Source organism: Peribacillus simplex (assembly GCF_900156045.1).
Classification (GTDB): Bacteria; Bacillota; Bacilli; order Bacillales; family DSM-1321; genus Peribacillus; species Peribacillus simplex_D.
Window position 1 is genome coordinate 461,371 of the sequence record NZ_FTMX01000003.1, and the last position, 57,671, is coordinate 519,041.

A 57,671-nucleotide genomic window follows, 5' to 3' on the forward strand; every position below is an offset into this window, starting at 1 on the left:
GTTTCGTTAAAAATCCCGGGATGTTCATTTCTTAACCACATTACTTTCGTGATTGGCGACATTGGGTGAATGGGTGTTCCAGTTCTGTGATACAATTGCCCCCCCTGTTCCGAAGCCTTCAATTTCTCCGCATAGGCAACACTTCGATTATCCGCCCATGTAATGCTATTCGTCAGCGGGTTGCCGTCTTTACCAATTGCGATCAAGCTATGCATCGCCGAACTGAAAGAAATGAAGCCCAGTTCTTGCTTTTCTATTCCGCTTGCAATCATAACCTCGCCTATTGCAATGATGACCGCTTTATAAATTTCCTCGGGATCTTGTTCCGCAACGGAAGGAGTTGGACTGTGAAGAGGATATCCTCTCGAACAAGATTGGACAACCTCCCCCCCTTTTGAAAAAAGAACGACCTTCGTACTTGTCGTGCCAATATCGATCCCCATCATATAACCTGATTGTCCCATATTTACATCATGCTCCTTTCTCTTAAACAATTGAACTCAATAGTAAGATTAGGATAAGTGAAACGACTGACTTAATCGTTTCCATAGTCCAAGACTTTAACGTTTGGGCGCCTGTTAGATTAAGAAGCTCTTTAATCATCCAAAATCCTGACTTCACCCCAATTCATTTTTAAATGCACCGCCGGCTCCAATAATCAAGATGATGGATTCAGTTGGGGCGAGACAGGCGGCCATGAATTGGCTTAGTTCTACTTTATTAAAACCTCTAGCGCAACCTAATGTAAAGGATGGAACCACCACGGAAACCATGAGGGCTATGATAGGCTCTCAATGAAGGCAATCCAATCATTCAATATTGAATCTTCACCCAAACACAGCACTGAAAGCCCCGATCAACATTAATAAGACCGGGCATTAAAATCGCGATCAAGGTAATGCCGAAACCTGGGTGCTCACGGTTATGCATATTGGAGAATTGATCCGCTAGCCCCTCGGGTGCTTGTACATCCATTCTTTTAGATTGCAGGAACCTGAAATGGGTCCAGCTAACTTGAGAATCCTGATTTTTACCGACTCGGCCATCGCCTTTCCATGCATGGTACCTAAACCGACAATAAGTGCTATCTAACCAAAATGATTACCTACCCCTGTCTGAACAGCATCTGCAACATCCTGAATATCCATACGTACGGAGGCGAGAAGTAACGCAAATGGGTGCCATTTTACTTTGGCCATGAATGAAGCGCATAAATCAACAAATCCATAAAGGTAAGATCTCAATGAAAAAAGCATCGAACCAGTTCATTGTGAACTAAACTCGATACCTGATTCAGTCATGAAATGATCATTAGCCAATAAAAAGAGGACCGGATCGGTGCTTGATTTCTTCCTCAAGTTGTTCAGGATAAGCAATGAGGAAGCAGGTGGATGGTCCTGATGATTTTGCAATATCGACTTTATTGCTTATATGCACAGAAACACCTTCACCACTTTGTTCCAGGTGCTCCCATTCATATGCTATCCCTTTTGAGCCTACTGGAAGTGCCTGAACACCTTCCATTTCACATAGGCTTTTATATAAAGATAACGGCGCGATCCAATCTTGCTGTTCCATTACTTCTTCTCCAACGAGCGGCCTGCCGATCAGAGCTATTTTCCGTAAAGGGTACTGCTTTTTAACATATTTATTCGCTCGTTTACCAATCACCATAAGACCAAGTGCTGATTGAAGAAGCGGCATGTTACTTTCAGTGCTTCCTGTAATGGAGAGATCCTCCATTCCCAATTCATTCAGCCCCTTCCTGACACCCTTGGTCAAGTCCTCCCATGCTTGATCACCGCAGAAATTATTTAGAACGACGGATACTGGGCTCCCGCCAACGCCCAAACATTCCATGACGGCAACCCGAAAGGAATAATATCCAACGACCTCATAAGGGACATGGACAAGATCTTTTTCCTTCAGGCCGATTCCGCCGCTATTATCACTTGAAACAATCAATGAATCTGATTCGGAAAATGGTAAAATCAATGAATCACTCATTCTGCGAGTCCATCTTTAAAAATCATTTTTTTCAAGACAGGCTCCAAGCGTGGCAGTAAAAGGCCAGCCAATACTACATTTACCGCCGTCGCTGCCGTCAATCCCGGAACCAATAACGTGTAAAAACCAGGGCTGATCAGAAATGCGAAAGGCAGGGCTAAAACGAAGGCATTACCGATAAAGAAGAGGAAAAATCCGCCTATTTTTTTTCCGCTTATATATAAAATGCTAAACATCCATGTCAGGACCGCCATTTCGACCATGATCAAAAAGTGGAATGGCCCAAGTGGCATGCCGCCGAATAACGCTGAAATGATATGACCAAGCCCAGCTACAATAGCACCCGATACCGGGCCAAGTATGACAGCCGCCAAAAGGGCCGGAAAACTATCCAAGGCGATACTCCCGATCGGGGAAGGGATTTTAATCATTGCCCCCACCGCCGATAAGGCAATGAATATGGCAATTGCACTAATTTTTCTTACATCCATGTTTACTCTTTTTCCTTTCTTTTCCCTCCACGGAATACATTTGCGCTGCGGATATATTCCACATCTTTCACACCAAGACGGAAGTTGATCACACGTGCAACGGCAAAGAAGTAATCCGACAAACGATTTAAATATTGAAGTGATAATGGTGAAACGGCCGCACCAGACTTGATCAATGAAACGACCAATCGTTCCGCCCTTCTTGTAACAGTACGGGCGATGTGAATAGTTGCAGCCGCTTTTGAGCCGCCAGGCAGGATAAACTTTTCCAATTCCGGCGCTTCAAGTATGAAGGCATCTATTCGTTCTTCCAAATAGGTAATGGCCTCCTCCGTCAGCTTTTGCGGGGCCTTCTCAGAAACGGTTGCCAAATCACCGCCGCAATCAAACAACTCATGCTGGATCTTCTCTAGATCGGCCAGTACATCCGTAAATATCGCTGAATCCAATTCTGTCACAGCAAGACCGATATAGCTATTCACTTCATCGACCGTTCCATAAGATTCAACCCGGATGTCATCCTTATCAAGCCGACCTCCGATTACGCTTGTTTGTCCCTTATCCCCTGTACGTGTATAGATTTTCATCCCAATTGCCTCCTCTACTTTATTCGCTGGTTAATTCCATACCAAATGATATCAACGCGACTGGATATGGTTGCTACATCTTGAAAGACCCATCCGCAGGCATCGCGCCATCTGCGATCTCTTGCTTCGATCGGGACAATGCCTTTGGAAATGTCAGAACCGATCACAATGCAATTGTGTTCATCCTTTTCTTTCTCCCATATTCGCCAATCAGCCATGATTTCCTTCCATCTTTTTCGAATCGAATCTGAATCCATCTTTTCTGCATCTTGTTGAATCCATGCTTCCAACCCTTGCAATACAACAGTCTTGCCTTGAAAATCAATCAATTCCGGCTGTTCTTTTCGATAACCGGATAGCCAAAGGACATCATTTTCCAAACCATACAATTGCTTTACCCATTTAGTTTTCCCATTATAGGCGCCTCCTGTAACAAAGTGCAGCGTTCTCCCCTCCTTAAGCTTTCCCGGTCTTCCCATATCAGCTCATATCCCCTGCCATGGGAAATTCCCCAATCAAAAAAGGACTTTTCCATCGGGGCATAGCGGACCAATAAATCACGAATTACCCCTCCATGCGTCATTAGGGCAATTCGGTTCTCCTTACAGGCAATCAAATGGCTCCAGCCATCATTCACACGCTTGGAAAATGCCGGATAGCTTTCACCCCCAGGCACAAGGGCCTCCATGGGACGTTCCAACCAATTAAGATAATCCCGATCTGTCTTCAACTCTTGATACGTCCGACCTTCCCAACTGCCGAAGTTCATTTCACGGAACAAAGGATTTTTGACCGGAACTGCATGTGGAAACAGCAGTCGCACAGTTTCCACACAGCGGGGCAAATCACTGCTGTGAATTTTTTCATACTTTGGGTAAGAGCCTCTTAATTCCAGTATTTCCTTTTCTCCTTTGACGCTTAATGGGGAATCCGTCCAGCCTAAATAGGCCTTTCGCTCATTTGCTTCCGTCAGCCCATGGCGAAGTAGTGTAATAGCCACAATATCAGCCATAACCAAAGCTCAACCCCTTCCACGGATGCCCCCAGTACATCCCCCGTTATCCCACCGAACCAACTGACGGTTTTACGTTTTATATAAACCAGGAAAAACACCGCAGCCAGACACATGATGAAAAATAAGGTGACAAGCTTAAAATCGATGATCCAGGCAATCGCCAGACTCACAAGGAGGTACAGCCAATAAATGGGCAAACTGCTTTTCTTTACTGCACTTTGAAAAAAGGCACCGAGACCCTCTTTTTTAGCCAGCGGCATCCGGATGAGCAAATAACCCATCACGCATTTGCTTAAGAGGGGAAGGGCAATGATCAAGAAGTATGTCCATTCATTAACCCTTTCGACAATTTCATAGATAAATAGAAACCGGGCTGCCAATAGGACTATGACGGAGATGACACCGAATGCACCTGTCCTGGAATCCTTCATGATTTCCAATCGCCGCTCTTTATCCTGATAGGAAAAAAAAGCATCACTTGCATCGATCCAGCCATCGAGATGCAAACCTCCCGTTAATGCCATCGTCAAAAACCAAAGGAAAAAGGCAATCGCAAGCGATGACAATGGGGTCCATTCCACGAGCGCATACAAAACACCGCCCAGTATCAAGCCTAGCAAAAGACCTACCAATGGAAAGGTTTGAATGGCACGGTGAATATATTTTTTCTCCATCGGAAGCTGCTTCTTTATTGGAAAAACCGTAAAGAACTGCAGGTTAATTAAAAATCCGATCACTCCGCTCATTCCTGCATGCACCCTTTCTTCCGCAATGGAATTCCCGCTTCTACAAGATAGGCTTCTTCGGCCTGCCCGACGATTGTTTGATGAAGCTGGCCCAGTGTTTTTCCGTATATATGAAGGAAAGCATCATGGAAAATCGGTTCCTGCACCAATTCATTGCTCACGACTATTAAACAGCTGGATTGTTTTCTAATCTCATTGATTCCGGTTATTATTTTTGAAAAAACGCTATCTAAAAATTCTTCTTCAAGCGGAATACCTGGGCCAAATAGTTCGTTATCAAGCAGGGTTGTCAGACAATCGAGCAGAATGATGGAATCCTGATCAATGTCCTCCCCTATCCTTGTAATATCCGTTGCGTATTCGGAAGTTTTCCATGCAATCGGGCTGCTTTCTCTATCTTTCCGGTGCCTAAGGATGCGTTCACCCATCTCCACATCACTGATTCGGCCACAGGCGAGGTAATGCAAGTTCCCATCCGTTTGGAGTGCATACTCCAGGGCTTTTCTTTCTGCGAAGCTGCTTTTTCCGGAACGGACACCCCCGGTTATAAAACAGAGCCTTGCTTTCTCCACTGTCTTACCCCCTCCATCAGTGCTTCGTTATCATGTTCACTCTTCACTGCAAACCGAAGCCACCTTCCATCCAAGCCGGGAAAATTATAGGTATGACGCGGTACGATTCCTTTTTTCAGCAAAAAGGGGAAAAGGGATAAGGATTCATCTTTCACCAAATAAAAATTGACTGTACTATCGGAGACATTCAGCCCTTGATCCTTATAAAACCGGAATAGTTTTTGCTTTTGTAAGGCAATATAGTCTCTTGTCTCTCTCATATAGGCTTCTTCTGCAAGACAGATTTTCCCCACTTCAAGTGCCACATGGTTGACGCTCCAATGCGGTTTATAATTTCTTACCCGTTTTATGATCTCAGGTGCCGCAAGCAAATAGCCCAGTCTCAAACCCGGAATTGCAAAGATTTTAGTCATTGATCTCAGAATGAGTAAATGTGGAAATTCATTGATTAAAGAAGCATAACTAAAGGCATCCTCCGTAAAATCATAAAAAGCTTCATCCAGGACTACCAGGCAGTCCGCTTTTTGGCATTCAATGATCAATTCCCTAACTGCATCCCGCTTAAATGAAACACCGGTCGGATTATTAGGTGTACATAAGAAAATTGCATCATATTCGGGTAATCGGGGAATCAATCGATCCAAGTCCAATTGCCACTCAGGAGCATCAAGCTGGTGAAAATCGACCTTACTTCCGGCTGCCAAACAAGCTTCTGCATATTCTGCAAATGCCGGCTGAATGATTAGCACTCTTTGATTGGCTAATCCGTTCGCTACCAACATGATTATTTCAGCACCACCGTTCCCCATCAAAACGGATTGCTCAGGAAGCCCTTCTTTTTTTGCAATTGATTTTGTCAGTTCAATGGCATGAGGATCAGGGTATTGAAGGATTCCTTCGAAAAAACCAGACCACTGTTCCTTTATGCGTAAAGGCGGACCCAAAGGGTTGATGTTAGCACTGAAGTCGAGAACCGATTCAGGCATTTCGATTTCCAGCGCTTCGTAAAGATAATGAGGATTAGAGCCATGAGAAGGTAATGTCAAGAATAAGTCCCCCTAGCCATAGCATCAGTAGAAATAGAAAAGATGACCGATGCATGATGGTAATCGTTTTTGGTATATGTTTTGCTTCCAATCGAACAAGCGGAACTCCCATCCTCGCACGGTTGGAAACAATTCCTTTGTACATATTCCGGCCTCCAAGCTGTATTCCCAAAATGGCAGCAACGCCTGCTTCACACCACCCGCTATTCGGGCTTGGATGTTTTTTTGCGTCATTGAATAATATCTTCCATCTGGCACCAGGTCCATGATGGCCGGATTTCGAGCTCAGCAACATCAGGAATCCGGTGAGGCGGCTGGGAATCCAGTTGACGATATCATCGAGCTTGGCTGAAGCCCAGCCGAATTGCCCATATTTATCATTTTTGTACCCTACCATGGAATCGCAGGTATTAATCGCCCTGTACATCATCGCAAGCGGCGCACCGCCAAATGCTGCCCAAAACATCGGTGCCGTGATCCCATCACTGGTATTTTCCGCTACGGTTTCCACGGTTCCCCTGACTATTTCGGATTCATCAAGATCAGCAGTATCACGGCCCACGATATAGGAAAGCTTTAGCCTCGCTTCAGGAAAATCCCGTTCATTAAGCGGAAGGCAAACATCCATCCCAGCTTGCTTCAAGCCCTTTTGAGCTATCGTAGTGGAAATGACAACAGCTTCCCAAAGGATGCCTGCAAGCGGATGGATCCAATAGGCCAAATAGACGGTAAGACCAGTAATCAATAACACTACCGATAAGACGATGATCAACATGAAGAGTCCATTCCGTTTCTTATATGCCCCTCTATTGAATGCCAGATCCAATTTGCTTATCATCGTTCCTATCCATTTGACTGGATGAGGCCAATTTGGCGGATCACCAATTAATAGATCAAGGAAAAACGCCAGCGTAACTGCAAAAAGATGATGATAAATCATAAATCCTCAATCCGTTTCCAAGTATTCTTTAATGCTTCCACTGTACAATCATATACACCGCGGCTGATCAGCTTCCCTAACGGAGTGATGGTGCCTGCATATTGAAGCCTTGCCCCCCTTTGAGTTGCCGCAATCAAAATGCTGTCTGTCGATGTTCCTGTTGCACATGTATTTGTCACCTTATCCATGACATGCAAGTCATGAAGGGCTTTTACTTTTGCCTCGGTCGCAGTAACTATGCTGTGGATGAAAGCCTCTTCTGCCAAATGCCCATTTACGAATATCCAAGTATTTATCGTTCCTGGAGCGGAACTCCAAAAATGCCGGTCAGCTAAGGAAGCGTCGATGGCATTCCCTACACCAGCCGTCACGATGATGAAAACCGAGAAATCTTCAGCTCTTAATAGCTTGAAAGCAACCGTATCTAGAAAGACAGCTGTCATCATCCCTACCGTTTCCTGAGGTTCAAAACCATGAGTCTTTAAATAGTCGGCCATTTCAACATGATGATCCTCGCAATCATAGCCATGATGGACGTGCCTATTCACAAAATATTTATGCCAGCCCGTCCCTGAACCAGTCACTCCAGAAGACATCGTTCTAAGCGGGATCGGGGAATCCAATTGAATCATCTCAGGACCGACTGTCAAATAGGAACCATCGATTTCCAATGGGATCGTATCATGGCCATGCTTTTCCGGAACGATGAACATCTGCGGTTTCGGAAGGGCGGGATGTGGATGTTTTTCGATCGTCGTATGATATACATCCTGAATCCGTTCCTGTTGGAGCACTTCGTTCGGCACATCAACAACCTGAATCTGCCCTTTCTCAAGCAACATAAGCCGATCACAATATAATCCAGCCAAATTCAAATCATGAAAAATTGAAATAACGGTCAACTTCTGCTCTTTTGCCATTTTCCTCATTAGATCAAGAAGATCTTTTTGATAGGAGAGATCCAAATGGTTCGTAGGTTCATCCAAAAAAAGGATTTCCGGCTCTTGGGCAAGTGCCTGTGCCAGCAAGACCCTTTGTCTCTCCCCTCCTGATAATCGTTCAAAATGAAGATCCTGAAAATCAGCTACTCCCGTTTGTTCCATAACTCGTTGGACAATCGATTCATCTTCCGCGGACCAACTATGGAACCAGCCTGATTGATGGGCATATCGCCCAAGTGAAACTGTCTCTTTTACTGTATAGGAGAAAGCTAATGAGGAATGTTGAGGGAGCACAGCAATGACCTGTGCAAGTTGTTTTGACGAATAATCCTTCAAATCCCTACCTCTTATCCGTACGCTTCCGCCTTTATAATCGAGCACCCCGCTAAGCATGCTTAAAAGCGTCGTTTTTCCGCTGCCATTTGGACCAAGAATCCCGAATAATTCCCCTTTATGTACATCAAAAGAGACAGAGTCCAAAACAGCTTTGTTATGATATCCACCTGTTAACCCTCTTACTTCAAGCATTCGTTTTTACCCTTCTCTCCGTCTCTTTAATAAAATCAGCGCAAATGCAGGTGCCCCGATAAGTGAGGTGATCACTCCGATCGGCAGTTCCGATGGGGCAATGATCGTTCGTGCCACAAAATCCGCCAATATTAAGAATCCGCTTCCTACCAACAATGACAACGGAAGTAGATGTTTATGGTCAGGTCCCCAAATCTTTCGGACAAAATGAGGAATGACCAATCCTACAAAGCCAATCGCCCCTGAAACGGCAACGGCTGCCCCTGTCAATGTCGAACCGGCTATCAAGATCCACATTTTCCGCCGCTTAACATTCACACCTAAGTGTTTTGCCCGGTCTTCCCCGAAAGTCATCGCATTCAATTCACTTGTATTCATGATCAAAATCAATGATCCAATGATAAAAAACGGCAAAATGATTGCAATGTAATTCCATCCGCGCATTGAAACGCTTCCCATCAGCCAGCCGATGATTTGTCTTAATTCATCACCCGTCAGCGCAATCATCAATGAAATGAAGGCACTTAAAAATGAGCTGAAAATGATTCCCGTTAAAATGATCGTTTCCACTTTCATCGACCGATCCATTTTTTTTGCAAAAGTCAGTACGCAAAGCATCGTGAGCACTGAGCATAAGATGCTCAATGCCGGAAGAGTATATAAACCGATGAACGGCAGTGAAATATTCAAGAATATTGTCAATACGGCGCCGACCGATGCTCCTGATGAAATACCCAATGTGTAAGGATCAGCGAGCGGGTTCCGGAGCAGTCCCTGAAAAGCCGCACCCGCAATCGCAAGTGATGCCCCGACCAAACCCGCAAGCAATACGCGCGGCAAGCGGATGTTCATCACGATATTCGTAAGCATCACATCCGGATCAGCAGAAATCGGCAAATGGAAAATCTCCTTGCCGATTATTTGTATAAGTACGGGAATCGGTACTGGCACCGAACCAAAGGAAATGCCTATCGTCATTGCGAATAACAAAATGAACAACGCAATCAAATAAGCAAACGCCCATTTAGTTGTCAAATTGGTTCGGATAGACTGATTTGGCAAGTTCCTCTACTCCCTCTATTAAACGTGGACCGGAACGGGTAACCAAGTCTGAATGGACATCAAAGACTTGGCCATTCTTAATAGCATTTACGTCTTGCCATCCTTTTCGGCCCGTCACTTCACTCACTGAATCTTTCGTATAGTAACCATACGTTGTAATGATGACATCCGGATTTGCAGCAATCATCGACTCTTCATCAATTTTTGCCCATCCGTCCAATTCAGCAGCAGCATTATCCGCTGAAATAATGTTAAGCATCTCATTCATGAAAGTATTTTTTCCAGGTGTGTATATATCCGGTGAAGGTGAAACTTCCACTAAAACGGTCTTCCTATCCGCTTCCTTTACGGATTTGGCCTTTTCCTGGATATCCTTGAGCTTCGTTTTCATATCCGTAACGATATCTTCTGCCTTATCATGTTCTCCCGTTGCCTGTCCAATCATTTCAATAGACTCATAGACTTGGTCAAAGCTTTGAGCATCATTGACTACAAGGACATCTATTCCAGCATCCTTAAGTTGCTGTAAACCCTCATTTGAATTATGGGCACTTGATGCATGCGCCAGAACAAGATCAGGTTTCATGGAGACAATCAGCTCCGTGTTCATTTCCATTCCGCCAACTTTTTCAATTTCTTTCGTTTCTTCCGGGTAATTATCATTGTCGGATACACCAACGACCCTTTTACCCAAACCAAGTGCAAAGACCACTTCCGTATTACTTGGTATCAACGAAACGATTTTCTTCGGTTTTTGTTCTATCGTTACTTTTTCCCCAGTTGCATCTTTAATCGTAATCGGGAAAGCTTCGTGTTGAGCATGATTCGTTTGCTTCTTTTCTTTTCCTTCGTCAGTAGCGTCACTGCAGCCAACCATCAATCCTGCAGTAAGCATCATCAACAGTATCAGACCAAAAATCTTCTTCATTTTCATTCCCCACAATCTTTTCATTTAATTTCTTCCCACCTCAATAAAGAAAACGCATTGTTGGAAGATGCCCCCAAAACAAAAAGCACCTCCCGTTAAACGGAAGGTGCTTGTATGGCAACAATATCATTACGGACTCTTTCTTAGGGTCTGCCACACACCTTCCCATCCGCGTAGGTTACAGGTGTACGAATTCTGGCAGGTCTCCTGGCTCATGGTCATCGTCAACGGCACCTTCCCATATCTCATACAGTGGTACACAGCCGTCAGCTCCCATATACAGTGGCGGGACCGCGCTGGCATTTCACCAACTTCCCTTTTAAGTCATTAAGACACCAAATCGTTCTTATGTATATAATTTTCACTGCCTTCATTATACACCATGTAAGAATCGATTATTATATGATTTTTCTGAACAAGTTCGAAATGACCCGTCCGTCTTTAATGTTTTGAAGAATTTTCAATCAGTGACGCAAACCCATCGACTGATAACCCGGGTGAAATCCGAACTCGATGCAGGGCATGCATCCCTTGGTCCCTTGAAGCTCCCCCAGGTTCGGTAGTGACTGCCATCTTGTAACCCGCTTCTTCTGACAGCCTTAGACTCTCTTCATTATACCGGCCAACCGGATAGGAAAGCACTGTCGTGTCCTGGTCGAGCATACGGTCGAATAGCTCCTTCGACTGAACCATTTCCGCTTCTTGCTGCACTGCCGTCATGCGGTTCAGCTCCAAATGGTTGATGGTATGGCTTTCGATCGAAATCCCATTCCTGCTCATCTCCAGCATTTGATTTTCAGTCAGGTGATGACCTTTACCAATGGACTTACCGATCATGAAGACAGTTGCTTTCATATCATTTTCTTTTAATATCGGAAAAGCCTCCGTGTAGTTATCTGTATAGCCATCATCAAAAGTAAGCCAGACACACTTCTCACTTGGCATCCGATTCTCGGTTAAAACGAGGTATGCTTCTTCAGGGGATAATGTATAGTAACCATTCTCCCGAAGCCAAGCCATCTGTGATCGGAATTCCTCAATTGGAACCCGAAGGCCATTCCCTTCAGAAATGCTGTGATACATCAAGATTGGAAGCTGGACCGCGGACTCGGCCGTTATCCAGTCTCCCGTATCGATTTGTCTTTCCAAATCCTGACCGGTCCCATTCTCGGCCGCTTCGACCACTTCAATGTCATCTTCCGCAATCGGTGCAGCCGTCTTTATGCCTATCCCCTCTAAAATCCCTTGTGAACATCCTGGTAAAATTAAAATTCCCAGCAATGCCACCATCCATAAAACTCTATATCTTTTCACTATCATTCTCCTAATTTTTTCTAGCATAATAGTATCAGAATACTATTCAATAATAAAGTATTCCATTTAATGAATTAATAGGAAAACACGAGGGCATAGTGACCCGCTGAGCATTCATGAAGATTTTTTTTCATAAGTATGTGCTATAAGCTTGAAAAGTTTGCCTATAAGAAATATAATAAATAAGTCGTCGACTTAAATATATGTCCCAGTAGCTCAGCAGGATAGAGCGACAGCCTCCTAAGCTGTAGGTCGTAGGTTCGATTCCTATCTGGGACGCTAAAGTTTATAAGCCCTGTTATAATGCGGTTTCTCCGTGTTGTAGCAGGGTTTTTTTCTGTTGGTATGACCGTAAAAGCCGTAAATTGCATGTAGGATAAAAGCACTTCTGTACGTAGGAAACAGTGATATTCCATTTCACTATTACTTTTCTATGTCTGGAGGTGCTTTTTTTTATGAAAAAACACGTTATTAAACAGCGTGGAACAGCGTTAACGGAACGAAAATTGACCAGTAAGAATAAGGAAAGTTTCACAATTGAATACACACTGCAAGAAGCCTTAGATATTTTTCTACGTGCAAAAGTTGCTGAAGGTGTCCGACAGCGAACATTAGGCGAATATGTACGGCACATTAGGTATTTAACAGAATACTTATCTGTTTATCATCCGTCTTTTAATAACGTTAGCGATCTATCCCCTTCTTTAATAAGAGAATATATCACTTTTTCAAAAAATAAGAAGGCTTATGCAGGCGATGAACAGCGTGAGAAAACCACTACTTTATCAGTAAACACAATAAATATAAGGTTACGTACGTTACGAACAATGTGTAAATTCTGGTTTGAAGAAGGAATAACGCCTGATAACTCAATGAAGAATATCAAGAATCTTAAACTGGATGCTGAAGAAGAAGTAAAGGGTTTTTCAGATGAAGAAGTAACTATGATTTTGAATTACTTTAATGAACGTAATTATGGTGAATGGCGTGATAAAATCCTTGTTCTTCTTTTGCTGGATACAGGAATGAGAATCAATGAAGCCGTTTCTATTCATATTACAAATATTGAGTTTAAAGAATCGTCTATCTTCATCCCACCCGAAGCAAATAAAAACAGAAAAGGCCGCCATATCCCTGTAAGCCGTGATGTAATGCGTGAAATTAGAAAGTTACATGATGAATGTATTGGTTATTTTGGAAGCCATGAAACACTTTTTATGAATGCATATGGCGAACCATTGACTGGTGACACAATCCGAAGGAGATTGCATAAAGTTGGAACTGCATTAGAAATACCAAAAGTACATCCACATAGATTCAGGCATACGTTTATTCGTAATTACATTTTGAATGGTGGTGACTTATTCACCTTACAGAAGATAGTTGACCATTCTAACATCACAACAACAAGAAAATATGTGCAATTGGATGACGTACACATCAAGGATCAGCACTCTAAGTTTTCACCAGTGAGAAAGTATATGAAGCGTAGCAAGCATTAAAACAGAAAAAGACACAGTGTTACCAGCACTGTGCCAAGAAAACTCAACCTATAAAACTGAATAACTGAACAGCTATCAGTCTGTTAATTACCTTCATCTTATCGAAAAAAATTCGTTAATGCAAGGCGTATTAAGTATTGTCTTTTTTAAGGCATCCTGTTAGTCGTCCTCTTGCTGGAATGCCTACTAATAGCAAGTAAATCTAACCTTGAAAGGTACTGGTTGTAGCCAATGCAGAAAATACAGCCGTAATCACATTAACAGCTTTCCTTGTTTGCTGGTGGTTACTAGGTGAGAACGACCATTAACGGTTCGGTTGGTTGCTTGGTGCATTACGGTGCAGGTAGCAGCAGACAAACGATAACATTCGGCACGTTGGACAAGCATAACGTGTAAAAAGTCTGTTGAGTATGAAAGTACAACGTTCAAACAAGGTGATACGGTGGAACCCTCAACAACTCGGTTCAATTCAGTGTTAATGAATGGCTGCTTTTATAGTACTTAATTTTTTTAAGTGCTATAAAGGTAATCATTCTTTTGTCCAATGTTTCCTATACAATCTGGTTAATTCAGCAGTAAGGCAAAACCAAAAGTCAAGAAAATAAAGAACATACCTTACTTTAAATTTATGATTACTTCCTTAAAGTTATGTCCTAATTCATGTGAAATTCGCAAGTAGATAAGAGAGTAAGTTAACTCTTACAAAACACACATGAAAAGGAAGTTTATATATGTTATTGAAAATACCAACGCAAAAAAACATTAACATTGTTGATTCAATTATGGGGAGTGGAAAGACTAGCTGGGCAATTCAGTATATGAATGAAGCAGCAAATTCCCAAAAATTCATTTACATTACACCTTTTAAAACTGAAGTGGAACGGGTCTTATCTTCTGTTAACCGTGAATTTAAGCAGCCAGATGGTGATAGTGCTGGTGAAACAAAGCTAGAGGATATTAAACGCCTTATCGCTGACGGGGAAAACATTGTATCCACTCACTCATTATTCAAACGTGTAGATAGTGAAATTATTGATCTTTTAGATATGGAAAATTACATTTTGATTTTGGATGAAGTTATGGATGTTATTGAACAGGTGAAAATTTCAAAAGATGATTTAAAAATGCTTATACAGAATAAGGTTATTGAAGTGGACAAAAAAGGGATTGTTTCATGGGAACAAGTGGACTATCAGCAGGGTTACTTCGAAAAAATCCGTAATCTAGCTAATTCAGGCAACCTTATGATGTATGAAGATGATGCTAGTGAACCTATAGCGATTTATTGGACGTTTCCTGTTGAAACTTTTAAATGTTTTGAGGAAGTTTTTATCCTAACTTATATGTTTAATGGACAAATTCAACGTGCTTACTTTGATCTATTTGGTCTCAATTACAATTATAAATCTGTAATAAGCACAAATGAGGAATATAAACTTACTTCATACATCCCCTATCAGGAAGAGAACCGTTCACATTTAAAGAACCTAATCAACATTTATTACCCATCACCTAAAGATAAGAAGGACATGAATAAAATTGGAAGTAAACATTCTTCATTTAGTGTCACTGATTTAAAGAAAAAGACTATGAACACTGAAACAAAACGGGTTATCCGAAACTGTGCTTATAATTTCTATCGACATAAATGCACTGTCCCTACAGAAGAAGTTATGTGGACTACCTTCCAAGAGTTTAAGGATAAGGTTACACCATCAGGATTAAAAGATCACTTTGTCAGTGTAAATGCACGTGCTACTAATGAGTATCAGCATAAAAGTACATGTATCTATTTAGCTAACAGGTATACCAATCCTGTGGTAAAAAACTTTTTTAGCAAACATGATGTAGAAGTTGATGTGAAGTTATTCGCATTGTCAGAACTACTTCAATGGCTGTTTCGCAGCCGTATTCGTACTGAACAATCTATAAATGTTTATATTCCTTCTATACGAATGAGAACACTGTTAGAACAATACTTAAACAACGAGATTTAGGTATTATTTCTTTAAATCCTTGCTAGACACTACCTAGCAAACAAACGATGAAACCCTTGGCATCATTGGTTTTTTCGAGTATTCCCTTATAAGAAAGATACTAAAATAATAAAACATTTCCAAACAACACTCCAAGGGATAGCCAAGGAACGGCTACCCCTCTCTATGTTGTTTGGCACTAGTAACAGATTTCACTAAGAATCTAATCTATAGTAGTGAGGGTGTAAACCCGAACACGAGGTTTTAGCCGAGTTATGTTTAGATCTATTCATCCTCCAATGCCTACCCAAGTGTCGTTTGGGAATTCCTTTTTCACTAGTTTAGTAAAATTTTTATTGTTTTTATCAAAAAAGGTTATTTCTAAATTTAATGAATTGAAATTATTGTAAGTCTTCTTGTCAACTTCTTTTAAGGAAACGGAAAGATTCTTTTTCGGTTTAAAGTTATGAGAGAAAACACCTTTTTGTTTTATAACAACTTTGTTTATCTTCTTACTTTTATTATCGACAACCATTACAAAGTACATCTTGTTATCAATTTCAATAAAACCTTCTGTTAATGGATCGTTGGAAATATCTGCCCCACCCATAAACTCATACTTGTTTTTCCCCTTATTTTTTAATTGAGTGAACCCATAGCATTTATTGCAGGATATTTTATTTTCCGTTCTAAATAAAACAATCTTTCGGTTTGTATTGGGAATCGAATAAAGGGAATCAATTTTCGGCCGTATTTGGCCTTCTTCCGTTGCATTAGAATCTTGCAGATATTGTTCTGACACTTTTTCTAATTCTTCTTTATCTAAGGAAGCCACTTCATATTTTTCACAACCAGTTAAACACAGAAAAACACTAAATAAAATAACTATAACGTGCGATGCTTTCATAGTGAGTTTAATCCTCTCTTTTTCTTAACGGAATTATTGCATACATCACATAATTACAATTATAGGTTACATTTTCAACCCTTTTTTAACATAGCCCTTTTCTTTAAGAAAGATGATCAAATATAAACAATCTTTGTTTTTAGTTATGATTTTAATAAATTATTTTCTATACAATGTCCTAAAATGAAATCAAATTGCAAGTACGTAAATATAAGGGGCTTTAAGAAGTCCAATAAAACTTGGAGGGAAACAAAATGAAAACAAAAACGATTATTAAGAACGGAACTATTTTTTCAGGAGAGATTAAAAAGGTTAATACTTATACAGCTTCAGTTCGAAGTAACGGTGACGATACTGTATTTTCACGTTTACAGATTGAGATACTAGATGACAAAGGTTGGCATTCTATATTTGTTGATAAAAATGAAAAACTAGTGAACCAAAGGCTGAGAATAGTTAATGAGAAATCTCCAAAAGTAGTAATCGGTATGTTCGAACTTTTAACACTTGATCCTGAGGAATTTGACTTTATTATTGGAACGCTTGAAGGTGCAGGCTGTGAAATTCAATAAAGATGAACAGGAAACAGTTATTACTTTTGACGCTAAAAAAGGGACATGGACTTTCTATAGCTGCGTCCCCTCTCACGTTGATTCCTTTATAAAAAATCCTATTCTAAATAAAGAAAAAATAGAGGTATTAACATCATATGAGGGTAAATCTACTAGCATTAAGTTTACTGTTGAAAATTCTCTTGTTACAAAGAGTTTTTTGAAGAAAAAACGGACGTTAAGCAAAGAACACAAACAGGCGTTACAAATTGGAAAGAGTAAAAAAAGAGTACAAAAGACTTTACAGAATAACCTATAATTATTCTATTCAAACGCCGTATAAGGCATTTAATCTAGCTTTATATGGTGTTTTAATGTAATTGATTTGCAGGAATATAGTCCCTTTTTGTCGAATTAAGTAGGTGAAAAGGGGAATGACATTATGGAGTGGATTTATAAATACTTTAGCTTAACTGCTGTTATTGCAGGATTAGGCTTTTTAATAAAGTACCTTATTCAGAGGAAAATAGATTCCTATTTCAATACAAAATTAGAAGATCACAAACAAGAACTGACTGTTATGTCTGAAAAAGTTAAGTATGACATAAGTAAAAAGCTATTCGATTTTGAAGCGTATGCAACAAAGAAACATATTGTGTATCCCGAATTGTATCAGCATGTATTTTCTATAAGTATTGAAATAACCGAATTATTAGCAGTAGCCGAGGTGAGATATTCTTGGGAACCAGACACGATTCATGATTTAACTAAACTTTCGAAGGAACAGGAGACAGAACTTTGGGATAAACTTACGGACTTACTAATAAATTGTAGAAAATCACTCATGTACTTCGAGGAAAACGAATTATTTTTATCTCAAGAGATATCGGATCAAGTGCGAGAAATCTTTGTAGACTTGAATACTCTTTTAACAAACCTTTTCGAAGACCATGTCTATGATAAGCCTACTGTTTCTAAAGAAAGTAGACTCATTCAGAATAAAATCATTCGCTTAAAGAAAGAGTTTCATAAAGAGTTATCGTATAGTCACTATGAAGAAAATGAAGTAAAAGTATAGCAATTATCTGAAGCATCCAATCACGGGTGCTTTTGGAATTAACTTTTATTTATCTATCAAAAATGGTTCTGAATGTTTTACGCTATATCGTAAATTGCGTTATAAATACAAAAATGCCCTTTCTCTCTTACGAGAAAAAGGACACAATTTCCGCCGCAAGTTGCATAAAAGCTGCAAGCAGCAATATGTACTCACTAGTAATTTCAAATTCACCTGAAATTTTCATGTTAACCTCCCCTTCCCCAAGGGTACAGACACCCTCTGAATTCGATAAATCTCTGACTAAATTTAATAAAATATCTTGTGTATTTTTGGACAAAAAATATTCTATGTATTTTAGGAAGCTGTATGTTTGTATGTTTTTATGTTTTCTGTATTTGGGTTTTGGGTTATTGGTTTACGGCGAATGAATCTATTATACTGTTTTTAGTTATTTTTGTATAGATAGGAAAATTATTCTTAGGACTTTATAGGGTAATACGCCCTCCCTGTCGAATTAAAGTAGGAGAAAAGGGGGGATTGAAAATGGAACACTTAAAAACATGGAAACAGGAATTAGAGAAAGCGAATGAAGAACACCAAAGTAGCTTGGAAAATTTCATCAATGAAAGAGAAATGCTGCAATCAAAGAAGACTATCCTGCAAGAAATAATTTTTCATTTTAGTGGCGAGAAGGCGATTGAAGATTTTAAAATTCAAAGTGGTTATAATGAGATCACCAGTAGTTTGAAAAATTTAGAAAGCCAAGAACAATACGAATTAGAGGAAAAGCTGAAAATAAAGATTCATTACAATAAGCATATAATCGGTAAGATTAACTTAGAATTACCCGTACAGTGAGAAATAGACACCCATTTTAGGGTGTTTTTATTTTACCCATGCACAATGTAACAATCCTTATGTATCAGGGTGTCACCCCCTCTTATCCTTGTGTATATTTGGTCAAATATCGCTTCTGCACTTGTTTTACAGAACCAATCTGTAGAACTTTTTTATGCACAATTCCCCTGTAAGCAGAAAAAAAAGACACCTCTTAAAGTGTCCCCTCGTATTCTTTCACCTTTTTATAGAATGTGGCTTTCTTCATGTCCACTTCTTCCATGAACTTTACAGCTGTAATCTTTCCAGCTTTCCATTCCTTGTACAGCTTACCCCATTCTTTAGGAAGTTCTAAAACTGGTCTCCCTAAATGCTTACCCTTAGCTTTAGCAACCGCAATACCCTCGGATTGACGCTGTTTAATATTCATTCTTTCCTGTTCAGCCATTGACGTGTAAACCTCTATGATGATGTTGTTAATCATGTCGATAACCCATTCGTTTCCTGCTGGTACGTCCTGCATAGTGGTAGGAAGGTCGATAATTTTAACCCTGATCCCTTCTTTCTTGAAATGTTCTAAGTAACTCTTAATCAGGTCTTTATTACGTCCTAGACGGTCTATAGATTTAATATAAAGGGTATCGCCTTCCCTCATAGCTTTAAGCAAGTTCTGAAAGCCCTCACGTTCCATATCCTTGCCACTAGCCTTATCACTGTATATGTATTTCTCGTCTGTTACATAGCCCTTTACAGCTTCATATTGACGGTCTAAATTCTGTTCCTTTGATGATACCCGTACATAGCCGAAATTGATTCCCATGATAAAACCGCCCTTTTTCTATTTGATAGTCTTAATATACACCAACCGTACATAAAGATCAATTAGTTTATAGACGTTTATAAAGGTTTATTTTAACCACTTATTAGACACTAATATGTTAGTTTCTTTACCGTCTATTATGGTGTACCTTTTTAGACTTGATTTCTTTAGGAAACTGTCACAATCAAACTTTTATTTTAAGATTCTCTTATAAAGAGTTTAGTTTTTAAAAGTCTGTCAACAATACTGTATAGACATAGAAATAAATAGCTAATTAGGGGGAAATCGAATGGAAATAACACTGTTTTTCTTAAAGTTGATGTTTGTAGTGCTTAGTGGAATTGTTGAGATTGTCGGATTAGTAGCGGTGAATGTAATAGCAATTTACCTCCTATTCAAGAAGTAACCAAGTAAGCAAGTAGCTAATGGGCACCAGCCCACACAGCTGATTAGCGATAGAATTGACAAGGCAAAGGAAACCAGTAAGGACAATGGATGGTGAACACCTAAAGGCGTAAGGAGACTAGGCAAGACAAGGAGATACAGAACAGAGGAAAGAACAGAATACGAAGAATTTGAAACAAACGGATGAAATAACAGCGAAGGAAAGTAAAGCACTATGATGGATCTCAGGTCGCTGCGTGTGTTGGGGGAATGGATACTATGATTCTGTAATGACGGAAGCCACCATATAGGGGAGGGGGGTCTCTATATACTGGCCGTCTGGTGTATGAAAAATATACGTGATAGTTTCCAAACCTTTTGATGGAATTCATTTACAGCAATAGCGGATTGAAGATCAAACGGGTATCACATTGCCTTACAGTAACTTGCTATAAAAATTTTTGCGGTGGATTTCCATAACTCGGTTAGGGAAAAAATGGTATAATATGGAGAGTTGAACACTGGGGAAAGAGGTGTTTTTAATGTCCAGATACCGATTGTTCCACATTCTAATCGTCCTGGCGTTCATGCCATGTCTTCTCTATAGTCTCATGGTCAGAACTCCACAGGGCGTCATAGTAACCTTTTTTGCCGCAATTATAGGGATTGGCTTAATGTTGCTGAATGTCTCAATCAATAAATATCCAAAAAAATAAGCAGGAATTAAGGTGACTTACCCTAACCCTGCTTATTTAGATAGTTACCGACTGTTTGCCTACTGAAACCCAACTCATTAGCTATCTTCGACTTACTCATGCCTTGTTCAAATAGTAAAGTTATATTCAGTTTATCATTATCGGATAAGTATCTTTTAGACTTTTTAACGTCACCGATCTTCCCAACATCAATACCACAAACATGACGCTGATCTCCCTTGAACAATAGCCATTTTGGTCTAGAATAGAACTTATGGTCACATTCGCTACACTCGTGGAGGATAATGGATTTATGGGTTATGAACCGTTCAATAGGCGTTATCCTACCCGTACCGTATACTTGATCCAATTGAACCTGATATGCCTGATTTTCAAGGTCATATTTACCTTTGTACAATATGTGTGCTTTGTACTCTTTAGGAGGTTCAATGGAGACAATTACTGTACCTGATGTTTGTTTAAATCTCTGTTTAAGTTGCCGTTTGATCCTTTTACGCTTCTTCTTATTATTTGCCATGTTATTTCCCCCTTTATCGAAGATCAGAACCTTATTTTTGGGTTTTGAATACCCTAGTTAGCTACCCGTAAGTTTAAGCCCTTAGAAAGGCTGATATGACGCTATTCTTTAATAACTGATTTTCTACTTTTACTAGCATATAAACGCTTGTTATTCCTGTTGGCTATTCCCTTGCAAGTATCACCGCAATACTGCAAACGGTAGTTATCTGTTTTGAATACTCTGTAACACCCTTTGCACTTCTTAGAGGAATAACTAGCACCTTGTTTAAGGACGTGTACTTGATAGTTTTCTTGTAACTGTTCGTCATCAGGTAATACAGCTGCTTCGAAGTAAGAACACCGTAATCCTTTGCTGATTGACCCGTTAACTACAGGACATCTATTTTCACCTAAACACTTACCATTTAAGAAATTAGCACAGTTCTTTTCAGCAAGCTTTGAACATGCGATAACAGTGTTTTTATGACCTCTTTCCATTTGTGCCACTTCCTTTCCTCATAGAAAAACCCCACCATTAGCTAGTAGGGTTATTTTGTTTCGATTGTTGTCCAGTATCTGTATCTTTTAGCTTGGCATTACGCTGAATGCTGGAATACGGATTATAGAAAATGTAGGGTTTGTTTACTGCATCGAAATAGAGACGCATTCGTTCCTCATTTAATGGGGTTGGTTCTGTTGTGGGTTTTATAATTTCACTCACTGTCAATCCTTCAAGGATCTTATCTAAAGGTTTAGTCACCTCATTCCACTTCCTTTACTTTTGGTTTTCGTACATTTGGATCTAAGTTACCACTGCATGCAGAAAACACCTGATTCTTACCAATCACAGAGTTACCTGCTTCGGCCCAATAGCTAAGATAGGTGGAATCAAAATCAAAGGCCCTTCGGAAACTTAGATTATTTTCCATCAATTCTTCATCATCTAAGAACTCATCACCGATAATTTCCATCAGGGGTTGTTGCTGTTTCCTAACTTCCTTGGCATAATCCGCAATGGCGTTAAGCAATTCATAACGAACTAATTCCACATTGGCATTTACGTCAAATTGTGACTTCGCAGACAGGTCTTTACCGTAAGTGTTTTGAATAGTCAGGACGTACTTTTTCTTTAGTTGTTTGAAGTCCCATTTCAATTCTTCTTGCAGAGATACGATTATTCTCATTTCTTTCTGTGTATCAGCAAGCTGTTTTGAAAGGTAAATATAATCACTCGTGTTATCCTTCGCTATCTCCCTATCTAACAACAATTGCGTATGTTGTTCCTGAAGTTCTGCAACTTTCTTATTAAGGTCTTCCCCACGCTTTTCCAGTACCTTCTTTTCTTCCTCATAGCTTGCCAGTACCTCTTTAGTGGCGTTGAACATAGTGCCCATATTTTCTATAGACTGGTCGATCTTTGTACGATCTACAGTAATCACTTTATTTCCTCCTTAGTTAATTCCCCTTAGGGCTTTTAGTTCAATTACTCGTTTAATACTAATTAACTCTAAATTTGATAATTTCAGTTCTTGGATAGTGTCAGAAAACTTACTGTGATAATGAGGTGTAAATTCTAATAAGTTGTTTTCCAGCTTACTAAGTGTGCCGACATCAGTTTTCATATAAGTGCTAAATTCACTTAACGTAAGGTTGCGTAATAGCCTTGTTTCTTTGATATGGCGATAGTCGTAAAGCTGAATAAATGGGATATCGTTTTTGCTGTATAGTGACAATCCTTTTACCTCTCTTTCTTAGTCCAAATTTTTTGAAGTTACGGTAAACAAAAAAGAGTGAAGCAATTGCCCCACCCTTAACCGTAGCGAACCATAAGCCCGCCTTACTTTATAGATTTTGGCGAAGGTACTAATTACAGGTACCACAGAGGAAAACTTAATCTAATTAAAAAAGGGTATTCACACGACTGTGAGAGAATATGTGATATAACGGTTCATATGAGTGTGAAAGTAATTTGATTATGAAAATAAAAGAGGTATTAGACACTTTGCGATAACTGGGGACACCATAGCTAAGATTGCAAAAGAGAAAGTTGGAGTTGATTGAAAAATACAAATAAGGTGCTGCCATTACGTAGCACCTCAGCCTTTTTAATTTCTTTCTAAGTTGGCGTTAATCCTCTTTAATTGTTCCAGAATTTGTCCGTTTGATTTACCCAACTTTTCGTCAATTGCATCCAACCGACTGTTTACCTTATCGAAGCCTTCTTTAAAATCCTTTTTAAAACCCTCTAAATCTCCAGCCATCTTCTCAAGACCCTTTATGATCTCAGCTAATTCATCGCTTTCATTGTTTTTACTCATTTCAACAACACCCTTTCTAAGGTATCTAAAGGATTCATACAGAGGTTTTATCCCCCCCCTAATTTATATCTATTGGTAACGAAATAAAACGCCACACTCCTATTACGAAGGTCTAGGTATCGTCCGTAGAAGAATCTACTCAATTAAATCCTTACTATTTCTCACATCTTCCACCTTCAAGCCATTTTCGAAATGGATCGTTTCTGTATCCTTTAATTCTTTCATCTCAATGGCTTTAAACTTTGGTGTCATAGATTCCTTTTCTAAATTTAGAGGTGCAATGATTAGCGAATCTTTATATGAGGTAACTGCTACATACAGGAGTCCACTCTGTTTTATAACCATATATTCTGTTTCTTCAGATGCCGCATATTCACCCAATCTACCTGTAGAGTTAGCGATAAATGGTAAACAAAAGCAAATCACAATCAAATTCAATAATTTTATATTATCTGTAATTCCTGTACGTACTCCCTTAATAAACGTTGAGTTAGTAAGCAAAATATACGATGGAACTTCTTTTGATACCTCTGAATGCATAAATTTTAGAAAGTTCCAACTAGCATAAATTGAAATAAAAACAAAAAAAGTAGCTGTTAAAGTTGACGTCATTGAGTTTATACTTAAATCGATAAACATAGCAGGCAACTTGTAATAGCTTTTATAACCAGTTTCATAAATATAAGTTATTCCATAACTAACAACTGTTAAAGTTAGTATGATGATAGCTGGATCTTTAAATTTATTCATAGACATTAAGCCCTCATTTCTTTATAAATAACACATGTTACTGACTAGCTATCCCAATGAAGCCAACAAGGGCAAGAACAATAGTTACATATGGTAAGGACTCTTAGTTAATAATCCCCGATTCAGGGACTAATAACTGTCTACTAATCCCCCAATCAGGGATTAACCCAAGTTAATGTAGTTGGTCAAAAATCGTACAGGTTCATTAAGGGTTAATCCCTGAATTTGTGACTTTCAGAAACCCAGTCATATCAACTACTTTTGTTAATCCCTATATTTTGATTATTAAATGCCTGTTTTATGGGTGCTTTTGGCGAACTAGTAATAGAAGAACCTTAAAGATAACTTAAACTTAACTAAACTCTATTAACAGTACTAAGATCAAAACATTGTGAAAGAAGATCACTTTCACCGATTAAGAAAAACATAATAAATCATCTAATAATAGCTATCATAGTAATAAATAATAGTTAATCTTTAAAATATGGCGAGGGTTACGAAGTAAACAAGCAATGTTGATCTTAATCTTTAATTGAAAATTCTATAGTATTAGTAATATATAAGAATCTCTCTTTCCTTAGTGGATTGAGGGATTTTTTTTATGACAGAATGACTCCCATTGTAAAGATAAATGCGGTAACTAATCCTAAAAGGAATAGCAAGATTCTCCTTATTAACGTTGGGGAGAATTCATACGTAAGATCCAATATCACCTCAATAAGGCTAGAAGAAGTACCTATATACACATCATCAATTTTCCTTTTATTCCCAAACACAGCATACCCCATAAGATAATACCCTAGTATTGCAAATATTCCTAAACTCATTTTTAACCACATTTAAGTATCTCCCATAGTTTTAATTTCACACAGTTGGTCAGTTGTTATTTTCGTTATGGCTGCCTTTTTCTCCCCACGTAAACAAACGGGAATATGGAAGCTTTGCCACGTTACTTTTAACCGCTGGTAACATCCCTCACAATACCAGGCAACATAAATCTTTCCCTGTTCGTATAGTGGAGTCATTAGTTGAAAACCATGCCATTTCCCGCAATAGATACACATCTTTCTTTCTGTCATAATTAGCACCCAAAGCCCAAAATATTGTTATTCGATTTTCTTAGTATAGCGTTTTATTTGATGGTCTATATTTAAATGTAATTGTTTCATATGCCTTTGAAAAACCGTACCATGCTTAATATCCTCAGGTAATGCAGAAGTGATTCTAATACTTTCAGAATAACCAAGTCTTTTGTATAAAGAAAATGCTTTTGAAACGTATGCATATGTTTCCCTATCCACGGTAACAGCCTGTACCATAAGTGATTTTTCTAATTCCTTTGTATCTATTTTTCTCACTGGCTGGATTACTCCAGGTAAAGATGGAACTCCAACATATTTAGTTAATTGACTCTCAATAGAATCAACCTCAGAAAGCATGTTTACTAAAGTTCCTAACTTTTTCGGAAACTCATTCTTCTTTTGATTATTTAACGTCAGAATAACAGCCAGGTACGTAAACACTCCACCAATTAACCCACCTATTATTGACCCGATAACACTTATATCAGTGATTAACGCTTTTAAAAATTCCATACCTGATTCCCCAATCTCTTTATGTAGTAAATATAAAATTATCAATATCATATTATTAAAAATGTTTTAAATGGTATAATAAGGAAAAAGAAAAGGTTGGATGTAATGGACGAATCCACAGAAATAAAAATCATTAAATCTGAATTAGAAAAATTAAAAAATGGTGTTTATGAAATAATTGAATTTATTGAAGATAGTGATGAATATCAATATCAAATTGATAAAGATATAAAACGTCATTTTTATCACTTATTTATAAAATGTAAAAGGAATTTTAAAGCAATAAACATCTTAATGGAAAGCCAAGATTTAGAGAATAGCTATATAGAAGCTACTGTCTTACTAAGGGTATTGACTGAAGGATATTTACATCTTTGTTATCTTATAAAAGCTGAAAAGGATGTAGTTATTGAAGAATACAAGGCTATGAGTGAATTTCAATTACAAAAAATGCTACGAGGTACAAACAGGCAATATAAATTAAAAATAAATAACAAAACAGATTTAAAAATAATTAGACGCTTGAAAAATGAAATCCTAAAAAAGGAAATAAAATTACCATACCATTTTGAAAAAATGCACAGTTTAGCAAAAAAAACTGATAATCAAGTATTTTATGGTGCTATTTATCAAATGTTTAACACCTACGTTCATTTTAATCCTACTACTTACATATCATACGGAACTGAAGATGAGAATGGGACTTTTAACTTTGATTCATATAAACCCAAACCATTTCTTGAAGCACGTATACTATATTTTTCAATTAGTGTTCAAATGACATTGTTAGCAAGAACTATGAAATATTTAGAAATTGAAAAAACGACTAAAAATATAATAAACCATTTTAATGAATGGGATACATTTCTTAATAAGAAAAAACGTGGACGTATTATTTTATCAAATACGGATGATTATATTTAAGCAATACCAAAAAATTCTTTTATACTGATGTCCTAAAACTCATTCTAACTGCAAGTACATAAGTGTAAGACAAAAACTTATGTGAAGGACGGATGAAAAAATGATGATTTCTGGTGCATTAAAAGCAAATAAAATTAAACTTAATAAGGATTTAACTTTAGAAGAATTAAAAAAACACAAAAGGAAGAAAGTGTTTTTCATTAAAAATGGCAATTTTCTATTTCCAATATTTATAGGCGGAACCTTTGTCGCACTGTCAGGATCAGAATTATATGTCGGTGAAACTAACCCTGTGCTTGATGAAGTAAGTATAACCAAGCTTATAAAATTACTCGGTAAAGACGGATGGTATTGCGTGATTCTACAATAAACAAATAATACCTTGAAAAAAAACTAATAAAGCTTGTATAATAAAAGTCGGAAACATTGTTTCGGAAACGTCAGACACTTTTATTTAGTATTTACGCATGGTATACGGTAAAAGCATGGAAATTGCCGTTATAATAGCTTTTATAAACAGTCCAAGCCTACTTGTTAAGGAAACTGTGAAAAACAGTACCTCCTAAGCTGTAGGTCGTAGGTTCGACTCCTATCTGGGACGCTAATTAAAAAACCCTGTTACAATGCGGTTCTCCCGCGTAGTAACAGGGTTTTTTTCTTCGTATAAGTACAAGTGACTTATGGGATTAGTCAAAGTAACCACAAATTCATCAATCCCTATAGAAATAAAAAAATCCGAGTCCTGTAAAACACAGAACTCAGATTTTTATCATATTTAGACTTCAAACAAATTCCAATTAGCTAAACTTACTTTTCGATTAAGCCTATCTCGTTGATTTTTTCTTCAAAAACAGGTCCGAAACTTTCAGAATAAGTATTCGTTAAATGTCTATTGTCACGGTAAATTATAACATTACCAATAATGGGCTGGAATTTACCGTTTACCTTGAAGTAATCTGTTAAGTCAATTTTATGCAAGGATTTATTCTCTTTTTCAAATTGTCTCCAAAAGCTTTCGTCTTTCTGATTATCTACTGAATTCATTTTTTTTGTAGTTTCTTCTAGTCCATCTGTTTCTAATGATTCCAGTACGTTAAAACTATATCTTGGATCATCACGTATCGCTAACACTTCAATACCATATTCATCTTTAACAAACTGCAGCTGATCGACCATTTGTTGTTGTATTTTATTATTAGGCGAATCAGAAGCTGTGGCGTGAGAAATGACAAGATCTACATCTGCATCCTTTAGATAATCGAGAACATTATTGACCCAGATACCTTTCAAATCATCATCCGCATAACCTGTTGAAAAACGTGTACCTGAACGAGTCATATTCAATACACGATAATTATCATCTTTTGTTGCTTCTAAAATGGCACCTAACCAATGCTCTGAATGGGAACTGCCGATCAAGGCAATTGTAGCATCGTAATTTTCAGTTTCGCCATATTCCCCAATTTTCAAGTCACTTTCCTTTAACCCTTGGTTACTGCCGTCCAAATGCGCTTTTGGTAAATCATCAAAGACTTCAGAATATGACGGGATTGGTTCTTGATCAGGTATATCATCAGGATTTTTTACAGCTAACGCTCCTGGATAATTTTTATCGTTTATATTATTTTCCAGCTTATTTTTATCTATATATACTCCAATTAAAAGAGATGCAATCAAGAGTACATTCACACTGCCCATTATCCCGAGTCTCTTGAATGAGTATTTATTATCCTTTGAGCTTCGGATTGGTTCTTCTATATATCGAGTCATTAAAAACGACAGGGCTATAGATGAAATGATAATAAGAGTTCCAACGATGAATCCTGGAGTTTCCTGGACATTATAACGATAGAACTCCAATAATACCCAATGCCATAAATAGATTCCAAAAGCAATTCCACCTAGCTTCACCATTACAGGTGAACCTAAAAAGCGTTTGACACCATATTTCGTATCGCATGTACCAGACAAAACAATGAATAATGCACAGGTCATTGGCCATAAGGCAATATACCCCGGAAACATTTCAGATACATTGAAGACTATTCCAGTTAAAATTAAACCGATTAATCCGAGCCAACCTATCACGGTAGCAATATATTTATTAACCTTGATTGATGATAAATTGATACAGAGCAAACTGCCTAAAGCAAATTCCCAAACGCGTGTCATCGTAATGAAATAAGCCCATGGCTGATTGACTGAGGTTAAATATATTGAGTATATAAAAGAAGAAACAAATAATATTCCTAAAATAGTATTGATTAATGTCTTAACTTTAGTTAGTTTATATTTTTTTATTAAGAATAAAATTAAAGTGAATATTAAAAACCAGATTAAATAAAATTGTCCTTGTATAGACAAAGCCCAAAAGTGTTCAACCGGTGTTTTCATTTGGCTGGAATCTAAATAATCCGTGCTCGAAATAGCCAGTTGCCAGTTTTGGTAGAAAAACATTGAAGCAAATACTTCATGTATAGTTTTATCCAAAATTGATTTTGGTAATAAAAACCAACTTAAACCCAGAACAATTGCAAGAATAAAAAATACAGAGGGAAGTAACCTTTTCATTAACTTCGTGACATATGGCCTAAAACGATATTCCCCTGTTCGTTTAATTGTGGAAACAATTGAAGTGGTAATAAGAAAACCTGAAATTACAAAGAAAACATCAACCCCGCCGGAAACACGATTTAACCATATATGATATACCGCTACCAGCAGTGCCGCAACAACACGTAGCCCTTCGATCTCGGGTCTGAATTTACTCTCAATATTAATTAATGGCTGATTCATTTGATTCTATCTCCTACTTTTTCGTCATGCATACAATTTAAAATTATATCACTTTACAATAATGCTTTGTCAATATAGTAGAAAAGGTTCTTTAATTTTCACGAGTCCGGAGCTTTTCCCAACTTATCAACCAGGCCCCCTTACAGAAAATGTACGTTGCCTGGGTACGAAGCCCACCCGCTATTAAATTCATTGAAATAGAACGTTTCTTTATAAAAAAAGTCAGTCCACTAGGGACAACGAAAACGTGGGCATGCTCCAACTGATCGAGATTGTTAAACTGTCAAACATAAGAACATCCCCGCACAAAAATAATCTTTGCAATTCAAACTGTTTGATAGTAAAAGGAAGTTTGTTTTATTACATGAATCTCTGGATAAAACCATGCTTTTTTTAAAATATATGTTTTAACCTGTCCCAGCCGGGTATACAAATACTGTAAGACATTCTCACCAAAGGAGATGATGTGCATGATGAGTACAATCAGAAGCCAATGGAACAAAGAGAATGACGCAGCGGTGTTTAGTCCCGGTGATCAGCGTTAGAGTCAATTGAAGCGTTAGATGATAATCAAGTATGGGAATTACTAGTCTTCTCATCCAAAGGAGGAGGATACGATCATGAGTATTTACAGCCTATGGAATCCAGAGAATGATGAAGCAATTTTCAGTCCGGGTGATCAGAAGCCATTCAGTACGCTCACACGAGTAGATTCGAATAAACACACACACACTGACAAAGCACTTGAATATGAATTACATGGCACCGTACTGAATGAAGTTTAACAGAAGCAGATATATGGAAAGGGATGGAGCACTCGCTCCATCCCTTTCTGCCGTCATTTTCATTTATATGAATTTCGCCATTTCAAATAACCCCATAAAAAAAGAGCCCTTTCACCATGGAGCTAAAGGTGAAGGGCTCTTTTCTTTTATTTATCGAATTTCAGTTTTGCCAAGGCATCCGCCAAGGCAGTATTGATTGGCTCTTCTTTATTTTGCTTTTTCATATAATTGGAGACTTCATTTTTGGATACTTTTTGATTTTTATTTTGCCCCCTTCGTTTATTGTAAGAAGAAAGTTTTTCGTGAAAACCGCATTTACAGGTGAATGTCTGTGCTTCTCCTTGACCGCGCATTTCCATCTTTTTATGACATTGTGGGCATCTTGCATTTGTTACACGTGAAACACTTTTTTTGTGGCCACATTCACGATCTTGGCAGACAAGCATTTTTCCCTTTTTACTATTCACTTCAAGCATCAGCTTGCCGCAATCAGGACATTTCGTTCCTGACACGTTATCATGCTTGAATTTTTGGTCACTATTTTTGATTTCATGGACGATATTTTTGGCATAGGCGCGCATATCACCGATGAAAGCCTGTTTTGGCAGCTTTCCTTTTGCGATCGCGGTTAGCTTTTGCTCCCATTGAGCTGTCAAAGCTGGAGATCGCAAGTCTTCAGGTGCCAATTGAAGAAGTTGTTTTCCTTTCGAGGTAACATGAAGGCCCTTTCCCCTCTTCTCAATCAGGAAGCTATTGAACAGCTTTTCTATAACGTCAGCACGCGTTGCAACAGTACCGATCCCGCCAGTTTCACCCAAGGTCTTGATGAGCTCTTTGCTTTCTCCTGCCATGAAACGAGCGGGATTCTCCATTGCCGAAAGAAGCGAACCTTCATTGAATGGTTCCGGCGGTTTCGTTTCACCCTCTGTTTGTTTCACGGTCGAAATGGTTAAACTGTCACCCTTTTGAACGTTCGGAAGCAGTTGCTCAGCAAGGCCATCTTTAGCTTCTTCCTCATCGAATTGGTGATCATAAACTTCCTTCCAACCTGACTTCAGGATGACCTTCCCTTTTGCCATGAACGTCTCCTGCCCCATTTTTGCGGTGATGGTCGTTTGTTCATATTCAAAAGGCGGCATCAATACAGCAAGGAACCTTTTCACGACCAAATCATAGATTTTCGATTCTTTGTCGCTCAGTTTTCCCGGCAGCGGTGTCTGCTCAGTGGGGATGATTGCATGGTGATCGGAAACCTTGCTATCATCCACGAACGATTTATTGACCTTAATCGGGCTGCGCAGGATCCTCGATGCATACTGGGCATATGGCTTAATGCTCACAGCCTGTAATCTTTCTTTTAGCGTATCAACCAAATCCGTTGATAAAAAGCGTGAATCCGTCCTTGGATAAGTCAAGACTTTATGGCTTTCATATAAGCGCTGCATGATTGATAACGTCTCTTTCGCCGAATAGCCGAATTTCTTATTTGCGTCCCGTTGAAGTTCTGTTAAATCATATAAAGAAGGGGCAAAACTTTTCTTATGGGACTTGTTAACATCAACCACTTCTGCACTTTTCCCCTTAACGGCTGCAAGAACCTGTTCTGCCTTGTTTTTATCGAATGTGCGGATATCCTTTGATTGGGCATCTAGCCATATCAGGCGCAAATTAGGTTCCGCCATTGCCGAAACGCCATAATATTTCCTAGGCTGGAATTGTTTTATTTCTTCTTCTTTTTTTGCGATCATCGCAAGTGTCGGCGTTTGGACCCTTCCGCAGGATAACTGGGCATTGTGCTTGGTCGTCAGGGCACGTGTCGCGTTCATCCCAACGATCCAGTCCGCTTCCGCCCTTGCTACAGCAGAGGCAAATAGGTTTTCATACTCCTTGCCATCCTTCAGGTTTTTAAATCCATCTTTGATCGCTTTATCCGTTACAGAGGAAATCCAAAGCCGTTTGACCGGCTTCTTCACATTCGCTTTTTCGAGAATCCAGCGCGCAACAAGTTCCCCTTCACGGCCTGCATCCGTTGCAATGATGACATCCTTGACATCATGGCGGTTCAATTGTGTTTTAACCGATTGAAATTGTTTGCCTGATTGCTTGATGACAACCAACTTCAATGTAGGCGGCAACATGGGCAGGTCCTCAAGGCGCCATATTTTGTATTTTTCATCATAAGATTCCGGATCTGCATGGGTCACCAAATGACCTAGTGCCCAAGTGACGATATACTGTTCGCCTTCAAAAAAGCCATTGCCCTTCTTCCCGCAATTCAGCACTTTAGCTATATCTCTTCCGACAGAAGGTTTCTCGGCCAGTACGACTGTTTTACTCATAATAACATCCTTTCGCTTTTAAACTGGTTCCTCTATTATCTCATATAATTTATGACAGGGCGATAATGCATAGCATGGCATTGGATCGATTGGGCTCCCCGCACCCACATATATGTAAATTAATAGATTAGATAGCAATCCCGTGCAGATTTTAGTATGATGAAACGTAGGGATTTTTTCAAATTAATTGGGAGGTTCAATATAAAATGAGCTTACTTTCTATAGATAAATTAGCACACAGCTTTGGCGACCGTACTTTATTCAAGGATGTATCCTTCCGCCTGATGGCCGGTGAACATGTAGGCCTGGTAGGGGCGAATGGTGTCGGGAAGTCAACGATGATGAATATCATTACTGGACAACTCATCCATGATGATGGCCGGGTGGAATGGACACCTGGTGTCGAATATGGCTATCTTGATCAACATACGATACTTTCTAAAGGTAAATCGATTCGCGACGTCTTAAGGGATGCATACTTGCCTTTATTCGAGCAGGAAAAAGCACTGAATGAAGTTACAGAAAAAATGGGTACGGCCACTCCGGAAGAACTTGAAGAACTCTTGGAACAAATGGGTGAAATCCAGGACAAGCTGGAAGCCGGCGGTTTTTACAATCTCGATATTAAAATTGAAGAAGCGGCACGCGGTTTAGGTTTGGATGCGATCGGGTTGGACCGTGATGTCTCTGCCCTAAGCGGCGGACAACGGACAAAGGTTTTATTGGCGAAGTTACTATTGGAACAACCGCAAGTCCTGCTGCTCGACGAGCCAACCAACTACTTGGATGTGGAGCATATCCGCTGGCTGAGCAGCTACTTAAAGGAATATCCACATGCATTTCTATTGATTTCGCATGATACCGAGTTCATGAACGGCGTCGTTGACGTCATCTTCCATCTTGAATTTTCTAAACTGACCCGTTACACGGCAACTTATGAAAAATTCCTTGAGCTGGCTGAATTGAATAAAAACCAACATATTAACGCATATGAAAAACAGCGTGAATTCATTAAAAAGCAGGAAGATTTCATTGCAAAAAATAAAGCCCGCTATTCAACGACCGGCCGGGCAAAGAGCCGTCAAAAGCAATTGAATCGCATGGAACGTATCGATCGTCCAGAAACTGCAATGAAACCTACTTTCGACTTTAAAGAATCACGTGCGAGCAGCCGTTATGTCTTTGAAGGTGAAGATCTGGAAATCGGATATGACCGCCCATTGCTTCCGAAGCTATCCATGACCATCGAACGAGGAGAAAAAATTGCCGTGGTCGGCTGTAACGGAGTTGGTAAATCCACTCTTTTAAAAACGATTTTGGGTAAAATCGACCCTCTAGGCGGTAAAAGATCACTTGGGGACTTCCTTTTTTCTTCTTATTTTGAACAGGAAGTGAAAGCAGGCGATACGACGCCGATCGATGAAGTATGGAATGCATTCCCGCATCTGGACCAACCACAGGTACGTGCGATCCTTGCCCGTGTCGGATTGAAAAACGAGCACATTTCACGTCCGATGAGCCATTTAAGCGGTGGGGAACAAGCAAAAGTGCGCCTTTGTAAACTCATGCTTACCGAAAGCAATTGGCTGTTATTCGATGAACCGACCAACCATTTGGATGTAGTTGCAAAAGAAGAACTGAAACGTGCAATGAAAGAGTATAAAGGAACGATTGTCCTCGTATGCCATGAACCTGATTTCTATGAAGATTGGGTAACCAAGGTATGGGATGTAGAGGAATGGTCGAACAATAATTAACTTGGTCTATTTAGAGGGTGCCCGCTTGAGACGGGGCACCTTCTTTTTATGTCAAAAAAGACTGAAATGGTTATAAAATCCCCCATTCAGTCAGCAACACTTTTTTTTATTTTATTTGTTCAAGTTTTATTTCGCCAATTCGGATCCTAGAAACTTCGCTAATTCAAGCATGCCATATTGGCCTGCTGCTTCCTCAGCGTCACTGTTATAATTCGTATTGGTATTGATGTCATACGTGTAGATTTCACCATCGCTGTTACGAATGAATTCAATTCCTGCAATCGAAATTTCATTCGCTTTTAAAAACGCTTCATATTTTTCAATAATCGGATCATGAAAATCTTGCACAATTTGAAATTTTGGTTTTTCTTCTACCTCTTCACCGATCGGGCAGAATAAGTCACCAATTTGGCATGCATCTGCCGGACAAAGCTCGAAGCCTTCGGATGTATCAACCTCTACCGCATAAATAAACTTGCCACCCACGAATTCACAACGGGTGATGAATGGCTCCGGCGCTTTTATGTATTCCTGAATTAATGTAATCCCATCAACTGGTTCATCGAATTCTGGACCTTCCACATAATGTTTCAATGCTTCTACTGAGTGAAATAATTGAACACCGAGTCCTTTACCTGCACGGTTATGTTTCGTGATAAACGAAGCGACATTTAATTTCTCTGCTGCCTTCATGATATTTTCCTTACCTACAGCTGCGATCGTTTTCGGAGTCTTAATTCCAGCCTTTGTCAGTGCCGTATATTGATTGACTTTGCTGACCTCCAAACGAAGCGCTCGTGACCCATTGAAGACTGTACGATTATGCTGTTCAAGCCACGCTAGCACAGATTCTGTCATTTCAGGCGCAAATCGGTGCCCACGAGTATGTGAGCTTGCACTCATACGGCTATAAAAAACGCCCTCTGGCGGTTCCTCTGTTAAATCCACCACACCCTGATCAAGATGCCATTCTTCATAGGGAAGTTCTAACTCATTCATTCTTTTGGTTAAATGGGCAGTCCATTCCTCATTTTCATGAATGATATAAATTTTACTCATAAAAGATTCCTCCTGATTGTTTAAAATTTTATGTTTTTATCTGAGGCTTGGAGACATCCTTTTTATACGCATAACACTTTTAACTGCATCCCTACACTCGTTCAGCCACCAAGGTAAATGTTTTCGGAAGCCCAATATCATGGATTTTATGATTCGGTTCTTCCTCGAGCACTTTAATAACAAGCCCTGATTGACCTATTGACGTTACCAGTTCCCCGATTGTCCATTTACGCTGTACAACTCTTGAAAGGCTCCCTTTTTCCTCGTCGGGCATATGCTTCGAAAAAGCGACCTCATTGTTTTCGATTGCCGGAGCGAAATAGTTGCCTGTTATTTTATGTTTTTTACCATTTGAAGTAATGAGCTTTGTTGAAATTGGGTGAAATTCATGCAGAACGAACCGGCCTCCAGGTTTCAGCATCTTTTTAATTTTTTCAAATAAAGGCTGCAGATCTATTAAGTAGTGAAGTACACCGAGCTCCATTAAAACCAAATCCTGATTCCCTGAGTCATGCTCGGATGATAGTGAAAGGACATCCGAAACGATATACTCGATGGAGACATTGGCCCCACTGGCCAGCTCATTTGCAAACATTGCATTTTCCTGGGAAAAGTCAACTACTTTCACTTCAGCTCCCAATATGGCAAGGGCAACTGCTTTAACACCGTTCGATCCCATCAAATGAGTGATTTTTTTACCGGATGTTTCTCCCATATATTTATAAAAAGGGTGCAGTCTCCATTTTGGATTTTGCTTGATTTTGGATGCCAATTCCACGGGATCTCCATATCGATTGACCAGCGCTAAATAATTATTCTGGTTCCACGCCTGTTCATTTTCCGCTGTGAACCCCTTCTGCTCGGCAGATAAGTAAGCATGGATCTCGGAACTGCAATTTCTCATTTCTTCGTCGTATAGATAACTGTATAACGACCTGCACCAAACCTCCATATTCCCCATCTTAATGGACAAACGATAAGGGTCCGTTTTAATGGTCGTGTTAAACCGGCAGCGCACAGTGGCAGAAACCCCCTCGACATCCATTAGAAAGGAGGCAGTCTCAGGACTTCTTTCAGGCTTTGTTGGTGCGTATTCGGAAAAAAGATCTAAAGCCTCATTAAAGACATCCCATTGTACATCAATATCGATGTTCTTATACTCACCGATATCCACTCCTTGCACGAACAGAGCGGATCGACCTGTAAATTGGTATGGGATGTTAGCTTGATCCAACATGTTCGCCATTAATGTGATTAAATGATAATAACTTGCCTTCATATGAACCTCCTAAACATCAAAAGAACATGATAATTATTCTTCTATAGCAAATTTCAAACCGGTACTCGTAATGGCAATCAGTTCTTCATCATGGCGGTCTATGCCATAAACGAGTAATGTAACAAGCATATATATTGCTCTGAACCGGGCTAAACTCTCTGTTTCCTTTTCGATTTCACCATAGATATCAAAAAAAGCCCTGCGCTCCTCTTTGGGGAAATAACTGTATAAAAAGGAGAAATCAATGGCTGGATTCCCGACATGAACATCTCCCCAATCAATGATACCCGCGAGAACGCCTTCGTCATCAAGTAAAACATTCCGGATATGAATGTCTCCGTGAACAAGTGAAATCGGGTGCTGAACATCCAATTCACCTATGGTTTCAACAAAATACTTAACCGCATGCGCCTGGTCAAAGAATCCTAGTTTTAATAGATTCGAGACATTTTCCATTAGCGATTTCTTACGATAGGATATATCAAGCCTCATCATCCCATCAGGCTGCACACCTAAACGCATAGCCCTTTCCACTGGGAAACCGTGGAGAGCTTTCAAAAAATGGGCAAACCTTTTTGCCGATTCGGCCTTATTTGCCACCGATCCTTCTACAGGCAAGTGTCCCTTTACCATTTTATAACCGGTAAAAGGATACGGATACAGTGTACTTGGTTTCCCAAAAAAGATCGGTTCAGGGATAGCAAGCGGAAAAGTGCCTGCAATGGAAGGCAAAAGCTGACTTTCCACTTGAATCAACTTAACCGCAATAGGGCGGCGGGGGAAACGGAATACAAATTGCCCATTGATTTGTATGACCGTGTTATCGAAACCCTCCCCAAGTTGCTTGATCTCTTTCAACTCAATTTCCGGAAACTGCAGCATGATCAATTTCCCCGCTAGCTCCAGCGAAACCGGATATTCTGCCAACCAAGGCTTTTCCACTCCCGTCTCCCCCTTTTACCGGTTTCTCCCTCTATTGGGTCTGCTGCCAGATCCACCTCTAAGATTACTTGGTCCTTGTATAATGTTTGCTCTACGGCTGTCTCTTTGATCTCCTCGTGGATTGTCACGCTTTGGTCCACGGCTGTCTTCCGACCGGCCACCCCGCGGATTCTCCCGCTTTGGTCCGCGGCTGTTTTCCATCCGGCCTCCATGTGAATCCTCACGTCTAGGTCCGCGGCCGTTTTCCACCCGGCCTCCCCGTGAATCCTCACGTCTAGGTCCGCGGCTGTTTTCCACCCGGCCTCCCCGTGAATCCTCACGTCTAGGTCCGCGGCTGTTTTCCATCCGGCCTCCTCGTGAATCCTCACGTCTAGGTCCGCGGCTGTTTTCCATCCGGCCTCCCCGTGGTTTCTCCCTCTCGGATTCACGATTGTCCGCTTGATTTACAGAACGGTGACTGCCTCGATTCGGTCCTCTCGTATCTATCCGTTCCCGGTGTTTCCTTCCCCCTCCCGAACGCGGTCGGCGGGTACCCTCACCAGAAGAGTCTTCATGGCGTTTCCTTTTTTGCCTCACCTCATCGGGTTGGAACATTTTCACTCCTTCAATCGTCCTTCTTTCGATTTTCATGGAGATCCCTTTTTCAATCTCGCTTAAAAGCTGTAAATCCTTCGTTGCTATGAAAGTTACTGCCAAGCCATTCTCACCCGCTCGGCCCGTCCGGCCAATTCGGTGGATGTAACTTTCTGCATCCTCGGGAACATCATAATTAAACACATGTGTCACGCCTTCTACATCGAGTCCTCGTGCAGCAACGTCCGTCGCCACTAAATATTGAAGCTTTGCGTCTCTGAAGTTTTTCATGACACGTTCCCGTTTTGCCTGTGAAAGGTCACCATGAAGCTCTTCAGAATTGAATCCAGCTGCCTTCAGGGCATCATTCAAAACCGAAACGCGACGTTTTGTACGGCAAAATATGATCGCAAGGTATGGTTGTTCTTCTTTGATCATGTTGATTAATGAAGACTGTTTGGCACGATCGGTGGTCTCGATGACTAGCTGCCTGATTTTCTCTACCGTTACTTGCTCGGCCTTCACCGCTGCAGTTAATGGTTTAGTCATATAGCGTTTAGCCAATTGATGCACCTGTTCAGGCATCGTCGCTGAAAAGAGCAACGTTTGGCGCTCCTCTGGAAGCTGCCCCATGATTTCTTCCACCTCTGGTAAAAATCCAATATGTAGCATTTGATCGGCTTCGTCCAGCACGAGTGTTCCAGTTTGTGATAAATCGATGGTTCCTCTTCGTAAATGATCTAATAGCCTGCCTGGCGTGGCGACCACCACGGAGATGTTTCTTGTCAGTTTTTTCATTTGCTGCTCGACATCCTGTCCGCCATAAACTGCAAGCACTTGAAGTCCTTCCATTTCATTAGCGAATTTCTTCAATTCAGCAGTGATTTGCAAAGCCAATTCCCTGGTTGGCGTAACGATCAGGGATTGTATGTGGGATGCGGCGGGCTCTACTTTTTCCAGGATTGGCAGCAAAAATGCCAAAGTCTTCCCCGTCCCCGTTTGAGCCTTCGCGATGACATCCCTTCCAGCAAGGATATCTGGTATCGATTTCTCCTGGATAGGGGTAGGGGCGGATATTCCTATTTGCTTTAATATCATGTTAATCGCCGGGCTGACGCCAAGGTCGATGAATTCTGTCATGTATGGGCCTACTTTCTGAATTTCTTCAATTAATTGACTGATAAATCCACTGAAATGGTAACAGCTTCCTTCACTTAATGTCTTATTCCATAGTCTAAGCTAATTGTTAGTATATCATTATCTATTTTCGAGAAAACCTGTACCTTAAAATTTTTCATCCTATTGTACTTTAGTTGTTTTTCTAATATAATTTATAAGATTATCCAATCGAGCTACTTACTTTAAATTAAAGGGTAAGCATCTCATCCTTGTAGTTTTTTGCAAGGATTTTTTGTATATAAAAAAGGAGTGACCGCATGTTTAAATTAAAAGAACGGAATTCAAATATTAAGACGGAAGTACTTGCGGGGCTTACAACCTTTTTAACTTTGGCTTATATCATCGTTGTAAACCCAATGATCCTTTCTGATGCCGGTGTTCCATTCGACCAGGCATTCACGGCAACCATAATTGCAATAATAATCGGTACCCTAAGCATGGCCCTATTAGCCAATTACCCTATTGTCATAGCACCGGCAATGGGATTGAATGCTTATTTTGCATACTCGGTATTGGGAACCCATAATATTTCATACACAGTTGCCTTCTCTGCAGTCTTTGTTACCGGTATCATCTTTATCCTTTTATCCCTGACCTCCTTCCGCTCAAAATTGATCGAGGCCATCCCAAATAACTTGAAGCATGCAATCAGTGCCGGAATCGGACTTTTCATCACCTTCATCGGACTTCGCTTGTCAGGTGTCGTAACACAGCATGAATCCAACCTGGTTACCCTTGGAAGCTTCAGGGATCCTAGTGTGGCGCTTACATTGATTGGTTTGGTCATAACGATCGTGCTGATCGTCCGCAATGTGCAGGGAGCGATATTCATCGGAATGATCGTGACTGCCATAATCGCTTTCTTTACAGGCCAATTGGAAATTAACGGTCTAGTTTCAACCCCTACATTACCTGAAGGGATTATAGTCGCCAATCCAATCACATCTATCTCCGATGTCATTAACTACGGCCTTTATGGCGTCGTCTTCTCCATTTTGCTTGTAATGCTTTTCGATACGACCGGTGCTTTATTAGGCATAGTCCGTCAAGCTGGATTGCTGAAGGATAATAAGCTTGAAAAATCCGGCAGTGCCTTCTTTGCAGATTCCATCGGCACTACTGTTGGTGCCATGTTCGGTACAAGCCCGACCGCTGCCTCAGTTGAATCATCAGCTGGCGTAGGAGCGGGTGGCAAGACCGGTTTAACCGCGTTGGTTGTGGCCATCCTTTTCTTGATGACCGCCTTCTTCAGCCCACTGATAGGAGCTGTCTCAAATGTAGCGGCAATTACGGCACCTAGCTTGATCATCGTCGGAAGCATGATGATTAAAAGCATTAATGAAATTGACTGGACACATTTTGATGAATCATTCCCAGCCTTTTTGGTCATTGTCGCCATGCCTTTAACATCAAGCATCGCCAACGGGATAGCACTCGGATTCATCTCCTATCCCATTTTAAAAATGGCAAGGGGCAAATTCCGGGAAGTGCATCCGTTCGTGTACATGTTTGCCGTTTTATTCCTTTACCAACTGATTTTCCTGGCTTGATCATTTTAAGAGGGATCCATTGTGGTTCCTCTTTTTTTATAACCCCTGCAAATAAAAAGGAGGATACCCGACTTATCGTCGGATATCCTCCTACATGTTCACTGGTTCATTTGATCAAGGAAATCACCCAGGAGATCGTCAAGATTTTCCTCTTCCGGTTCCGATTCTTCCTCTTGTTGTGCGGGTTGATCCAAATTCCAATCAAAGTCATCCAGATCTTTCTTAGGTAAGTCTTCTTTGACCTTCTCCACTACCTTTTCTTCAAGCTCAGCCTGCATATATTCCTCATTCGATCCATTACTGTTCAAAGAGGCAAGCAAGGCGGTAGCGCGTAAAGGATCGGATAAAAGGTTGTACATAATCGTTCCAAGCATAGCTTCTGAGTGGGAATGCTTGAGCCAATCACGCTGAGATTTGCTTAGCTTGTTCGGCATGGGCAGGGAAATCATTTCCCGATCCTGATGGGTGGATTGCCCGACTCCATCGAGAACATACTCGGCAATTTTACTGGAAAAATTCCTTCTTTCCGTTTCCTTCAATTTCTGCAGCTGTCTTAACGTATAGTCTGATACATCCGAAGGGATACGAAAAGTGATGGCTTGCCCTCTTTTAATTTCAGAAGAAGCTGTTTTTTTCATTCTCTCACCTATTTAATGGAACCCGTTCTTTGTTCTTTCTTCTTTTGTTGGGACTGATTCTGTTCCTTTGCATTCCGGCGATTAAAATCCGAAATCAATTTATAATAGGCGTTTGCCATCATCCAAACGCTTTCCCGTTCATCTTCGAAAAAGTCTATATTGTAGCCATCGAAATTTTGATTCAATGTTTTCAAGTAATCTTTCAGGACAATCGATCCCCCGCCTACAAAATAGCAGATTTCCGTTTGTGAATTTTTTTGCCATACGTTGCGCAGGTGGCGATATTGCTTTTTGGCCAGTTCTCCCAAAATACGGTCAACGATATCATGGACGCTTGTCCGGCTCCCGCGAACCATAATATGATTGCGATCATTTTTCTTCGTGATGATTTCTACGACATCGCGCCTGCTATCCAACTCGACACCATGTTTCTTCCTGATTTCCTCACGAATTGATTCAAGTGCTTCAGCTACTCCCAAATTGAATCCTTGTGCCTTGTCATCGTCAACTTTACGATTTTTAATGACCGCGATATCTGTCGATAGGCCACCGATATCCTGGATGAGTATTCTTCTATCTATTAATTCACGGTTAATGATATTCAAATCTTTATCCATGACCAAATTTATGTATGCAGCGAAGCCCTCTGGATAGACTTTCACTTCATCGAATTTGATATTAACCTTTATGCCTTGATATTTAGGAGTAATTAAAAATTCCACCTGATGGACGGAACCAAGTAATTTCGAGCGGTAACCGACGTCTTTCCCTTCTTTAACCTCCCGAAGTGGCAACCCTGTTCCAAGCGTGTAGTTGGCTTCCACAACGTTATTCACTTTTTTGAATGTATCATTGTTCCCCTGCTTGGCAGCGTCCAATGCAAGTGCCGCAAAAAGCATGACTAATGTTTGATCTTCTTCCGATTTACTGCTTCCTAAATCAAGTTCTGCCGGATTATCACTTTTTGTTGCCAAGTTTCCAACGCGATAAATCGCATTATTGTCTTGAAGGGCTGGTGAATGAACCCTAATATGGATTCCTTCTAATGGATTTTTTTCATTAAGTTCCTCAATCCCGATGACCGGACGATCCTCTATATCTTTTGCAATGACGTTCGGTATATAAAGTTCAGACTCTAGCTTTCCAAAAATAGCTTTGATAGCATCATTTCCTACGTCTACTGCCGCGATTCTAGAACTCATTTAAAAACATCCCCTTTTTAATTGAAAAAATTTTAAGTGAAGCATTCCCTTTAAGGATAGGAAAAGTATCCATGATAGTCAATGCATCATTAGTTGTAGCTATATTTGTCGAATTGTTTTCAAATTGTTTACAATAGGAACATTTATGTATACACCCTTATATATAGACAGGTATACATATTTGTAAACATGTATACCTATTTGCATACATTACATCTATTTTAGTTTACATGTATACGTAATTGCAAACAAACCAAATACTGTATCTTTTTACTCTTTCTTCTTACAAAAATAAGCGTGTAAATAGCGGATTAGGATATTGTAATAAATGTAAAATCCACTAATGAACTGTATGGAGATACTCAAATGACTGAGAACAAACAGAAACTTCCCACTCGGGAACCCTATTGGCTTGGCGCAGTGCATTAAATTCCCCTTCGTTTTTTAAAACCACTGACATCCTAATTGTAGGCAGCGGAATTACAGGGATTACTCCGCTAAACAAGGTATTAAAGTTTCACTGATAGAGGCTCGTGAAATCCTTAATGGAACAACGGTACACAGCATGGCCTGATTTACGAATTGTTTGTTCACTAAAACATGATGAAGAGAAAGCCAATCTATATTATGTAATGAACAAGCTAATCAAAGGCTTGGTAGAAGAACATTCTATCGAATGTAATTTGACACCACAGTAGATACCTAAATTCACGCGAACACTGATAAATATAGGCTCCTTTCGTAAAGATTGTTATTTTTAAAACGAAACTATTTAAGTTAAGGTTGATTGGAGCGCAAGTGCGAGACTCCTGCGGGAGCAGCGGGACAGGTGAGACCCCACAGGCGTTTACGCCGAGGAGGCTCACCGCCCGCCCCGCGGAAAGCGAGCATCTGGAGGGGAAATCAGCCACACCGCTTTACTTGGTAAATAGCAACAAAGTATGCGAAAACAGCCTAAATATAAAAGGAAAATTAAAAAACAAAAAAACTATCGAAACTGGCCATCACAGGGATTATGCAAAAGAGACCCCTTTCTCCTTTCCTTGTAAATCTTCCATGATCCATGCGCAGTTTCACGCCTTTAAAATATTTAACGGCCCTCCTCTCCACGATTCTGGAGGCTGAAAATTTTTTCATGATAGTCAATCCTTCATATATTGCAACTATATTTGTCGAATTGTTTTCAAATTGTTTACAATAGAAACAAATATGTATACACCTTAATACATAGCCATGTGTACGTGTTTGTAAACATGTACACTTATTTGTATACATTACATCTATTTTTGTTTACATGTATACATTTTTGCAAACAAACCAAATAATGTATTTCCCCACTCTTTCTTCTTACAAAAATAAGCGTAAAAATAGCGAATTTGGGTATGGTAATAAATGGACAATTCACTAATGAACTGTATGGAGGTATTTAAATGACTGAAAAAAATACAGACCTTCCCCGATTTCCGGAACCCTATTGGCGCAGTGAGTTAACTTTCCCATCTTTTTCTAAACTAGAAACAGATATAAACTCTGATGTCTTAATAGTAGGCGGCGGAATTACTGGAATCACTTCTGCTTATCTACTAGCTAAACAAGGTGTTAAAGTCACTCTGATTGATGCAGGCGAAATCCTAACTGGAACGACAGGCCACACTACAGCAAAAATCACGGCCCAACATGGCTTGATTTATGACCAATTGATCACTGACCATGGCGAAGAGGCGGCCAAACTTTATTATGAAGCCAACGCAGATGGAATGAAGCTAATCAAAGACTTGGTAGAGGAACATTCCATTGAATGTAATTTGACTGCACAGGATGCCTATGTCTACGCAAATACAGAAGAATATAAAATCAAAATTCAAAATGAACTGAAAGCCTATCAAAAACTCGGCATTCGGGGGGATTATGCAGAGAGTATCCCTTTCTCCATCCCCTCTAAAGCTGCTGTGATCATGAAAGATCAAGCACAGTTTCACCCGTTAAAATACTTAACTGCCCTCATTTCGACAATTCTCGAAAGTGGAGGCAAAATTTATGAACGGACAACGGCAATGAAAATTGAAGACGGCGATCCACCTACCGTTCTGACTGATACTGGACATACAATCAAAAGCAATCAGGTAATCGTTGCCTCCCACTTCCCTTTTAATGATGAAAAGGGCTTATACTTTGCCCGTGTCCATGTAGATAGGTCCTATGTACTTGGAATCAGGACTGAACAGGAATATCCCGGTGGGATGTATTACAGCGCAGATAGCCCTACCCGCTCCCTTCGCTATACGGAATTAGACAATGGGGAAAAACTGATACTGGTCAGCGGGGATGGTCATAAAACTGGCCAGGGAGTCTCGATGATCGAGCATTATGAAGCACTGAAGGACTTCAGTTCCCAATATTTCGATGTGAAGGACATTCCCTACCGCTGGTCGGCACAAGATATTGTGACACCGGACAAGATCCCCTTCGTCGGACCAGTGACATCCAATAATCCAAACGTTCTGATAGCTACCGGCTATGCAAAATGGGGAATGACGAATGGGTCGATTGCGGCCAAGATCTTAACTGACCGGGTTTTGCAAAAGGATAACCGGTATGCAGACTTGTATGACCCCGCCCGTTTAAAAGGCATGAAGAATATAGTCCAAGATAATGCTGATGTAGCGAAGCATTTGATCAAAAGCAAATTGGCCGTCATTCATAAAACGCCTGAAGACATAGGAATTGATGAAGGAGCAATCGTGAAGGTGAATGGAGACAAGGCTGGGTGTTACCGTGATCATGATGGCCAGCTTCATATCGTTGATTCCACATGTACGCACATGGGGTGTGAAGTTGCCTGGAATAGCGGTGACCGTACTTGGGATTGCCCATGCCATGGCTCCCGCTACTCCATTGCTGGTGAAGTGTTGAATGGCCCTGCTGTCGAACCATTGAAAAAAATACGCTGATGGTCATCGTGATTTTATCTAATAGTCGACTCGGTCCGCTGTTTTCCTTATACTGAAGTTACTGCATGGTTGTTGAATGGTTGCAAATAACTCTAAAAAGGATTGAATTGAAATGAACGGTAAAAATCGGAAGGACATTACCCCAGGTGCCTCTGTGGACATTGTACTTAAAGCAGATCAACGCAGCGGAAAACTGACAAGCGGCACTGTAAAGGATATTTTGACCAACTCCAGCACTCACCCTCATGGAATTAAAGTAAGATTGACTGATGGCCAGGTTGGCAGGGTTCAAGTCATTCATAAGTAATGCGCACTCGGTCCAGGCCGAGTGTTTTTTTGTGATCATTCGACCGAATTAATGACAATGGGGATATTTCAATCATGTTTCCCGTTCATAATTCGTACAATAGGGTGAGATTATCTCTTTTAAAAAAAGGCTGGTGTCACAAAATGAAAGAATACAATGCCCCCGATGAGGTTCATTACCGCAACGATGAACATACATTGAAAGTTTCCGGCTCAGAGACGCTATCCGCTGCTCCGGATCAAGCCACAATCACCCTAGGAGTCATAACAGAGGATAAGGACCCGCAAAAGGCCCAGCAAGCCAATTCCCAAGCAATCGCAAATGTCATCGCGGCACTTAAATCCGCAGGCATTCCCGAAGAGCAATTGAAAACGAGTGATTACAGAATCGATCCGCAATATGATTATATTGACGGAAAGGAATTGTTCAAGAACTACAAAGTCCAGCACATCATCCAAGCCCAAACGACCGACATCGAGAAAATAGGCAGCATAATCGACACGGCCGTCAGAAGCGGTGCCAATTCAATCACCAGCATCCGCTTCTCTTTATCCAACCCAGATGCATACTATAACCAGGCACTTTCTCTCGCTTTAAAAAATGCATACGAAAAAGCACTCTCCATGGCCCGAACACTAGGAATCTCATTGAACCCAGTCCCTAATAAAGTTGAAGAGCTATCTGAAACGGCAACACCGATGCTTTACCAAACAAGTACCTTTTCAAAAATGGCGACTACCCCGATTCAGCCTGGTGAATTGAACATCACTGCCTCAGTAAGGGTGGAGTACACGTACTAGCACTCACTAAATTCCATCCTAAAAACCCCCCTTGATGAACAATGGGGGGTTTCACTTTAAAAGACTACCGTCTTATTTTCATGAACAAGGACGCGGTCCTCCAAATGCCATTTAACGGCACGTGCCAGCACCCTGCGTTCAGCTGAACGACCGATTTTCTTCATATCCCCAGCAGAATCACGATGGTCCACACGTTCAATATCCTGCTCGATGATTGGACCTTCATCCAAATCATTCGTCACATAATGGGAAGTCGCACCAATCAGCTTAACACCTCTGTCATAAGCTCTTTCATAAGGCCGTGCTCCAATGAATGCAGGTAAAAATGAATGATGTATATTGATGATTTTGTTTGGATGGGCCGCTACGAAGTCCGGCGTCAATATCTGCATATACCTGGCTAAGATAATAAGGTCCACTTTGAATTCTTCCAGAAGTCCAAGCTGTTTTGTCTCCACTTCCCTACGTATATCCTTATTTGCAGGAATGTAATAAAATGGGATGCCCATCGATTCGACAATTTGCCTCGTATCTTCATGATTACTGATGACCAGCGCAATATCAGCTAATAAATCCCCGCTTTGCCACTCCCATAGCAATTCCAGAAGACAATGCGGTTCCTTGGAAACGAAGATTGCCGTCCTCTTCAAATCACTCACATGGTTAAATGTCCATTGCATGGAGAATGCTGTCGAAACTTCCTGGAATGCCAGTTGCATATCCGCTGCCCTATCCTTCAATCCCGGACAATCGAATTCGATCCTGGTGAAAAAGGTACCGCCCTCTGGATTCATCGAATACTGACTCAATTCAACAATATTTGCATCATATTCATTAAGAAAGGCAGTAACTGTCGAAACAATTCCTGGCCGGTCCGGACACTTTATAATCAAACGGCCTCTATCTTGATTCTTTTCGCGAAACTCCTGTAACTGTTCTTGCACAAAGTTGCTAACCATTTTCCCAACTGCCCTTCTTCTATTTTGCTATATTATACTTCAATTCATGGGCAAAATTAAAGTCAGTCCATTCATTGCGGGATTTTGTTGGCAGACAACGCGGTCCTTTCTTGAAATCCTCCCGTTTTATCCCATCCCATTCATCAGTTTTTCTCTTTTGATAAATTCTTAATCTTCATCCTAATTGTGTCGAATTCCTATCTAGAGCTGAATCTAACCTAAATTTCTTCCTCCATTAAAAGATTTATGTCATTTTTTCAGGAAATTACCTGTAATTTGGAAGGAAATGAAGGTAAAGGTCGAGAACCTTTATGAAATGCATAATGAAGGGGATTCTTGACTGAACAGGACGGCATGAACCAGGCCACCTTTTTATTTCAGTTTTATTTTCCCTAGATAATAAGGTTATTCACTGCCTCATAAGGGTATAGACCATTCTATTAGTTTTTTTCAAAGGGGGAAATGAAATTATCATGAAATCATCAGTTACATTCATTGTATCCATTCTGGCTGTTCTCGGTCTTCTGTCCGGCTGTGCTGAAAAGGACCAGCTGGAGGATGGAAGTAAGCTGATCAATAAGGACCAGTTTGTTTTCGCTGCCTCAGGCGAATTCAAGCCATTCAGTTATGTCAATGATGACATGACCGTAACTGGATTCGATATTGAGGTTGGCGATGCAATAGCAAAGGAACTGGACCTGGAGCCAGTACCTAAACGGATAAAATTCAAAGGCATCGTGGAAGGTGTCAAAACCGGTCGGGCAGATGCCGCGGTTGCCAGTCATACAATCAATGAACAACGAAGTAAACATGTTGCCTTCTCGACCCCTTATTACTACTCAGGTCCTCAAATTTTCGTCCGCTCAGACAGTGATATTAAAACGGTCGAAGATTTAAAGGGAAAGGAAGTTGCGGCTTCTAAAGGCTCCACGTACGCAACCACAGCAGAAAAATATACAACCAATGTAAAAACCTATGACAGTGATATCACCGCCCTGAAAGCATTGAGCGGAGGACGTCATGATGCCGTCATCACCGACTTCGTAACCGGCAAGGAAGCTACCAAGGAAGGTTTCGACATCGAAGGCAGGCAATTGATCGAACGAAGCGAGCAGGCCATCGTACTGCCTAACGACAACCCTCAGCTGCTTGCACGCATTAACGAAGCACTTGAAAACCTCCGGGAAGATGGAACGCTTGCCGAAATCAGCAAAAAGTACTTTGGTGAGGACATCACAACCAAGCCTGAATAAAGATTGATAGAAAGGGAGTCATTACATTGCCAAGTTTTTCACATTTTTTTGATACATTATTTAACTCCTCGGACGTATTCATCCGAGCCATGCTCCTCACATTGGAACTGACGGTAGTCTCCATATTGGTAGGAATCGTCATCGGATTGCTATTTGCACTTTTAAAAATTTCCAATATAAAAATTCTTGCCTGGATTTCAGATACATATGTATTCCTGGTACGGGGAACACCGCTAATCGTACAGATATTCATACTATATTTCGGTATCAGCAATCTCTTCTTACTGCCGGACTTCTGGGCGGCATCACTTGCCTTGGCCTTCCATAATGGAGCTTATATCTCTGAAATTTTACGTGGTACGATCCAATCCATCGATAAAGGCCAAATGGAAGCCGGACGCTCCCTTGGCATGAGCAAATCGCTCACATTAAGAAGAATCATCTTACCTCAAGCCTTCCGTCGCGCATTGCCGCCGCTAGGCAACCAATTCATCATCGGACTGAAAGATTCATCACTGGCAGCCTTCATCTCCATGAATGAGCTGTTTAACGTGGCGACTACATTAGGTTCGAATAATTTCGATGAAATGACGTATTTACTGATTGTAGCGGTCTACTACTTGATTCTAGTGGCATTCCTGACCATCATCGTCAATTTATTCGAAAAGAAACTTTCCATTAGTGATCGATAGGGGGAATTGAAATGGAACAAAAAGAAATGATTCGCATTAGGAATTTAAATAAATCGTATGGAGACCTGCATGTACTCAAAGATATTGATATGAAGGTACTGGATAGCGATGTTGTCTGTCTGATCGGGCCAAGCGGTTCCGGAAAAAGCACCCTGCTTCGCTGTTTGAATTATTTAGAGAAAAAAGACAGCGGGCAAATCCTCATTGAAGGAACGGAAGTCCAACCGGGTACCCATGATATTAATAAAATCCGCGAGAAAGTCGGAATGGTTTTCCAGCATTTCTACCTCTTCCCGCATATGACCGTGCTTGAAAATGTCATCGAAGCACCGACTCACGTCAAAAAAGTCCCTAAGGCCCAGGCGATCGAGGAAGCAAAAGCATTGCTTGCCAAAGTCGGCTTATCAGATAAAGCGGATGTCTATCCTAGCAAGCTCTCAGGTGGGCAGAAACAGCGTGTCGCCATAGCCCGTGCCCTTGCCATGAAGCCTGATATCCTGCTCTTTGATGAGCCTACCTCGGCTCTGGATCCCGAACTTGTCGGAGAAGTTCTTGCCACCATGAAGGAACTTGCCTTGGAAGGGATGACAATGGTAGTTGTTACACATGAAATGAGCTTTGCACGTGAAGTCGGGGATTGGATTGTCTTCATGCATAATGGGAGGGTTGTCGAAAGCGGCCCGCCAAAAGAATTCTTCACCAATCCAAAAGAAGAGCGGACAAAAGAATTTTTGCAAACGACAGTCTTTTGATTTCCATCCTATAATCTGTCTAATAGCGAGAATAATTCGTCCTAGAGACTAAATCATCAAAATAAGCAATACAGGCATGACTTCCTGTATTGCTTATTTTGGTTTCTATATTCGCGAGATGGATCGTTCCCTAAATTACATGATTAAAGTTTCAGGGATATTTTCGCTCTGATTGTACAAACTAAATACTTGATGAATTGTTTCAGATAAACCCTGATTCCGGCTCGAACATGGAAAAATATCTGTATTTATGGTATATATACAGGTAAAATTAAAAGAAGTATATAAATGAAAGAGGTCGAATTCAGTTGGAAAATAACTCTTCGAATTTTATTAAAAATATTATAAAAGATGATCTAGAGTCCGGAAAACATGATCATGTCATCACCCGCTTCCCTCCTGAGCCGAACGGATATTTACATATCGGGCACGCCAAATCAATCATTTTGAATTTTGGGGTGGCTGATGATTTCAATGGGAAAACTAACCTTCGTTTCGATGATACGAATCCATTGAAAGAGGATATTGAGTTTGTCAATTCCATTAAGGAAGATGTAAAATGGCTCGGTTACGACTGGGATAACCTTTTCTTCGCTTCCGACTATTTTAATGAAATGTATAAAAGAGCTGTGCTGCTCATCAATAAAGGACTGGCATATGTGGACGACCTTAATGCCGACCAAATCCGTGAATATCGCGGAACGCTGACCGAGCCGGGAAAAGATAGCCCCTACCGCAATAGAACTGTCGAGGAAAATCTTGAACTATTTGAAAAGATGCGCAGCGGCGAATTCGAAAACGGTGCAAAAGTATTGCGTGCCAAAATCGATATGAGCTCGCCTAACATCAATTTGCGTGATCCCGTCATATACCGTATCTCCCATACTGAACACCATAATACCGGCAACAAATGGTGCATCTACCCAATGTATGCCTTTGCCCACCCAATTGAAGATGCCATCGAGGGAGTCACACACTCCATTTGTACGCTTGAGTTCGAAGATCAACGCCCTCTTTATGACTGGATCGTTGAATATTGTGAAATGGAAAGCAAGCCAAAACAATATGAATTTGGCCGCCTTAACCTGACCAATACAGTAATGAGCAAGCGAAAACTGAAGCAGCTTGTCGATGAGGGCTTCGTGGACGGCTGGGACGACCCACGGATGCCTACCATTTCAGGCTTGCGGAGACGCGGGTATACACCCGAAGCGATTCGTGCATTCTGCCAAGAAATAGGTGTCGCAAAAACAAGCGGTGTCGTAGACTCTCAAATGCTTGATCATTTCGTGCGGGAAGACTTAAAGCTGAAGGCTCCACGGACTATGGGTATCCTAAACCCGCTTAAAGTGGTCATCACCAACTATCCGGAAGGCGAGGTAGAATGGCTGGATGCTGAGGTCAATCCGGAAGTTCCGGAAATGGGCACACGCCAAATCCCGTTTTCACGTGAAATATATATCGAACAGGACGATTTCATGGAAAATCCGCCGAAAAAGTATTTCCGACTTTTCCCGGGCAATGAAGTCCGTTTGAAACATGCTTATTTCATTAAATGTGAAGAAGTGATAAAAGACGAAGCCGGTAACGTCATTGAACTTCGCTGCACATACGACATTGAAACGAAAAGCGGTTCGGGCTTCACTGGCCGTAAAGTAAAAGGTACATTGCACTGGGTCGAAGCTTCACAAGCCGTTTCAGCAGAGTTCCGCAACTACCAGCCGTTAATCTTGGATAAAGAAAATGATGAAGAGGAAGAAAAATCATTCCTGGACCGGGTAAACCCTGATTCTGTAGAAATTTTACAAGGATTTGTCGAGCCTAACATGAAAGATGTTAAGCCTCAGGATAAATTCCAATTCTTCAGGCATGGCTATTATAATGTTGATTCAAAACTCACTGCGGCCGATCACTTGGTCTTCAACCAAATCGTTGGGTTGAAGAGTTCATTCAAGTTATAGAATCACGGAAAAGAACCAGATTCCTAGACGAATCTGGTTCTTTTTCATTCTCTGTACCTTCTGTCATTTTTTCTCGTAAAGTTTGATCCCTTGCTTGGAAAGGGCCTGTTTAAGAGTACTATGTGTCGAAACCTGACTAAAATCAAGACCTAACTGAATCGATGTCTGGGCCACTTCAGGACGAATCCCGGAAATGGTCGATTGAATGCCTAACAGGTTCAGGGTACTTATCAATTGATAGATCTGTTGGGCAACCATCGTATCTAAAAGGGAGACTCCAGATAAATCGATGAATAAGTGAGTGACATTTTTGCTAATGCATTTGCTTGGAGTCGCATTCAAAATTTCCTTTGCCCGAAAGGTATCGATTTCACCGATTAACGGCAATACCGCAATGGCATCAACAATGGGAATGACGGGTGCACCCAGTTCATTAATCAGCTCCTGTTGAGCAAGTAAACGTACTTTTGTCAAAAGGTAATACTGCTCAGTGAACTCACGGTTCAATTGATCGAAGGCACCATTAATAAGCCGGCTCCATCGGATGATTATATCCTTCGTTATCTTCGTATCCATGAGCATATAATCAGTGATGAATGCCCAATATGTTTCACGAACCTTATTAAGTGCTTCCAACACTTCGTAAATGGGGGTGTCCGATTCAACCCTGCTCTTCGCGACAAGTGTGGCCCACTGCTCCATCGTATCAATAAAAGCAGTTTTATCTTCAAGTAAAGCACTTGTCACTGTCTTGATGGTCAATGTATTCTGTTCTCTAAGAAGCTTTTCGATTTCCGCATTAGAATCCATTGAATAGATGGATCCAGACTGCTTTTCCCTTAAAGCCAGCCAGTTTTCCGTAATCTTGGATGAGTTATCAAGGATATATCGATATAAATTTTCATCTATTTTATCCATTTGTGCTCCCCTATCTCACTAGTTATTTCATTTTAAAAAGTATTAATAAATCTCCATATCCCTCTCTCTCCATTTCATTTCTAGGAATGAATCGAAGGGACGCAGAGTTTATGCAATATCTCGTGCCTTTAGGACTTGGGCCATCAGGGAAAACATGTCCAAGGTGTGAATCGGCGTCCCTGCTGCGCACCTCGGTCCGGGTCATTCGGTGGCTGAGATCCATTTTCTCATTGACACTTGCCGACATGATGGGCTTGGTGAAGCTTGGCCACCCACAACCGCTATCATACTTATCCCGCGAACTGAATAGAGGCTCCCCAGAAACGACATCCACATAGATGCCTTCTTCAAAGTGATCCCAATAGGCATTATCGAAAGGCGGCTCCGTGCCATTTTCCTGGGTGACATGGAACTGGCTCTCCGTTAAGGTCTTTCTTAGGTGTGCATTATCCTTTGGCCAATTTTCTTTAATGAAAGCATCCCGTCCTGAGCCTTTACGATACAATGCATAGCGAAACTGATTTTTCCGATAGAATTCTTGATGATATTCCTCAGCCTCGTAAAATTTCCCCGTGGGTAGAATACCCGTAACAATAGGTTTCTTAAACCGACCGCTCATCATTAATTCTTCCTTCGATTGTTCTGCCTCCTGTTTCTGACGTTCATTAAGATAGAAAATGGCTGCCTTGTATTGCTTTCCCCTATCCGAGAACTGTCCATCGTCATCCGTAGGATCGATTTGGCGCCAGAATATCTCTAATAACGTTTTATAGGAAATGATTGATGGATCGAATACCACTTTCACCGCTTCAACATGATCAGTCGAACCGGTAATCACTTGTTTATAACTGGGCGCGGCAAATTTGCCGCCTGTATAACCTGATGTCACTGAAATAATCCCATCCATTTCATCAAAGGGAGCAACCATGCACCAAAAACAGCCTCCTGCAAAGATTGCCGTTTCTTTTCCAGCCGTCGTCATCCTAAAACTCCCCTTTCACGCCTGTCATTTTATGTATTATATACCAGTAAGCCAAACACCTTCAAATTCAAAAATCACTTTCTATCTTTGCTGTACAAATATAAAAGAGGCACTTAGGAGTAAACCCTAAGTGCCCTTTGTGTTAGATCCCTTATTAAAGTATCACACTTACAATGATCGCTGATAGGATGCTGACAAGAGTCGCACCGTATAACAGCTTCAAGCCGAAACGGGCTACAACATTCCCCTGTTTTTCATGAAGTCCTTTGACTGCACCGGCAATGATTCCAATAGATGAGAAATTAGCGAATGAAACCAAGAAAACCGAAACGATCCCTATCGTCCTTTCGCTCAAGGCTGATGATGCCTCCCCTAAGCTAAGCATGGCAACGAATTCATTGGTTACCAGTTTCGTCGCCATGATTCCGCCAGCAGTCACGGTTTCTGAAATCGGTATACCCATGATAAAGGCAAACGGTGCAAAGATATACCCCATGATGTCTTGGAAGCTGATTCCGAAGATCATGTCGAATACGCTGTTGATCCCTGCGATTAACGCAACGAAACCAATTAACATCGCTGCTACAGTGATAGCAACCTTAAACCCATCCATGATATATTCCCCAAGCATTTCGAAGAAAGACTGCTTCTCTGCCCCTTCTTCAACAGGGAGAATATCCTCTTCATCCGTTACGGTATAAGGATTGATAATGGATGCGATGATAAATCCACCAAACATGTTAATAACAATTGCCGTCACAACGTACTTTGGTTCAATCATCGTCATATATGCACCGACGATCGACATCGATACAGTTGACATGGCTGATGCACAAAGCGTATACATGCGAGATGGCGGAATGGCACCGAGTTGTTTTTTCAAGGTTATGAAAACCTCGGATTGGCCCACTATTGCTGATGCAACCGCATTGTAGGATTCCAATTTACCCATCCCATTCACCTTACTTAGAAGGAATCCAATCCACTTCATTATGAACGGAAGGATCTTGAAGTGTTGTAAAATCCCGATTAATGCTGAGATGAATACGATAGGAAGAAGGACATTTAAAAAGAATGGTGAAGCTCCTTCGTTTACAATCCCGCCAAATACAAAGGTGATTCCTTCATTTGCCCATTCTAAAAGTTTTCCGAAACCATCGGCAATCGAATTGATGATCACTAAACCAAACTTCGTGTTCAATAATAAATAAGTTAAAATAAGCTGAATGACCACCATGAGGATGATCGGTTTAATTTTAACTTTCTTCCGGTCACTGCTGACTAAGAAAGCTAGTCCAAAAACAATAAGCAGGCCTAAAATTGCAATCAGAAATTTCATATATTCTGCCTCCACTAAGGGTGAATTTAATGTTCGTGCATTACTAGTAGGATACCCTCAAAAAATTTATGCAAACGTTTTCTCTTTCATCCAAAATACATGTACGTACCTCTCCAGAAGTCTATATTAAACTAATATTTTTTTTAGTGCAATTATTATTTCCCTTTTTAAAATAACAATTAGTGACAATGAAGGGTTTCGTGAATTAAAAAAGAAGGCTCCCTTCGAAGGGAACCTTCTCTTTCCTTAAATCGTATCCACTATTTAGGCAGCTGTTTTTCTGGATATCACCGACGTCGCTAATCCAGCGCCTCCAACGATAAAGATGATGATGGAGGCGGCCAAGCCACCTGCCCCTTGATAAAAGTTGATAAAATTCCCTGCAAAAGAGTCTCTGCCTTGGAAACCGCCACCGCTTGGCATCTCTCCTGGAGTCCCGGAACCATTAGGCCCGCCTTGTGGAGTGCCCTGCATATCATTTGATGCCGTTCCCGTAGTTGAAGTTGAATCGTCAGTCGCCGTACTGCTATTAGCCGATTCTTCCGTATCATCCGCTTCTGTTGTGCTGCGATCGGCTGGCTGACCCATCATCGCCTGTCGATTCACGGGTTCATTGCCGCTGCCATCCACATACATCATGATCCCGATGACTGCTTGGGCCATTAAAAGGACCGAAGCCAATATTCCAACCAAAAAGTGGATCTTACCAAGTCTTTTCATCAATGATTCTCCTCCGAAAATAAATGTATTTATAAGATGATTATCTAAAAAGACCCTTAATTTTTCCTTAAGCAACAAGGAGAAAAGTAAGGGCCTTTTTCGTATTGGATGGCATCTATTGGTGGATTAATTTTTCCTTTGATTTCTCGGAAAAGTGATTTCAAAACGGGTGCGTTCATTCTGTTCACTTGTAACCTTGATGTTCCCTTGATGTGTGTTTACAATCCATTTGGCTATGGATAAACCTAAGCCGGATCCTTCATTTGCTGAACGGGATTGCTCCACTTGGTAAAAACGGTTAAAAATCAAGGGGAGATCTTCCTGCGGAATGCCTTTTCCATTATCCTCTACAGTAAGGATGATGGATGAAGCATTCTTGATGCAGGATAGGGAAATCTCCCCGCCTTCCTCTGTGAATTTCATCGCATTATCCACCAAGATCACCAATAGCTGATGAATTCTCTCTTTATCGCCATGAAACACCACCTGTTCGGGGGCATGGCTAATGATTGATTTCTCTTGAAAAGATGCTATATCCGTATACTGTTCCACGATATCCATAAGTAAGTCATCAAGGAAAAAGTTCGATTTCTTAACCTCCATTTGATTCGAATCCGTTCTCGTCAAGGTCAAAAGACCGTTAACAAGCTTATTCAATCGGCGGACTTCTTTAGAAATGATGGATATATCAACGGCTTTTTCCTCGATTGTCGCGTTCGGTGATTGAAATAGCAAATCAGCCCGCGATTGAATGACGGCAAGCGGAGTTCGAATTTCATGCGAAGCATCCGAGACAAACTGCTGCTGCTGATCCCAGGATTTCTTGACCGGAATCAGGGCCCGTCCAGCCAGGAGATAGCCTGCGCCTACCGCCACTAGACTTCCAATTCCTCCACCAACAAACAATATGAGCAGCAAGCGAT

At 40.6% G+C, this 57,671-nt stretch carries 60 protein-coding genes, 1 tRNA gene and 1 riboswitch (2 of these 62 only partly in view); of the genes, 19 read left to right on the forward strand and 42 right to left on the reverse strand.

The window, feature by feature from the left end:
* The 16 genes from gntK to BW986_RS13670 all read right to left on the reverse strand — a co-directional run.
* On the reverse strand, positions 1-464 hold the start of the coding sequence (gntK, locus tag BW986_RS13595) for a gluconokinase (protein ID WP_076368404.1). It extends 1,081 nt beyond the left edge of the window; 464 of the gene's 1,545 nt are visible here — the first part of the coding sequence; it begins with the start codon at positions 462-464; the stop codon falls past the left edge of the window.
* Between the two features lie 22 nt (positions 465-486).
* Positions 487-603: a GntT/GntP/DsdX family permease gene (locus tag BW986_RS31230; protein ID WP_397222297.1), complete on the reverse strand. Its 117-nt coding sequence runs from the start codon at positions 601-603 to the stop codon at positions 487-489.
* 14 nt (positions 604-617) lie between these two features.
* A complete protein-coding gene (locus BW986_RS31235; protein ID WP_397222299.1) occupies positions 618-785 on the reverse strand; it encodes a GntT/GntP/DsdX family permease in 168 nt (55 codons plus the stop codon).
* A gap of 526 nt (positions 786-1,311) precedes the next feature.
* Positions 1,312-2,007 (reverse strand): ATP-binding protein, encoded by a 696-nt coding sequence (locus BW986_RS13610; protein WP_076368405.1) that lies wholly within the window; start codon positions 2,005-2,007, stop codon positions 1,312-1,314.
* A complete protein-coding gene (locus BW986_RS13615) occupies positions 2,004-2,498 on the reverse strand; it encodes an ECF transporter S component (RefSeq protein WP_076368406.1) in 495 nt (164 codons plus the stop codon). Before BW986_RS13615 ends, BW986_RS13610 begins: the two co-directional genes overlap by 4 nt.
* A gap of 2 nt (positions 2,499-2,500) precedes the next feature.
* Positions 2,501-3,085, reverse strand: coding sequence for a cob(I)yrinic acid a,c-diamide adenosyltransferase (locus BW986_RS13620; protein WP_063234218.1), 585 nt, complete (start codon positions 3,083-3,085; stop codon positions 2,501-2,503).
* Between the two features lie 14 nt (positions 3,086-3,099).
* Positions 3,100-3,564, reverse strand: coding sequence for a bifunctional adenosylcobinamide kinase/adenosylcobinamide-phosphate guanylyltransferase (locus BW986_RS13625; RefSeq protein WP_260320850.1), 465 nt, complete (start codon positions 3,562-3,564; stop codon positions 3,100-3,102).
* On the reverse strand, positions 3,480-4,097 hold the full coding sequence (locus BW986_RS13630; protein WP_076368407.1) for a histidine phosphatase family protein: 618 nt from the start codon (positions 4,095-4,097) through the stop codon (positions 3,480-3,482). Before BW986_RS13630 ends, BW986_RS13625 begins: the two co-directional genes overlap by 85 nt.
* Entirely contained in the window at positions 4,055-4,846 is a 792-nt protein-coding gene (cobS, locus tag BW986_RS13635; RefSeq protein WP_076368408.1) for an adenosylcobinamide-GDP ribazoletransferase, read from the reverse strand. Before cobS ends, BW986_RS13630 begins: the two co-directional genes overlap by 43 nt.
* On the reverse strand, positions 4,843-5,418 hold the full coding sequence (locus BW986_RS13640) for a bifunctional adenosylcobinamide kinase/adenosylcobinamide-phosphate guanylyltransferase (RefSeq protein ID WP_076368409.1): 576 nt from the start codon (positions 5,416-5,418) through the stop codon (positions 4,843-4,845). Before BW986_RS13640 ends, cobS begins: the two co-directional genes overlap by 4 nt.
* Complete coding sequence (gene cobD / locus BW986_RS13645) at positions 5,391-6,464, reverse strand: threonine-phosphate decarboxylase CobD (RefSeq protein ID WP_076368410.1); 1,074 nt, start codon at positions 6,462-6,464, stop codon at positions 5,391-5,393. Before cobD ends, BW986_RS13640 begins: the two co-directional genes overlap by 28 nt.
* Entirely contained in the window at positions 6,439-7,404 is a 966-nt protein-coding gene (gene cbiB / locus BW986_RS13650; protein WP_076368411.1) for an adenosylcobinamide-phosphate synthase CbiB, read from the reverse strand. The genes cobD and cbiB overlap by 26 nt, the downstream gene beginning before the upstream one ends.
* Positions 7,401-8,873, reverse strand: a complete 1,473-nt coding sequence (locus BW986_RS13655) for a heme ABC transporter ATP-binding protein (protein WP_076368412.1) — start codon at positions 8,871-8,873, stop codon at positions 7,401-7,403. The genes cbiB and BW986_RS13655 overlap by 4 nt, the downstream gene beginning before the upstream one ends.
* A gap of 6 nt (positions 8,874-8,879) precedes the next feature.
* Positions 8,880-9,935 (reverse strand): FecCD family ABC transporter permease, encoded by a 1,056-nt coding sequence (locus tag BW986_RS13660; RefSeq protein WP_076368413.1) that lies wholly within the window; start codon positions 9,933-9,935, stop codon positions 8,880-8,882.
* Entirely contained in the window at positions 9,898-10,869 is a 972-nt protein-coding gene (locus BW986_RS13665) for an ABC transporter substrate-binding protein (protein WP_076368548.1), read from the reverse strand. Before BW986_RS13665 ends, BW986_RS13660 begins: the two co-directional genes overlap by 38 nt.
* A gap of 174 nt (positions 10,870-11,043) precedes the next feature.
* Positions 11,044-11,216: riboswitch (cobalamin riboswitch) on the reverse strand.
* Positions 11,217-11,304: 88 nt separating this feature from the next.
* On the reverse strand, positions 11,305-12,183 hold the full coding sequence (locus BW986_RS13670) for a polysaccharide deacetylase family protein (protein ID WP_081395612.1): 879 nt from the start codon (positions 12,181-12,183) through the stop codon (positions 11,305-11,307).
* A 199-nt stretch (positions 12,184-12,382) separates the two neighbouring features.
* Here BW986_RS13670 and BW986_RS13675 point away from each other — a divergent pair.
* The 3 genes from BW986_RS13675 to BW986_RS13685 all read left to right on the forward strand — a co-directional run bounded on the left by BW986_RS13675 (position 12,383) and on the right by BW986_RS13685 (position 15,676).
* Positions 12,383-12,456: transfer RNA gene (locus BW986_RS13675), tRNA-Arg, on the forward strand.
* A gap of 176 nt (positions 12,457-12,632) precedes the next feature.
* On the forward strand, positions 12,633-13,679 hold the full coding sequence (locus tag BW986_RS13680) for a tyrosine-type recombinase/integrase (protein WP_076368415.1): 1,047 nt from the start codon (positions 12,633-12,635) through the stop codon (positions 13,677-13,679).
* Between the two features lie 731 nt (positions 13,680-14,410).
* Positions 14,411-15,676 (forward strand): hypothetical protein, encoded by a 1,266-nt coding sequence (locus tag BW986_RS13685; protein WP_076368416.1) that lies wholly within the window; start codon positions 14,411-14,413, stop codon positions 15,674-15,676.
* 268 nt (positions 15,677-15,944) lie between these two features.
* Here BW986_RS13685 and BW986_RS13690 read toward each other — a convergent pair whose 3' ends face one another.
* Complete coding sequence (locus BW986_RS13690; protein WP_076368417.1) at positions 15,945-16,562, reverse strand: hypothetical protein; 618 nt, start codon at positions 16,560-16,562, stop codon at positions 15,945-15,947.
* Positions 16,563-16,816: 254 nt separating this feature from the next.
* Between BW986_RS13690 and BW986_RS13695 the strand changes: the two genes are divergently transcribed.
* From BW986_RS13695 to BW986_RS13710, 4 genes are all read left to right on the forward strand, one after another.
* Complete coding sequence (locus BW986_RS13695; protein WP_076368418.1) at positions 16,817-17,134, forward strand: hypothetical protein; 318 nt, start codon at positions 16,817-16,819, stop codon at positions 17,132-17,134.
* Positions 17,121-17,432, forward strand: a complete 312-nt coding sequence (locus BW986_RS13700; protein WP_076368419.1) for a hypothetical protein — start codon at positions 17,121-17,123, stop codon at positions 17,430-17,432. Before BW986_RS13695 ends, BW986_RS13700 begins: the two co-directional genes overlap by 14 nt.
* A gap of 123 nt (positions 17,433-17,555) precedes the next feature.
* On the forward strand, positions 17,556-18,191 hold the full coding sequence (locus BW986_RS13705; RefSeq protein ID WP_076368420.1) for a hypothetical protein: 636 nt from the start codon (positions 17,556-17,558) through the stop codon (positions 18,189-18,191).
* A gap of 525 nt (positions 18,192-18,716) precedes the next feature.
* Positions 18,717-19,031, forward strand: a complete 315-nt coding sequence (locus tag BW986_RS13710) for a hypothetical protein (protein ID WP_076368421.1) — start codon at positions 18,717-18,719, stop codon at positions 19,029-19,031.
* Positions 19,032-19,224: 193 nt separating this feature from the next.
* Here the strand turns inward: BW986_RS13710 and BW986_RS13715 are convergent, their stop codons facing one another.
* The 11 genes from BW986_RS13715 to BW986_RS13765 all read right to left on the reverse strand — a co-directional run bounded on the left by BW986_RS13715 (position 19,225) and on the right by BW986_RS13765 (position 26,091).
* Positions 19,225-19,830, reverse strand: a complete 606-nt coding sequence (locus tag BW986_RS13715) for a recombinase family protein (protein ID WP_076368422.1) — start codon at positions 19,828-19,830, stop codon at positions 19,225-19,227.
* Between the two features lie 1,122 nt (positions 19,831-20,952).
* A complete protein-coding gene (locus BW986_RS13720) occupies positions 20,953-21,447 on the reverse strand; it encodes a helix-turn-helix domain-containing protein (RefSeq protein ID WP_076368423.1) in 495 nt (164 codons plus the stop codon).
* Between the two features lie 101 nt (positions 21,448-21,548).
* Complete coding sequence (locus BW986_RS13725; RefSeq protein ID WP_076368424.1) at positions 21,549-21,926, reverse strand: cysteine-rich VLP protein; 378 nt, start codon at positions 21,924-21,926, stop codon at positions 21,549-21,551.
* Positions 21,927-21,963: 37 nt separating this feature from the next.
* The gene (locus BW986_RS13730) at positions 21,964-22,188 is read right to left on the reverse strand and encodes a hypothetical protein (protein WP_076368425.1); all 225 of its coding nucleotides are present in this window, start codon (positions 22,186-22,188) and stop codon (positions 21,964-21,966) included.
* Position 22,189: 1 nt separating this feature from the next.
* On the reverse strand, positions 22,190-22,867 hold the full coding sequence (locus tag BW986_RS13735; protein ID WP_076368426.1) for a hypothetical protein: 678 nt from the start codon (positions 22,865-22,867) through the stop codon (positions 22,190-22,192).
* A 12-nt stretch (positions 22,868-22,879) separates the two neighbouring features.
* Entirely contained in the window at positions 22,880-23,161 is a 282-nt protein-coding gene (locus BW986_RS13740) for a hypothetical protein (RefSeq protein WP_076368427.1), read from the reverse strand.
* Positions 23,162-23,533: 372 nt separating this feature from the next.
* Positions 23,534-23,746, reverse strand: coding sequence for a hypothetical protein (locus BW986_RS13745; protein WP_076368428.1), 213 nt, complete (start codon positions 23,744-23,746; stop codon positions 23,534-23,536).
* A 135-nt stretch (positions 23,747-23,881) separates the two neighbouring features.
* Entirely contained in the window at positions 23,882-24,502 is a 621-nt protein-coding gene (locus BW986_RS13750) for a hypothetical protein (protein ID WP_179086068.1), read from the reverse strand.
* 593 nt (positions 24,503-25,095) lie between these two features.
* Positions 25,096-25,335 carry a hypothetical protein gene (locus BW986_RS13755; RefSeq protein WP_076368430.1) on the reverse strand — a complete coding sequence of 80 codons (240 nt, stop codon included), beginning with the start codon at positions 25,333-25,335 and terminating at the stop codon, positions 25,096-25,098.
* The gene (locus BW986_RS13760; RefSeq protein ID WP_076368431.1) at positions 25,336-25,575 is read right to left on the reverse strand and encodes a hypothetical protein; all 240 of its coding nucleotides are present in this window, start codon (positions 25,573-25,575) and stop codon (positions 25,336-25,338) included.
* Between the two features lie 27 nt (positions 25,576-25,602).
* Complete coding sequence (locus BW986_RS13765; RefSeq protein ID WP_076368432.1) at positions 25,603-26,091, reverse strand: hypothetical protein; 489 nt, start codon at positions 26,089-26,091, stop codon at positions 25,603-25,605.
* A gap of 105 nt (positions 26,092-26,196) precedes the next feature.
* Here BW986_RS13765 and BW986_RS13770 point away from each other — a divergent pair, with 105 nt between their 5' ends.
* Together BW986_RS13770 and BW986_RS13775 are read left to right on the forward strand one after the other, a co-directional pair.
* Entirely contained in the window at positions 26,197-27,015 is an 819-nt protein-coding gene (locus BW986_RS13770; RefSeq protein WP_142244600.1) for a DUF5677 domain-containing protein, read from the forward strand.
* 100 nt (positions 27,016-27,115) lie between these two features.
* Positions 27,116-27,385 carry a hypothetical protein gene (locus BW986_RS13775; RefSeq protein WP_142244602.1) on the forward strand — a complete coding sequence of 90 codons (270 nt, stop codon included), beginning with the start codon at positions 27,116-27,118 and terminating at the stop codon, positions 27,383-27,385.
* A gap of 437 nt (positions 27,386-27,822) precedes the next feature.
* On the opposite strand, the gene BW986_RS13780 is transcribed toward BW986_RS13775, so the two are convergent.
* Entirely contained in the window at positions 27,823-29,811 is a 1,989-nt protein-coding gene (locus BW986_RS13780) for an acyltransferase family protein (protein WP_076368435.1), read from the reverse strand.
* A gap of 620 nt (positions 29,812-30,431) precedes the next feature.
* On the opposite strand from BW986_RS13780, the gene BW986_RS30235 reads away from it, so the two are divergent.
* The gene (locus tag BW986_RS30235; protein ID WP_179086069.1) at positions 30,432-30,596 is read left to right on the forward strand and encodes a hypothetical protein; all 165 of its coding nucleotides are present in this window, start codon (positions 30,432-30,434) and stop codon (positions 30,594-30,596) included.
* A 146-nt stretch (positions 30,597-30,742) separates the two neighbouring features.
* Here BW986_RS30235 and BW986_RS13785 read toward each other — a convergent pair whose 3' ends face one another.
* Positions 30,743-32,935 (reverse strand): DNA topoisomerase III, encoded by a 2,193-nt coding sequence (locus BW986_RS13785; protein WP_076368436.1) that lies wholly within the window; start codon positions 32,933-32,935, stop codon positions 30,743-30,745.
* A gap of 206 nt (positions 32,936-33,141) precedes the next feature.
* On the opposite strand from BW986_RS13785, the gene BW986_RS13790 reads away from it, so the two are divergent.
* A complete protein-coding gene (locus BW986_RS13790; protein ID WP_076368437.1) occupies positions 33,142-34,692 on the forward strand; it encodes an ABC-F family ATP-binding cassette domain-containing protein in 1,551 nt (516 codons plus the stop codon).
* 126 nt (positions 34,693-34,818) lie between these two features.
* On the opposite strand, the gene BW986_RS13795 is transcribed toward BW986_RS13790, so the two are convergent.
* From BW986_RS13795 to BW986_RS13810, 4 genes are all read right to left on the reverse strand, one after another.
* Positions 34,819-35,751 (reverse strand): ATP-grasp domain-containing protein, encoded by a 933-nt coding sequence (locus tag BW986_RS13795; protein ID WP_076368438.1) that lies wholly within the window; start codon positions 35,749-35,751, stop codon positions 34,819-34,821.
* 91 nt (positions 35,752-35,842) lie between these two features.
* Positions 35,843-37,030 (reverse strand): class I SAM-dependent methyltransferase, encoded by a 1,188-nt coding sequence (locus tag BW986_RS13800; protein ID WP_260320851.1) that lies wholly within the window; start codon positions 37,028-37,030, stop codon positions 35,843-35,845.
* A gap of 33 nt (positions 37,031-37,063) precedes the next feature.
* On the reverse strand, positions 37,064-37,972 hold the full coding sequence (locus BW986_RS13805) for a phosphotransferase (RefSeq protein ID WP_076368439.1): 909 nt from the start codon (positions 37,970-37,972) through the stop codon (positions 37,064-37,066).
* Between the two features lie 15 nt (positions 37,973-37,987).
* The gene (locus BW986_RS13810; RefSeq protein WP_076368440.1) at positions 37,988-39,685 is read right to left on the reverse strand and encodes a DEAD/DEAH box helicase; all 1,698 of its coding nucleotides are present in this window, start codon (positions 39,683-39,685) and stop codon (positions 37,988-37,990) included.
* 296 nt (positions 39,686-39,981) lie between these two features.
* Between BW986_RS13810 and BW986_RS13815 the strand changes: the two genes are divergently transcribed.
* Positions 39,982-41,274 (forward strand): NCS2 family permease, encoded by a 1,293-nt coding sequence (locus BW986_RS13815; RefSeq protein WP_076368441.1) that lies wholly within the window; start codon positions 39,982-39,984, stop codon positions 41,272-41,274.
* Positions 41,275-41,372: 98 nt separating this feature from the next.
* Here BW986_RS13815 and BW986_RS13820 read toward each other — a convergent pair whose 3' ends face one another.
* Together BW986_RS13820 and BW986_RS13825 are read right to left on the reverse strand one after the other, a co-directional pair.
* Complete coding sequence (locus tag BW986_RS13820) at positions 41,373-41,912, reverse strand: hypothetical protein (RefSeq protein WP_076368442.1); 540 nt, start codon at positions 41,910-41,912, stop codon at positions 41,373-41,375.
* 8 nt (positions 41,913-41,920) lie between these two features.
* Positions 41,921-43,114, reverse strand: coding sequence for a ParM/StbA family protein (locus BW986_RS13825; RefSeq protein WP_076368443.1), 1,194 nt, complete (start codon positions 43,112-43,114; stop codon positions 41,921-41,923).
* Positions 43,115-44,544: 1,430 nt separating this feature from the next.
* Between BW986_RS13825 and BW986_RS13835 the strand changes: the two genes are divergently transcribed.
* From BW986_RS13835 to BW986_RS13845, 3 genes are all read left to right on the forward strand, one after another.
* Complete coding sequence (locus tag BW986_RS13835) at positions 44,545-46,065, forward strand: FAD-dependent oxidoreductase (RefSeq protein WP_076368445.1); 1,521 nt, start codon at positions 44,545-44,547, stop codon at positions 46,063-46,065.
* A 112-nt stretch (positions 46,066-46,177) separates the two neighbouring features.
* On the forward strand, positions 46,178-46,372 hold the full coding sequence (locus tag BW986_RS13840) for a YwbE family protein (protein WP_076368446.1): 195 nt from the start codon (positions 46,178-46,180) through the stop codon (positions 46,370-46,372).
* 143 nt (positions 46,373-46,515) lie between these two features.
* The gene (locus BW986_RS13845; protein ID WP_076368447.1) at positions 46,516-47,172 is read left to right on the forward strand and encodes an SIMPL domain-containing protein; all 657 of its coding nucleotides are present in this window, start codon (positions 46,516-46,518) and stop codon (positions 47,170-47,172) included.
* Positions 47,173-47,228: 56 nt separating this feature from the next.
* On the opposite strand, the gene purU is transcribed toward BW986_RS13845, so the two are convergent.
* Entirely contained in the window at positions 47,229-48,131 is a 903-nt protein-coding gene (gene purU, locus BW986_RS13850; protein ID WP_076368448.1) for a formyltetrahydrofolate deformylase, read from the reverse strand.
* 473 nt (positions 48,132-48,604) lie between these two features.
* On the opposite strand from purU, the gene BW986_RS13855 reads away from it, so the two are divergent.
* The 4 genes from BW986_RS13855 to BW986_RS13870 all read left to right on the forward strand — a co-directional run bounded on the left by BW986_RS13855 (position 48,605) and on the right by BW986_RS13870 (position 52,789).
* A complete protein-coding gene (locus BW986_RS13855) occupies positions 48,605-49,384 on the forward strand; it encodes a transporter substrate-binding domain-containing protein (protein ID WP_076368449.1) in 780 nt (259 codons plus the stop codon).
* Between the two features lie 26 nt (positions 49,385-49,410).
* On the forward strand, positions 49,411-50,076 hold the full coding sequence (locus BW986_RS13860; RefSeq protein WP_076368450.1) for an amino acid ABC transporter permease: 666 nt from the start codon (positions 49,411-49,413) through the stop codon (positions 50,074-50,076).
* Between the two features lie 11 nt (positions 50,077-50,087).
* Positions 50,088-50,828 carry an amino acid ABC transporter ATP-binding protein gene (locus BW986_RS13865; protein WP_076368451.1) on the forward strand — a complete coding sequence of 247 codons (741 nt, stop codon included), beginning with the start codon at positions 50,088-50,090 and terminating at the stop codon, positions 50,826-50,828.
* 308 nt (positions 50,829-51,136) lie between these two features.
* A complete protein-coding gene (locus BW986_RS13870; protein WP_076368452.1) occupies positions 51,137-52,789 on the forward strand; it encodes a glutamine--tRNA ligase/YqeY domain fusion protein in 1,653 nt (550 codons plus the stop codon).
* Between the two features lie 63 nt (positions 52,790-52,852).
* Here the strand turns inward: BW986_RS13870 and BW986_RS13875 are convergent, their stop codons facing one another.
* The 5 genes from BW986_RS13875 to BW986_RS13895 all read right to left on the reverse strand — a co-directional run.
* The gene (locus BW986_RS13875) at positions 52,853-53,707 is read right to left on the reverse strand and encodes an STAS domain-containing protein (protein ID WP_076368453.1); all 855 of its coding nucleotides are present in this window, start codon (positions 53,705-53,707) and stop codon (positions 52,853-52,855) included.
* Between the two features lie 22 nt (positions 53,708-53,729).
* Entirely contained in the window at positions 53,730-54,689 is a 960-nt protein-coding gene (gene msrB, locus BW986_RS13880; protein WP_076368454.1) for a peptide-methionine (R)-S-oxide reductase MsrB, read from the reverse strand.
* Between the two features lie 154 nt (positions 54,690-54,843).
* Positions 54,844-56,028, reverse strand: coding sequence for a NupC/NupG family nucleoside CNT transporter (locus tag BW986_RS13885; RefSeq protein WP_076368455.1), 1,185 nt, complete (start codon positions 56,026-56,028; stop codon positions 54,844-54,846).
* Positions 56,029-56,292: 264 nt separating this feature from the next.
* Positions 56,293-56,748, reverse strand: coding sequence for a hypothetical protein (locus BW986_RS13890; RefSeq protein ID WP_076368456.1), 456 nt, complete (start codon positions 56,746-56,748; stop codon positions 56,293-56,295).
* Between the two features lie 126 nt (positions 56,749-56,874).
* Positions 56,875-57,671, reverse strand: the 3' portion of a protein-coding gene (locus BW986_RS13895) for a sensor histidine kinase (RefSeq protein ID WP_076368457.1). The gene runs 442 nt beyond the window's last position; only the last 797 of its 1,239 coding nucleotides appear in the window; its start codon lies off the right edge, out of view; its stop codon occupies positions 56,875-56,877.

What these genes read in the sequence shown, in the direction of transcription:
- BW986_RS13825 (WP_076368443.1), bottom strand. Translation starts at nt 43,114, where the DNA reads ATGAGTTCTAGAATCGCGGCAGTAGACGTAGGAAATGATGCTATCAAA.
- BW986_RS13810 (WP_076368440.1), bottom strand. Translation starts at nt 39,685, where the DNA reads ATGACAGAATTCATCGACCTTGGCGTCAGCCCGGCGATTAACATGATA.
- BW986_RS13875 (WP_076368453.1), bottom strand. Translation starts at nt 53,707, where the DNA reads ATGGATAAAATAGATGAAAATTTATATCGATATATCCTTGATAACTCA.
- BW986_RS13715 (WP_076368422.1), bottom strand. Translation starts at nt 19,830, where the DNA reads ATGGGAATCAATTTCGGCTATGTACGGGTATCATCAAAGGAACAGAAT.
- BW986_RS13610 (WP_076368405.1), bottom strand. Translation starts at nt 2,007, where the DNA reads ATGAGTGATTCATTGATTTTACCATTTTCCGAATCAGATTCATTGATT.
- BW986_RS13745 (WP_076368428.1), bottom strand. Translation starts at nt 23,746, where the DNA reads ATGAGTAAAAACAATGAAAGCGATGAATTAGCTGAGATCATAAAGGGT.
- BW986_RS13655 (WP_076368412.1), bottom strand. Translation starts at nt 8,873, where the DNA reads ATGCTTGAAGTAAGAGGGTTAACAGGTGGATATCATAACAAAGCTGTT.
- cbiB (WP_076368411.1), bottom strand. Translation starts at nt 7,404, where the DNA reads ATGATTTATCATCATCTTTTTGCAGTTACGCTGGCGTTTTTCCTTGAT.
- BW986_RS13815 (WP_076368441.1), top strand. Translation starts at nt 39,982, where the DNA reads ATGTTTAAATTAAAAGAACGGAATTCAAATATTAAGACGGAAGTACTT.
- BW986_RS13620 (WP_063234218.1), bottom strand. Translation starts at nt 3,085, where the DNA reads ATGAAAATCTATACACGTACAGGGGATAAGGGACAAACAAGCGTAATC.
- BW986_RS13885 (WP_076368455.1), bottom strand. Translation starts at nt 56,028, where the DNA reads ATGAAATTTCTGATTGCAATTTTAGGCCTGCTTATTGTTTTTGGACTA.
- BW986_RS30235 (WP_179086069.1), top strand. Translation starts at nt 30,432, where the DNA reads ATGAGTATTTACAGCCTATGGAATCCAGAGAATGATGAAGCAATTTTC.
- BW986_RS13685 (WP_076368416.1), top strand. Translation starts at nt 14,411, where the DNA reads ATGTTATTGAAAATACCAACGCAAAAAAACATTAACATTGTTGATTCA.
- BW986_RS13845 (WP_076368447.1), top strand. Translation starts at nt 46,516, where the DNA reads ATGAAAGAATACAATGCCCCCGATGAGGTTCATTACCGCAACGATGAA.
- BW986_RS13890 (WP_076368456.1), bottom strand. Translation starts at nt 56,748, where the DNA reads ATGAAAAGACTTGGTAAGATCCACTTTTTGGTTGGAATATTGGCTTCG.
- BW986_RS13760 (WP_076368431.1), bottom strand. Translation starts at nt 25,575, where the DNA reads ATGACAGAAAGAAAGATGTGTATCTATTGCGGGAAATGGCATGGTTTT.
- BW986_RS13690 (WP_076368417.1), bottom strand. Translation starts at nt 16,562, where the DNA reads ATGAAAGCATCGCACGTTATAGTTATTTTATTTAGTGTTTTTCTGTGT.
- msrB (WP_076368454.1), bottom strand. Translation starts at nt 54,689, where the DNA reads ATGACGACGGCTGGAAAAGAAACGGCAATCTTTGCAGGAGGCTGTTTT.
- BW986_RS13835 (WP_076368445.1), top strand. Translation starts at nt 44,545, where the DNA reads ATGACTGAAAAAAATACAGACCTTCCCCGATTTCCGGAACCCTATTGG.
- BW986_RS13705 (WP_076368420.1), top strand. Translation starts at nt 17,556, where the DNA reads ATGGAGTGGATTTATAAATACTTTAGCTTAACTGCTGTTATTGCAGGA.
- BW986_RS13755 (WP_076368430.1), bottom strand. Translation starts at nt 25,335, where the DNA reads ATGTGGTTAAAAATGAGTTTAGGAATATTTGCAATACTAGGGTATTAT.
- BW986_RS13800 (WP_260320851.1), bottom strand. Translation starts at nt 37,030, where the DNA reads ATGAAGGCAAGTTATTATCATTTAATCACATTAATGGCGAACATGTTG.
- BW986_RS13775 (WP_142244602.1), top strand. Translation starts at nt 27,116, where the DNA reads ATGATGATTTCTGGTGCATTAAAAGCAAATAAAATTAAACTTAATAAG.
- BW986_RS13820 (WP_076368442.1), bottom strand. Translation starts at nt 41,912, where the DNA reads ATGAAAAAAACAGCTTCTTCTGAAATTAAAAGAGGGCAAGCCATCACT.
- BW986_RS13765 (WP_076368432.1), bottom strand. Translation starts at nt 26,091, where the DNA reads ATGGAATTTTTAAAAGCGTTAATCACTGATATAAGTGTTATCGGGTCA.
- BW986_RS13785 (WP_076368436.1), bottom strand. Translation starts at nt 32,935, where the DNA reads ATGAGTAAAACAGTCGTACTGGCCGAGAAACCTTCTGTCGGAAGAGAT.
- purU (WP_076368448.1), bottom strand. Translation starts at nt 48,131, where the DNA reads ATGGTTAGCAACTTTGTGCAAGAACAGTTACAGGAGTTTCGCGAAAAG.
- BW986_RS13665 (WP_076368548.1), bottom strand. Translation starts at nt 10,869, where the DNA reads ATGAAAATGAAGAAGATTTTTGGTCTGATACTGTTGATGATGCTTACT.
- BW986_RS13750 (WP_179086068.1), bottom strand. Translation starts at nt 24,502, where the DNA reads ATGTCTATGAATAAATTTAAAGATCCAGCTATCATCATACTAACTTTA.
- BW986_RS13695 (WP_076368418.1), top strand. Translation starts at nt 16,817, where the DNA reads ATGAAAACAAAAACGATTATTAAGAACGGAACTATTTTTTCAGGAGAG.
- BW986_RS13770 (WP_142244600.1), top strand. Translation starts at nt 26,197, where the DNA reads ATGGACGAATCCACAGAAATAAAAATCATTAAATCTGAATTAGAAAAA.
- BW986_RS13865 (WP_076368451.1), top strand. Translation starts at nt 50,088, where the DNA reads ATGGAACAAAAAGAAATGATTCGCATTAGGAATTTAAATAAATCGTAT.
- BW986_RS13780 (WP_076368435.1), bottom strand. Translation starts at nt 29,811, where the DNA reads ATGAATCAGCCATTAATTAATATTGAGAGTAAATTCAGACCCGAGATC.
- BW986_RS13790 (WP_076368437.1), top strand. Translation starts at nt 33,142, where the DNA reads ATGAGCTTACTTTCTATAGATAAATTAGCACACAGCTTTGGCGACCGT.
- BW986_RS13795 (WP_076368438.1), bottom strand. Translation starts at nt 35,751, where the DNA reads ATGAGTAAAATTTATATCATTCATGAAAATGAGGAATGGACTGCCCAT.
- BW986_RS13670 (WP_081395612.1), bottom strand. Translation starts at nt 12,183, where the DNA reads ATGATAGTGAAAAGATATAGAGTTTTATGGATGGTGGCATTGCTGGGA.
- cobS (WP_076368408.1), bottom strand. Translation starts at nt 4,846, where the DNA reads ATGAGCGGAGTGATCGGATTTTTAATTAACCTGCAGTTCTTTACGGTT.
- BW986_RS13720 (WP_076368423.1), bottom strand. Translation starts at nt 21,447, where the DNA reads ATGGCAAATAATAAGAAGAAGCGTAAAAGGATCAAACGGCAACTTAAA.
- BW986_RS31230 (WP_397222297.1), bottom strand. Translation starts at nt 603, where the DNA reads ATGATTAAAGAGCTTCTTAATCTAACAGGCGCCCAAACGTTAAAGTCT.
- BW986_RS13855 (WP_076368449.1), top strand. Translation starts at nt 48,605, where the DNA reads ATGAAATCATCAGTTACATTCATTGTATCCATTCTGGCTGTTCTCGGT.
- BW986_RS13710 (WP_076368421.1), top strand. Translation starts at nt 18,717, where the DNA reads ATGGAACACTTAAAAACATGGAAACAGGAATTAGAGAAAGCGAATGAA.
- BW986_RS13630 (WP_076368407.1), bottom strand. Translation starts at nt 4,097, where the DNA reads ATGGCTGATATTGTGGCTATTACACTACTTCGCCATGGGCTGACGGAA.
- BW986_RS13840 (WP_076368446.1), top strand. Translation starts at nt 46,178, where the DNA reads ATGAACGGTAAAAATCGGAAGGACATTACCCCAGGTGCCTCTGTGGAC.
- BW986_RS13680 (WP_076368415.1), top strand. Translation starts at nt 12,633, where the DNA reads ATGAAAAAACACGTTATTAAACAGCGTGGAACAGCGTTAACGGAACGA.
- BW986_RS13615 (WP_076368406.1), bottom strand. Translation starts at nt 2,498, where the DNA reads ATGGATGTAAGAAAAATTAGTGCAATTGCCATATTCATTGCCTTATCG.
- BW986_RS13625 (WP_260320850.1), bottom strand. Translation starts at nt 3,564, where the DNA reads ATGGGAAGACCGGGAAAGCTTAAGGAGGGGAGAACGCTGCACTTTGTT.
- BW986_RS13725 (WP_076368424.1), bottom strand. Translation starts at nt 21,926, where the DNA reads ATGGAAAGAGGTCATAAAAACACTGTTATCGCATGTTCAAAGCTTGCT.